The organism is Streptosporangium heterodermiicola (assembly GCF_051390675.1).
Lineage (GTDB): Bacteria > Actinomycetota > Actinomycetes > Streptosporangiales > Streptosporangiaceae > Streptosporangium.
On the sequence record NZ_JBPJSR010000015.1, the window covers coordinates 167,340 to 222,902 of the forward strand.

Genomic DNA, 55,563 nt, shown 5'->3' on the forward strand with positions numbered 1-55,563 from the left:
GAGCTGCTGTTCTGCGCCCACCACGGGCGGCAGCACGTGGCCGTGCTGAGAGACAAGGGCGCCAACATCCAGGACGAGTCCGCTCGTCTCAGCGACGCCCCGGCAACGGCAGGCAACGACGAACGATAACCAGACGAATGGAGCCATCATCGGACCCGATAGTGATATCGGCCCGCCACCGTGAAGCCCTGTCGCTCGTAGAGCGCCCTGGCCGCGGTGTTCGACTCCACTACGACTAAATATGCCCGCTGTGTGCCCTGCGCCCGCGCATGCGAGAGCAGGGCACGCAACACATCCCGTCCATGACCCCGGCGCCGCGCGTGCGGCAGCACGGCCATGGAGTAGACCCCGAACCACTCCCCCTGGACCACGCCCCGCCCCACGGCCTCCCCGCCGAGCGAGGCGTATACGGCGGGCACGCCGGTGAGGATTCGCGCGGCCGTCGCCAGACCGTCGCCACCGAACCTCCCGTCCACGCTCCACCAGGCGTCCAACCACGCCTGCGAGGGCGCCTCAGCGAGCTCGACCTTCTCTTCCGCTTCTCCAGGCCCTCCAGGCTCCCCGGACACGAGGCGTGCCGTCATGATCAGTGTGGGGTCCACCACCCGGTAGCCGCGTGCCTCCAGCGCCGCGTCCAGGCCGGGCGTGGCGCCGCCTCCCACCGAGAAGACACAGGGCAGGCCACGGTCGGCGTAGAACTTCTCGGCGCCCTCGATGCCCGCCAGAAGATCATCTGGCTCGCCCAGCGGCAGCACGGAGTTTGCCCGCTTGGTCACCCCGTCCGCGGCGCGCAGCGTCCAGCCCCCGGCGTCCACCCGCTGGAGCGCCGGCCAGGCCTGGTCGACCAGCCGGTCGAAGACCTCATCGATCATGCTGAAGGATCCTAACTCCCCGGTCGCCCCACTACGCTCGGCGACTGTGCTGATTCTGCTGCCTCCGTCCGAGGGGAAGGCCCCGCGGGGTGAGGGCCCGGCCGTCGACCTGCCCGGACTGAGTTTTCCCGCCCTCGGCCCGCCCAGGGAGATCGTCCTGGACGCGCTCACCGCGCTGTGCCGGAAACCCGCCGCGCGGGAGGTGCTCGGCCTGTCTCCGGGACAGGCCGGCGAGATCGGCGGGAACCTGCTCCTGCGGACCGCGCCGGCGCTGGCCGCGGCCGACCTGTACACCGGCGTGCTCTACGACAACCTCGGCCTGGCCACGCTCTCCCCCGAGGCCGCCGCGCGGGCCTCGGAGAGCCTGCTGATCTTCTCCGGCCTCTGGGGCCTGCTGCGGATCGGCGACCGCGTGCCACCGTACCGCCTGTCGATGGGGGTGCGGCTGCCGCCTCTCGGCGGCCTGGGCGCCTTCTGGCGCCGCTCGGTCACGCCGCTGCTCGACGCCGAGCCCGGCCTGGTCGTGGACCTGCGCTCCGGCACGTACGCGGCGGCGTGGCAGCCGGGCGGCCGGGCGGTGGCGGTACGGGTGTTCAGGGACGGGAAGGTGGTGAGCCACATGGCCAAGGCCACCCGCGGGGTGATCGCCCGCTCCCTGCTGGAGGGGGGCGTCGATCCGGGGAGTCCCGGGGAGCTCGCCAAGGTCCTGGATCATCTGGGCCACTCCGTCACACTCGGGGCGCCGCCCGCCGGAAACCGCCCGTGGACACTCGACGTCATGGTGTGATCTCCCGCGGGTCCCACAGGCCCCACAGGCCCCGCGGACGCGCCGGGGCCAGGGCGCGGCGCGCCGGAGGACCCCGGCCGGTTCACGCCGCGACGAGGTGGAGCCGCCCGCAGGCCCGCTGGAACTGCTGGGCGGGATCACCGAGATAGGACCACGGCAACCGGCTGACCCTGCCCCCGGTCCGCATCAGGTGCCCGCGGGCGGGCCGCCGCAGGTCGGCGAGGTAGAAGGCGGCCCCGAACAGGTTGTGCGCCTCGACCGAGCGGGGATGGGTGTCCCGGCCCAGCCAGCGGCCCGAGTGCGAGACGACCTCGCGCAGCGCCTCGTCGGAGAACCAGCCGCCGCGCGACATCGGCGACCGCTCGGCGGACACCCGCTCGAAGTGGGCCAGCGGTATCAGGGACGCCATCGGGTCCCCGTCCGGCGCCCGCGAGACGGCCTGCCTGGCGAACTCCAGCATCTCCTGGGCACTTCCACCCCAGCCGGGGGACAACGTCATGAGCCGGGCCACGTTGGCCGGGAACAGCGTCGGATAACGGCGAACGGCCTCGTACCAGACCGCGTCCTTCTCCTGGCGCGGCCGGTCGAGGCCGAGGTAGAGCCACATGATCGATTCCCAGGGCACCGGATCGGACGGCGCGAGCGACGCCGCGGTGAACAGCGGCGTCCTGGCGGACTCCATCGCCGCCTGGAACGCCTGCACACGCTGCGCCTGCACGGCCCGCGCCTTGACGTCCGGCTTGATCGTCCAGGCTTCCTCGATGCGGGTGCGCCCGAGCCAGAGCCAGACGTCGGGATTGGCCCGGTCGCGGGCCGCCAGCGCCTCTATGGCACGGCTGTGGCCGACGGCCGCCCTGGCCAGCGCCTCGATCCTGAGCGCGCGGCTCTCCGGATCGCCGCGGGCCGCGCCGATCGCGATCGGACCGGCCTCGAACACCTTTCGGCGTACCGCGGCGACCGCCTCGTCGAGCATCGCGTCCGCCCACGGACGATCGACGATCACTCGCAGCCCTCGGGCGCGAATCCTGTCAGCTTCGGCCACACCCATGAGGCGGCAGCCTAGAAGTCCGTTTCACTCCACGTGCTACCGACCTGTTACACCCGCGTTAATGACAAAGGGCCCACACCACATGGTGTGGGCCCTTTGTCATCAAGTCGTCAAGATCAAGCCTCAGTCGAGATAGTCGCGCAGCACCTGCGACCGGGACGGGTGGCGGAGCTTGGACATCGTCTTGGACTCGATCTGCCGGATGCGCTCGCGCGTCACCCCGTAGACCTTGCCGATCTCGTCCAGCGTCTTCGGCTGACCGTCGGTCAGGCCGAACCGCATCGAGACCACGCCCGCCTCGCGCTCGGACAGCGTGTCCAGAACGGAGTGGAGCTGCTCCTGCAGAAGCGTGAAACTCACCGCGTCCGCCGGAACGATGGCCTCGGAGTCCTCGATGAGGTCACCGAACTCGCTGTCGCCCTCCTCACCCAGCGGGGTGTGCAGGGAGATCGGCTCGCGACCGTACTTCTGGACCTCGACGACCTTCTCGGGGGTCATGTCGAGCTCGCGCGCCAGCTCCTCCGGGGTGGGCTCGCGGCCCAGGTCCTGGAGCATCTGCCGCTGGACGCGGGCCAGCTTGTTGATCACTTCGACCATGTGGACCGGGATGCGGATGGTCCGCGCCTGGTCGGCCATGGCGCGGGTGATCGCCTGCCGGATCCACCACGTGGCGTAGGTGGAGAACTTGTAGCCCTTGGTGTAGTCGAACTTCTCGACCGCGCGGATCAGGCCCAGGTTGCCCTCCTGGATCAGGTCCAGGAAGAGCATGCCTCGCCCGGTGTAGCGCTTGGCCAGCGAGACCACGAGGCGGAGGTTCGCCTCCAGCAGGTGGTTCTTGGCCCGGCGGCCGTCCTCGGCGATCCACTCCAGCTCGGCGCGGACGTCGACCGGGAGCTTCTCGCCGTCGGTGCCGAGCTGCTCCTCGGCGAACAGGCCGGCCTCGATGCGCTTGGCGAGCTCGACCTCCTGCTCCGCGTTGAGCAGGGGAACCTTGCCGATCTGCTTGAGGTAGTCCTTTACCGGGTCGGCGGTGGCGCCTGCGGCGGCGACCTGGGGAACCGGGGCGTCATCGTCGTCGTCGGTGAGGATGAGGACCTCGTCCTCGTTCACCTCGACGGCCTCGACCTTGGGCTCCTCCTCGGTCTCGGCCTCGGCCTCCACCTCGACCTCGGCTTCGACCTCCACCTCGACCTCGACCTCGGCCACAGCCTCCAGGTCGAAGTCCTCGATCTCGACGTCCTCAAGCTCGATGACCTCGTCGTCGTCACCGGTGACCGGCTTCGGCGCGGACGCGGGAGCCGGAACGGCGGCCCCGGCGGGACCGGCCTTCTTCGGCGGCGGGGCGGGAACCGGCTTCTTGGCCGCCGGGGCGACCTTCTTGGCCGGGGCCGCCTTGGCCGGAGCCACCGGCTTCTTGGCGGCGGTCGTGGCGGGCTCGGAGCCGCTGACGACCGCGGTGACGGTCTCCGGCTGCTCCTTGGCCGCGGCGGCGGTCTTGGTCTTCTTGACCGCGGCGGGCGCGGCCGGGGTAGTGCGGCGCTTGGCGGGAGTGCGGGGCTTCTTGGGAGCCGCGGAGTCCTCGGCGGTCAGTCGTACTGTGATGCCCTCTTTGCTGAGGCTTCGCAGGATTCCAGCGACCTGCGCCATCGGAATGTCCGCTTCCTCGACGGCCTTGCGGACATCCTCGGACTCGAGGAACCCCTGCGAGCGCCCCCGCTCCATCAGCTGCTGAATGACGGGCTCGTTCAGCTCGGATGGCTTCGAGCGAGTCGAACTTGCAGGCGACACGAACACCTCTCGAAGGAAAGCGTGACGAGAATGGACCCAGATGCCCAACTAGGGGCAGTTTTACCTCTAGTTGTGATTAGCGAGGCCGCGCGAACCGCGACGCACCTGTCCAGCATTGTGGCATGACACCGTGATCCATACGGCCGCCTCCTGGCGGTTGCCCTCCACCCTAGGCCGACCAAGAGAGTAGTGCGTACGGAAGCGAGGCACCGATACCCGAAAGCAACCGTTATGACTGTTTCATTCAGTCACTCTTCGTGGCGAGGGGCACGTGAATCGCGAGCACCGTGACGTCGTCGTCCTGCTCATATCCGGACAGCATGCGGTCGACAAGAAAATCTAGCAACATGTGGGGACTTCCCACCACCTCGGCCGGCGCTTCGGTCACAACCGAGCAAAGATCAGCAAGTCCGGCATCGAGGCCACGCTTCCGGTTCTCCACCAGACCATCCGAATACAGGACGGCGGTGTGGCCCGGCGGGACGCAGAACCTGAACTGCCGGCGACTCGTGGGCCAGCCCAGCGGGGTGCCCGGCTCGCCGTCGCACAGCAGCGGCACGCCCTGCGGGGAGACCAGCAGGGGCGGCGGGTGACCGGCGAGCGCCAGCGTGCCCTCTCCGGTGCCCGGCTCGACGACCATGTAGGCGAGGGTCGTGACCTGCTCCTCCTCCTCGGTGGCCTCGAAGACCCTGTCGAGGCCGGTGAGAACCGCCGCGGGCGGCGGGTTGGTCAGCGCCAGGGCCCGCATGGCGTTGCGGATGCGGCCCATCCCGGCGGCCGCCTTGACGCCCTTGCCCATGACGTCGCCGACCACCGCCGCGACCCGGCCGTCCTGGAGGACGAACGCGTCGTACCAGTCGCCGCCGACCTGCACGTGACGGCTTCCCGAGCGGAACCGCTGGGCGAGGACCAGGCCCCGGACCACCGGCAGGCGGTCGGGCAGCAGGCTGCGCTGGAGCGTCTCGGCCGTGCGGTGCTCGCGCTCGAACAGGGTGGCCCGCTCCACGGCGAGGGCGCACTGTCCCGCGAGGGCCTCCAGGAAGACCCCGTCCTCCTGGGAGATCTTCTGCGGGCGGGTGAAGGAGAACCTCAGCGCGCCGAGCGCGCGACCGGCGGCCAGCAGCGGCAGGCCCACCCAGGCCCGCTCGTCGCTGTGGGCGATGAACCCGGTGATGGCCTCGTTGTCGCCGCCCGCGTCGACCAGCTGGGACCGCAGGCTCTCCGGCGACTCGGCGAAGACCGGGCGCCGGCTGTTGACCGCCATGGTCATCACGCTGGAGTGCGAGAGCGGGATCTCCTCGCCGGGAGCCCCGGGAACGTCGGGGATGCCGCCGCTGTTGACCAGCTTCAGCGCGGCCCGGTCGACGTCGAGCAGCGCCACGGCCGAGCGGTCGGCCGCCAGCGCCGTACGGCCCACGTCGATGATGACCTGGACCACCTGCTCGACGGTGAGCGCCTCGGCGAGCATCGCCGTGGCGCCCTGCAGGCGCGCGGTCCGCAGGGCGGCGGCGCCGAGCTGGTCGGTCAGGCGGCCGCGCATCTCCTCGGCCTCGCGCTGCGGGGTGACGTCGGTGTTGGCGCCCACCCACTCGACGACCCGGTTGTGCCGGATGATCGGGACGGCGCGCACCTCGAAGTGCCGGTAGCCGCTGGCCCGGGTGCGGACCCGGTAGCTCCACTCGAACATGATCCGGCCGCGCAGCGCCTCGCGCCACGCCTCCTCGGTGTGCGGGCGGTCGTCGGGGTGGACGGCCTCCAGCCAGCCGTGGGTGAGGTATTCCTCAAGGCCCTGGCCGGTGATCGCACGCCACTGCGGCGCGTCCTCCTCCACGACGCCGTTGGGCGCGGTGATCCACACGAGCTGGGACTGGGCCTCGACCAGCGAGCGGTAGCGCTCCTCGCTGCGCCTGAGGTCCTCCTCGACCTGCCTGCTGTCGGTGATGTCGACGCCGACCAGGCAGATCGCGCGGAGCGCGCCCTTGTCGTCGTGGATCGGGGAGAAGGTCAGCGACCAGTGGTGGGTCTCGCCGTCGGCGGTGCGTACGCGGATCCGCTGGTCGCCCTCGACCTCGGCGCCCGCGACGATGCCGCGTACCGAACCCTCGATCAGGGCGGTCAGGTCGGCGGAGAGGAGCTCGCCGGGGGCGCGGCCGACCAGGCGCTCGGCGGGCAGGCCGACCACGTCGGCGAAGACCTCGTCGACGCGCTCGAAGCGGCCACCGGGGTCGAAGAACGCGAAGGCGAACGGCGACTGTGACAGCAGGCCCTGCAGCAGGCCGGAGTCTGAGATGTCCACACCCGACTCCCGGGGACGGGGCACGGAGGTTTCGGCGCTCATGGTCGGCACCTCCGTCGCGTGCCAGGGTCTCCCACGAGGCACATCTCCAAACTTGCGAATTGGCGTAGCGCGGCTCCGGGGGACCGGATCCTGGAGTACATCATCGGCGATGGGCAGGTGCGGACGGAAGCCCCGCCCAGGATGCGGTCCGCGCACCCCGGGAACCCTGGGAAAACCGCCGCTCCGATGACCGGGACCCTCGCACCGGCGCGAGGGGGCTCCCGCACGGGCGCCGACCGGCCGGCGTTGCGCCTCCGAACGTTTGCGGCCAGGACCATAGCAGGATCGGGCCGGACCGTCCCGGCAACTGCCCACCTCATCTCCGTCGGGCTTGCAGGCGAGATCAGGCTACTGACTCGCCGTCAATTCGGCTCCCTGTTCGGGGACACTCGCTTACTCCACTGTTGCAGGATTCAGTCAAGACACGGGGCCAGCTTTCCATATCACGGCGCCGAGGGTTGACACTCCCGAGATAAGTTGTGGAATGAAAACGCACGTCCTCGCCGACACATCCGGGGGATGCCCCCGGGAAACTCCGGAGGAATGCGACATCCATGCCCGTTCTGACTACCCGCTTCGCCGGGCCTTCCCCGATCTCCGCCGCGCCCTCGGCGTCTTCGGCGTCCCCGACGTCCCCAGCGCCCCCGACGGTCCTCCACGAGCCGGTGACGTCCCACCTGGCCGCCGAGTTCCTGACGGTTCCCGTCGACACCGTCGACAGATGCGTGGCCGATGTCTGCGCCTGTGCCGAGCATCTCGGCATCGAGGCGACGGCCGAGGTCGTCGAGCGCGTCGCCCGCGAGCATTTGCTCGCCCTTGTCAACTCCGCGCCGCCGCCCCGCGGTCCCCGGTAGCATCAGGGGCACCCGGCCGTCTTCTACGCACCGTTTGGACCGGGAATGCGAGAAGGTTGGGGCGTGAGCGAGGGAAGCGAGCGGGCCAATCGACACGGCGGCGGCGTCCGCGATGGGCTCGCGTGCCCGACGGGGGAGGCCGCTTGAGCCGGCGACATCGTCGAGACCCCAGGGAGAGCCAGTCCCCCGAGGCGGTCTTCTCCGAGATGTTGCTCGCCTCTCGCGAGCTGCTGGCCGTGCGCAGCCCGCTGGACGCCGAGCTCATGGTCTCCGACATGGTCGGGGCCTGGTGGGGGCGCCGGCTGCGCCGCGGGGACGCCGAGCAGGTCCTCGGCGAGGGCCTGGTCGACTACGCGGCCAAGGCGGGCTCGCCCGCCGCGCTCACCCTGCTGATCGCGCTCGCCTACCTCGGCACGGCCCGCCAGGCCGCCAAGGCGGAGGGCGCCGCGCTGGCGCTCATGGAGCGCGACGTGGCCAGGCCCCGCTGGGCCGACCGGCTGGGCGTGGTCAAGACGACCGGCTGCTTCGTCTCCCGCGACGCGTACGGCGACCAGGACACCGTGGTGTGCACCTTCGGCTACCGGGGCGCCGACAGCGTCGAGGACCGGCACGCGCTGGTGGTGATCGTCGACTACAACATGCGCGGCATCGCCCGCGACGCCTGGGTCTCCTCGCACGTCGACAAGCTGCTGGAGCAGGTCAGGGCCGAGGCCGAGGGCAACCCGATGCTCAGGTTCGGGGAGATCGAGCCGCAGCAGGCCAGGGCGCTGCTCGAATCGGCCATGAAGGCCACCGACGAGTACGGCCAGCGCAGGACGGCCGCGCCGGTCAGCGACAGCTACAGCGCCTACCACGCCTTCGCCAGGTCCCGGATCAAGGCGCTGCCGCCCGGCAGGAAGCGACCGGCCCCGCTGCACAGCGAGGCCCCCTACAGCCGCGACCGCCGGGCGATGCTGGCGGCCGAGTTCCTCTCCTCGGACGCGGCCGAGCACCTGTCCGACCCCTCGGCGGCCTCCCGGTGCGCCGACCACATCATCGACTACGGCTGCGACCAGGATTTCGGCCGCCCGCTCCGGGTGAGCCCGACCAAGTGCGAGACGTTCCTCCTCGACTGGCTGCCGCGCAAGGTGATGCTCAGCACCGCCGAGCAGGAGGCGGTGCCGCACGTGCTGGGCGCGTGGGCGCGCTTCGCCGCGGGCAGGACCGGGCTGCCCGACGAGGGGCTGCGGGCCACGCTCGACGCGGTCTGGGAGACGACGGGCAAGTTCGCGGAGTCCTACCGCGACCCGACGACCTTCGGGCTCGACCGCGACCTGCTCGACCGGCTGCTGCCGGACGGCGACCTGTCGGCGCTGGCCAGGCGGGTGTTCGCGTTCCCTTTCCTGCAGGGCACGCACGGCGAGATCAAGCTCAGCCTGCTCAACCCGGCCGACGACACCGACCGGCGGATCCTGCTGGGCATCGACCACGCCGGCGAGCTCGACCGGCGCGACTACGACGAGCACCTCGCCTGGCACGAGGAGATCGCCGCCCGGCTCTGGGAGGGCGACCCGCCGCAGCTCTGGGAGGCGGCGCAGCGGCTGCTGGACCTGGGCCACGACCGGCACGACGTGCTGCACGTGCTGATCGAGATCGCCGAGCGCATCGGGGACGACCCCGAGGAGCTGGCCATCGCCCTCGATGACATCGCGGACATTCCCGACGAACCCCCGGTGTAGGTGAGCCATGGTGATCGATCTCAACGCCGATCTGGGCGAGGGCTTCGGGATCTGGCGTCTGGGCGACGACGAGGCCCTGCTCGACGTCGTGACCAGCGCCAACGTCGCCTGCGGGTTCCACGCGGGCGACCCGCTGACCATCCGCCGCACGTGCGCGGCGGCGGTCGACCGGGGGGTGGCGATCGGCGCCCAGGTCTCCTACCGGGACCTGGCCGGGTTCGGCCGCCGGGAGATGGACGTCGACCCCGAGGAGCTCTGCGCCGAGGTCCTCTACCAGCTGGCGGCGGTGGACGGCATCGCCGGTGCGATGGGCGGCCGGGTCTCCTACGTCAAGCCGCACGGCGCCCTGTACAACCGGATCTGCCGCGACCCCGAGCAGGCCGGGGCCGTCGTGGCGGCGGTCGCCGACTACGACCGGAGCCTGCCGCTGCTCACCCTGCCCGGTTCGGTCGTCCACGAGATCGCCGCCGGGGAGGGGGTCGCCACCGTCGTCGAGGCCTTCGCCGACCGCGCGTACACCGGCGCGGGAACGCTGGTCTCCCGCCGCTCCCCCGGCGCGGTGCTGCACGACCCCGGCACGGTCGCGGACCGGGTCGTGCGGATGGCGACCGAACGGGTGGTCGAGGCGGTGGACGGCTCGTCGGTCCCCGTCGAGGCGCGCTCGGTCTGCGTGCACGGCGACACGCCCGGCGCCGTGCTGATGGCCCGCGCCGTCCGCGACGGCCTGGTGGACGCCGGGGTGACGCTGAGGTCCTTCACGTGAGGACCCGGGAGGTCCTTCACCCGAGAATCCGGGAGATCCTTCGCGTGAGGATGTCGAGGTCCCTCACGTGAGCATGGGGATCCGGCGGGCCGGGGAGCACGCGCTGCTGGTGGAGACCGGCTCGCTGGAGATCTCCCACCGGCTGGACGCCCTGCTGCGGGCCGACCGGCCCGCGGGGGTGGCCGAGATCGTGCCCGGCCCCGTCACGGTCCTCGTCACCGCGCCCGGAGCCGACCCCGCGCGGCTGCGGGACGAGCTCTCCCGCCTGCTGGACACGGCGTCCGCCGCGGACGCGACGGTGACCGCCGACGCGCCCGAGGTGGTCCTTCCCGTCGTGTACGACGGCGCCGACCTCGACGACGTCGCCGCGCTGAGCGGGCTCTCCCCCGGGGAGGTGGTCGAGCGGCACACCGGGCGGGAGCTGGTGGTGGGCTGGCTGGGCTTCGCCCCCGGGTTCGCCTACCTCACCGGGCTGGACCCGGCGCTGCACGTCCCCCGGCTGGACACCCCCCGGACCTCGGTGCCCGCCGGGGCGGTGGCGGTCGCCGGCCCCTACTCCGCGGTCTATCCCTCGGCCTCCCCCGGTGGCTGGCGGCTGCTCGGCCGCTCCGCGACGGCGGTGTGGGACGTGGCCGCCGAGCCGCCCGCCCTGCTCACCCCGGGGACGCGGGTGCGGTTCCGGGCGGTCGGCGCGCCATGATCGAGGTGATCGCGCCGGGGCCGTACGCCACCGTGCAGGATCTCGGCAGGCCGGGGTACGCCCATCTGGGGGTGCCCCGCTCGGGTGCCGCGGACGAGCCGAGCCTGCGGCTGGCCAACCGCCTGGTCGGCAACCCCGAGGGGGCCGCGGGGATCGAGCTGACCCTCGGTGGCGCCCGGCTGCGCTTCACCACCGGCGCCTGGGCCGCCGTCACCGGCGCCGCCTGCCCTCTGGACCTCGTACGACCGCACGCGGCGGTCCCGGGCGGGCCGGGCGGGACGTCCGGGGTGTCGGTGAGCCCGGTGAGCGGGGTGTCCTTGAGCTCCGTGGGCGAGACGTCCACAGGCGACGCCTCCCCGGACGGGACTTCTCCGGACGAGGCTTCTCCGGGCGGGGTTTCTTCTGGCGGCGCGATCCGGCGTGTGACGGTCTCGCAGGGGATGTGCGCGCCCTTCTGGGTCCCCGCGGGCGGCGAGCTGCGGCTGGGCCTGCCCGGGGCTGGCCTGCGCACCTACGTCGCCGTCCGGGGCGGTGTCGAGGCGCCCGTCACGATGGGCAGCCGCTCGACCGACTCGCTCTCCGGGCTCGGCCCCGCCCCGCTCGCCGCCGGGACGGTCCTGCCGGTGGGGCCGACCGGCGGCCTGCCGCCGATCACCGTGGACGTGGCTCCCCGGCCCGGGCCGGGGACGGGTGTCCTGCGGGTCCTGCCCGGCCCCAGGGACGACTGGTTCGTCCCCGGAGCCCTGGCCATCCTGTGCGCGGAGCCGTACGAGGTCAGCCAGGACAGCAACCGGGTGGGCGTGCGGGTGCGCGGCACCCGCCTGGAGCGTGCCCGGGAGGGGGAGCTGCCCAGCGAGGGCATGGTGGCCGGGGCCGTGCAGGTGCCGCCCAGCGGCCAGCCGATCGTGTTCCTCGCCGACCATCCGCCGACCGGCGGCTACCCGGTCATCGCAGTCCTGACCTCGGCGAGCCTCGCCGGGGCCGCCCAGCTCCGTCCCGGCGACCGGGTGCGGTTCCGCCTCGCCTGACCGCCCGGCGGCCGGAGCCCACGGGCACGCGGCGGTCCGGCGTACGGGACCGGGCCGTCCACCGCTCCCGGCGCGAGGACGGACGTCCGGCGCGTACGGGCGCCCCGCGCGTGACCGGACCGGAGGCGATGGACGGGCTCGTGCGAGCGCACCGCGCGTGGTCGGGGCGGAGGTGATCGGCGGGCCTCGTGCGAGCGCTCCGCGCGTGACCGGACCGGAAGCGATCGGCGGGCCTCGTGCGAGGCCCCGCGCGTGACCGGACCGGGGCGACCCATTATCGTCATCGCGACGATTGAGGAGATCGCATGTCGCTCGCCGAGATACTGGCCCCCCTCCTGCGGCCGGCGTTCACCCTCGCGGGGACCCCGACCAGCTGGGCGGAGCTCCTGGGCTTCGCCACCGGCGCCCTCACGGTCTGGCTGGTGGTCCGCGGGAACATCTGGAACTGGCCGATCGGGATCGCCAACGTGCTCCTGCTCGGAGCGGTCTTCCTGACCGCCGGGCTCTACGCGGACGCGGCGCTGCAGATCGTCTACGTCGTGCTGGGGCTGTACGGCTGGTGGCAGTGGCTGTACGGCGGGGCCGGCCGGACCCCGCTCGCGATCCGGCGCACCGGGCGCGCCGAGTGGGCGGCGCTGGCCGTTCTCGGGATCGCGGCCGCCGTCGGCCTCTCCTTCGCCCTCGCCACCTGGACCGACTCGACCGTACCGGTCTGGGACGCCCTCACCACCGCCCTGTCCCTGGCGGCGACCTACGGGCAGAGCCGGAAACTGGTCGAGTCATGGTGGCTGTGGATCGCGGCCGATGTGGTTTATATACCTCTATATGCCTACAAGGGGCTACACCTGACCGCCGTCCTGTACGTGGTCTTCCTGGCGCTGTGCGTCGCCGGCCTGCGAGCCTGGCGCGCGGAACTCGCGTCCCGTCCCGTCCCGGTCGCGGTGTGAGCGGGCACACCGGGCGGGAGGATGTGCCGGTGAGCGAGCGGGCCGACCCGGAGGGCGCGCCGGTGAGCGGGCGTGCCGGGCCGGAGGGTGCACAGCTGGGCGGTGGGGCCTTCGCCCACGGGCTGGTGATCGGCAAGTTCTATCCGCCGCACGCGGGACACCACCACCTGATCGACACCGCCGCCGCGCGGTGCGCCCGGGTGAGCGTCGTGGTCGCCGCGTCGACCGCGGAGAGCCTCCCGCTCGCGCTGCGCGCCGCCTGGCTGCGCGAGGCGCACCCGCAGGCCCACGTGACGATCGCCCCGGTGGTCGACGACGTCGAGATCGACTACGACGACCCGGAGATCTGGTCCGCGCACGTCGAGGTGTTCCGGTACGGCCTCGCCCAGGCGCACGGCCACGTGCCGGAGATCGACGCGGTGTTCTCCTCCGAGTCGTACGGGCCCGAGCTGGCCCGCCGGTTCGGTGCCGCCCATGTCGACGTCGACGCGGGCCGGGAGCGGTTCCCGGTCAGCGGGACGATGATCAGGAACGACCCCGTGTCGTGCTGGGACCGCCTCTCCCCGGCCGTACGCGGCCACCTGGCGCGGCGCGTGGTGGTCGTCGGCGCGGAGTCCAGCGGCACGACCACGCTGGCCAGGTCCCTGGCCGCCCACTACGCGGCTCGCGGCGGGCCGTGGGCGGCGACGCGCTGGGTGCCCGAGTACGGCAGGACGTACTGCGAGGAGAAGCTCGCCATGGCCCGCCGGCGCGCCAAGCTCGGCGGGCTGCCCGAGCCGTGGCTGGACGACCTGGGGTGGGAGCCGGCGGAGTTCGGGGTGATCGCCGAGCGCCAGCTCGCGTGGGAGGACGCCGCGGCCAGGACGGGGTCGCCGCTGCTGGTGTGCGACACCGACGCCTTCACCACCTCCCTGTGGCACGAGCGCTATCTCGGCGAGCTCTCCGAGGAGGTCACCGCAGTGCACCGCCGTGCCCGGCACGACCTGTGGATCCACACCTCGGTGGAGGGCGTGCCCTTCGAGCAGGACGGCTGGCGCGACGGCGAGGCGATCCGGTACCGGATGGACGCCCGCTTTCGCGAGGAGCTGGTCGCGGGCGGGCTGCCCCACCTGGTCGTCACCGGTCCGCCCGAGGTCCGGCTGTCGCTGGCCGTACGGGCGGTGGACACCCTGCTGGAACGGGGCTGGGAGTTCGCGGAACCGCTGTAGGGATCACCATCCCGAGCTTCCTCGCCGGGATGAGGGCCCGCGGTTCACCGGACCGCCCCGGAACTCTCCCGAGGCTCTCCCGGGCGAGCGGGCAACGTCCCGCCGAAACGGTCCCGGAGTTCGCGGAACCGCCGCGGAGCCTACCAGGGCGAGCAGGCGGCATCCTCTCCACGAACGGGGCCGAGACGCCGTGGAGGCCGCCCGGAGAGACCCTCGCCCGGTGACGCGGCGGCCGTGCGCTCGCCCGGCGGCCCGGGTCAGCGCAGGAGCGCGGAGACCCTTTCGACCTCGGCGGCGAGGGCGGTGGCGGGGACCTCCTCCAGGAGATCGGCCGTGATCTTCCCGTCCTTCGCCTCCCAGACCCCGGCCACCCGGCCCCGATGGATCACGACCGGGGAGATCCAGCCGGCGGCCCGGCTGACCTTCGCCCGCGCCTCGGCGGGCAGGAGGGGCTCCAGGTCGCGCGGGGCGGCCAGGATGTACTGGTCGAAGCCGGGCAGGAGGTGGACCCCGGTGGCGGGCCGGGTCGCGGCCAGGTCGTCGAGGTGCTCGGCGAGCACGACCATCGGCCGGCCGTCCACCTCGATCTCGGCCAGCTCGGGGGTGAGGTCGCGGAACCAGCCACGCAGCGTCGCCTTGCGGGTGGCCCCCCGATAGAGCCAGCCGTCGAACGTCTCGGGGGCGCCGGGGCCGTGGGCGCCGAGGAAGGAGCGGAGCAGGCGCACCCCGCCCTCCTCCGCCGAGGGAAGCTCGCCCGGCCAGCCGGGCACCTGGTCGCGAGGGGCGGCGAAGGTCACCCGGCCCTCGCGCGGCGGGCCGTGGCAGAGCTCGCCGAGGAAGCTCAGCGGCTTCAGCAGAGCGCCCCAGCCGGAGGTGAGCGCCTCCCGCAGGTGGTCGTCGCCGGTCACCTCGATCACGCCGTCGACCAGCTCCTCGCGGGTGAGGACACGGCCCGCGAGCGCCTTGGGCACGGCGTCGAGGATGGCGGCGACCTCGATGGCCGTGACGCCGTGGCCGCGCTGCCAGGACCCCCTGTCCCAGACGCGGAACGAGCCGAGGACGGCCGCGTAGCAGGCCAGCTCGTCGGCGGGGACGAGGTGCAGGGTGCCGCGCGCCGTCCACGTCTTGACCAGGCCGCGATCTCGCCACAGGGCCCGGTCGAGCTCGCCGGGATCCGGCCGCGCGCTCCGTACGGCCACCGCGAGGGCGGCGGAGGAGGCCACCTGCGCCTGCACCCCGGCGAGCCTGCGCACCACGGACACCGCGTCGGGCCCGTCGGCCGGGTCGACGAACTGCCGCCTCAGCCGCCAGGCGAGCACCTGGGGCCAGGTCACCGAGATAGCCATGACCGACTTTCTACACCGCGTCCCCGACAGAACGCGGCCCGCCCGGGGCTACCTGACGAAGCCGATGTCCTGGTAGCGCAGGTCGTAGAAGCCGCGGGCGCCGAAGTTGGCGAGGTCGCTCTTGACCGCGATGTTCTGCGGTCGCTGGTAGAGCGTCACCACGTTGACCGCCTGCCAGATGAGCTTGTCCGCCGCGTTGGTGTCGGCGATGGCCCTGGCGTCGTCGAGGTCGGCGGTCGCCTTCCTCATCGCGGCGTCGATCCGCGGGGAGCCGATGCGGCCGAGGTTGGCGTTCCACTGCCTGGCGCCGTCGGGACGCCTGACGGCGTCGGCGTACTGGCCGTAGGAGCTGGAGACGGGGAAGGGCGTGCCCACGTACGCGAACGCGGTGATGTCGTAGTTGCCGGGAATTATGTATTTGGTGAAGTAGTCGTCCCCGGGCACCGACTGCAGGGTGACCCCGACACCGATCCGGCCGAGCATGTCCTGGACGAGCTCGGCCTCGGACTTGGCGAGCTGCAGGCCGGACGGCAGGACGAAGCGCAGGTTCAGCTCCCTGCCGCCCTTCCTGCGGGTCTGCCCCTCCAGCTTCCAGCCCGCGGCGTCCAGCTCCCGCCCCGCCCTGCCGGGGTCGTAGGTCCCGATCTCACCGGCGTTGTCCTGGTAGCCCTCCTGGGTGTTCATGAAGAAGTGGTTGTTGAGCAGGACGATCGGCCAGTCGAGGCCCTGGAGGTCCGACTGCGCGATGGCCTGGCGGTTGATGCCCATCGCGACGGCCCTGCGGATCTTCGGGTCGGACAGGACGGCGCTCTCGCCGTTCATCGTGATGTGCCGGAAGTCGGGCCCGGCCGCCTGCCGCACGATCGCGTCCGGGGTGCTCCTGGCCCGCGCGTAGTCGGGCGCGGACGGGCCGACGTCGAAGGTGTCGAGCTCGCCGTTGCTGAAGGCGCCGACCAGCGCGTCGCTCTCCAGGGACCGGTAGATGATCCGGTCCAGCTTGGCCCGATCGCCCCACCAGCGGTCGTCCCTCGCGAGGGTGACGGTCTTGGCGGTCGGGTCGAACGCGACGAACGCGAACGGGCCCGCGGTGACCGGGACGCGGTTCAGCCAGGCGTTGTTGAACGCCTCCGGGGTGGCGTTCGTGCTCCGGGGGTACAGCGGCGCGAACAGCGACTGCCAGTCGCCGAAGGGCTTGGCGAAGGTCACCACGACCTGGTGGTCGTCCCTGCCCCTGGCGACCTTCTCGATGTCCTGGTAACCGGTGGTGCTCGCCACCCGGTATCCGGCGTCGCGGCCGTTCAGCGCCTGCCACTGGGCGCGGTAGTCCTCCCAGGTGATCGGGGTGCCGTCGGACCACTTGGCGCGCGGGTTGAGGGTGAGCGTGACGACCTGCGCGGGCTCGCGCGAGGTGACCCTGCCCTCGGTCAGGTAGTCGGTGTTGGGAGAGATCTTCCCCTTGGCGTCGGAACGGAAGGGGGAGGGCATCATGGCGTCCATGACCCGCTTGACCGTCGCCAGGTTGCCGTCGATGTGGTTGAGGTTCCAGTTGGCCGGATACTCGTTGATCCCCCAGCGGAGCACACCCCCGTCCGCGACCCGGTCACGGGCGACCGGGTTGATGTCGTAGGCCCGCACCACCGAGGCGGGCCCGCCCGGCGTCCCACCTCCCCCGCCTCCTCCCCTGCTCCCGCTTCCGCTCCCGCATCCGGCGAGACCCGGCGCGACGGCCAGGGCCACGGCCAGCGCGACGGCGAGCGCGCCCACGCGCCGGATTGGTATCACGGTGTTCCTCCCGGGGCATACGGACGGGCGTACGAGTGGGCGTGCGAACGGGCGTACGAGTGGGCGGACGGGCGCGTGTACGAGCGATGTGCGGCCGGTCCGGTCGCGGCGCGCGGCGGGGCGGGCGGGCGAGCAGGTGAACGAGCGGGTGAACGGGCGTGCGGCCGGGTCATACGGCGTCGATCCTCTCGGCGAAGTGGCAGGAGACGCCGTGGTCGTCCCCCAGCTGCCGCACCTGGGGCTCCTCGTCCACGCAGCGCAGCCTGACGGTCTCGTCGAGCGTCCTGAACAGGGGGCAGCGCGTACGGAAGCGGCACCCCGAGGGGGGGTCGGCCGGACTCGGCAGGTCCCCCTCCAGCAGGACGCGTCGTCTGGAGCGTTCCAGCACCGGGTCCGGCAGCGGGATCGCCGACAGCAGTGCCCGGGTGTAGGGGTGCATCGGGGTGTCGTAGACCCCGGCGGACCGGCCGATCTCGGCGATCCTCCCCAGATACATGACCGCGACCCGGTCGGCGATGTGCCGGACCACGGCCAGGTCGTGCGCCACGAACAGGTACGACAGGCCCAGGCGGTTCCTCAGCTCCTCCAGCAGGTTGAGCACCCCCGCCTGGATGGACACGTCGAGTGCCGAGACCGGCTCGTCCAGCACGACCAGCCGGGGCTCCAGCGCGAGGGCGCGCGCGATGCCGACGCGCTGGCGCTGGCCCCCGGAGAAGTCCTGCGGGTAGCGGGCGGCGTGGCCGGGCTCCAGCCCGACCAGGCCGAGCAACTCGGCGATCCTCGGCCCCGGGTCCCGGCGGCCGTGCGCGCGCAGCGGCTCGGCGAGGATGTCGTGGACGGTCATCCTCGGGTCGAGCGAGGCGAGCGGGTCCTGGAAGACGACCTGCATGTCGCGCCGCACGGACATCCGTTCGCGGGCTCCCATCCGCGAGGTGTCGCGGCCCAGCACCACGATCCTGCCGCTCTGCGGCGCGGCCAGCTCCAGGATCTCCATCAGGGTGGTCGTCTTGCCGCAGCCGGACTCGCCGACCAGGCCGAGCGTCTCACCCTCGCGTACGTCGAAGCCGACGCCGTCCACCGCGCGGACCGTGCCGACCCGCCGCCGCAGGAGCGTCCCCTTGACCAGGGGGTAGTGCTTGACCAGGTCCTCGACCGCGAGGACCACGTCACGCTCGTCGCGCGGGCGCGGCGGCTCCCCGGTGTCGCGAACGGCGGGAGCCGCGGGCGGGGCGAGCCCGGCGGAACCGGCCGGGTCGCCGAGACCGTCCGGCGCGACGGGACCGGCCGGGATGACACGGCCGGCCGAGGGGAGCGGGTCCGCGGGGCGCCGGGCGGGACCGGTCGCGGGGCCGCGTACGCCGTAGACCTGGGCGGGTGACCAGCCCGCCGCCTCGATCTCGCCGGAGCGTACGCACGCCGCCAGGTGGCCGGGTGAGCCCACCGGCTCCAGCTCGGGCTCGGCCTCGGCGCACTCCGGGACGGCGATCGGGCAGCGCGGCTCGAACGGGCAGCCCGGCGGCAGCGCCGCCGGTGACGGCGGGCTGCCCTCGATGGGCACCAGCGGCTGCTCCCGGCCGCGGTCGAGGCGCGGGATCGAGCCGAGCAGGCCCATGGTGTACGGCATGCGGCCGCGGTAGTAGACCTCGTCCACCGAGCCGACCTCGACGGGACGCCCGGCGTACATGACGAGGACCCGGTCGGCGAACCCGGCCACCACCCCCAGGTCGTGGGTGATGATGACGATCGCCGCGCCGGTCTCGCGCTGCGCCGTCTTCAGCACCTCCAGCACCTGCGCCTGGATGGTCACGTCGAGCGCGGTCGTCGGCTCGTCGCAGAGGATGACGTCGGGGTCGTTGGCGATCGCCATCGCGATCACCGCGCGCTGGCGCATGCCGCCGGAGAACTCGTGCGGGAACGCCCTGGCCCGCTGCGCGGCGTTGGGGATGCCGACCAGGTCGAGCAGCTCGACGGCGCGCCTGGCGGCCTGACCCGCGCTCACCCGCTGGTGGACGCGGATCGCCTCGGCGACCTGGTCGCCGACCCGGTAGACGGGGGTGAGCGCGGAGAGCGGGTCCTGGAAGACCATCGAGACGGTCTTGCCGCGGAACGCGGTGAGCGTCCTCTCCGGGGCGCCCAGGATCTCCTTCCCGAGCAGCCGCACCGAGCCGGTGACGCGGGCGTGCGCCGGGAGCAGGCCCATCACGGCCAGCGAGGTGACCGACTTGCCGGAACCCGACTCCCCGACGACACCGAGCACCTCGCCGGGACGGACCGCGTACCCCATCCCCCTGACCGCGCGGACCGCGCCGGGACCCGAGCCGAAGGTGACGTCGAGGTCGCGCACTTCGAGGACGGGCGCGGCCTCGCCGTCACCGGTCCCGCGGGTCCGGGACGTCGCGCCCGAGGGCCGCTCGCTCGTCACCGGTCACCGGCCCCGGCGGGACGTGGGGTCGAAGGCGTCGCGCAGCGAGTCGCCGACCAGGTTCACCGCGAGCACGGTGACGATCAGCAGGCCCGCGCAGAACCAGAACGTCCAGGGGGCGTAGAGGGCCGTCTGCGCGCCGTCGGCGATGAGGCTGCCCAGCGAGACGTCGGGCGGCTGGATGCCGAACCCGAAGTAGGACAGGGACGTCTCGGTGAGGATCGCGGCGCTGACGTTGAGGGTGGCGTCGACGACCAGCAGCGAGGACATGTTGGGGATCACGTGCCGGAAGACGATCCTCGTCGGGGGCACTCCCATGAACCTGGCCGCGTGGATGAACTCCCGCTCCCTGAGCGAGATGGTCATGCTCCGGACGATCTTCGAGGTGACCATCCAGAGGAAGAGCGCCAGCACCAGCACGAACACCGGCCACTGTTTCCCTGCGAAGAGCGGGGACATGACGGCCAGGATCAGGAAGGCCGGGAGCACCAGCAGCAGGTCGGTCAGCCAGGTCAGCGCGCGGTCGGTCCAGCCGCCGAAGTATCCCGCGAAGGCGCCCACCACGGCCGCGAGCGCGGTGCCGACCACCGCGGCGAGCAGGCCGACGACCAGTGACCGCTGCATGCCGCGCAGCGTGACCGCGTACACGTCGGCGCCGGTCTGCAGGGTCCCCCACCAGTGGTCGGGGGAGGGCGGCGCGAGGAAGGCCGTGTAGTCCTTTGAGGCGTACGTCCAGCGGGTGAGGTGGGGACCGGCGAAGGCGAGCAGGAAGATCAGCGCGAGCAGCGCGAAGCCGACCCTGCCCCGGCCCGAGCGGAGCAGGCGGCCCGCGACCACCCGCAGCCGCGAGGGCGCCTTGACGCTGTCGACGGACGCCCGCTGTTCGGCGAGCTCCTCGTCGGCGATGGTCATCCCCGGCTCACCCCACCCGGACGCGCGGGTCGAGGACGGCGTGCAGCACGTCGGAGGCGAGCGAGGCCAGCAGCACGGCCAGCGCGGCGAAGCAGCTGATCGCCGCGACGGTGTTGACGTCGTTGGTGGAGATCGAGTCGACCAGCTGCTCCCCCATGCCGTGCCAGCCGAAGATCTTCTCGGTGAAGGTGGTGCCGACCAGCAGCGACCCGAAGGTGAAGGCGAAGTAGGTGACCGCCGGGATCAGCGCGGTGCGCAGCGCGTGCCGGGTCAGCGCGGCTCTGCGGCTCAGCCCCTTGGCCATGGCCGTGCGGATGAAGTCGGCGCCGAGCACGTCGAGCATCATGTTGCGCTGGTAGCGGCTGTAGACGGCGACCAGTCCGAGCGACAGCGACAGCGTGGGCAGGACCAGGTGCCGGATCCGGTCGAGCGCGGCGGCGGCGAACCCTCCTTCGAGGCCGGGGGTCGCCTCGCCGCTGACGAGGAGGATCTGGGTTCCGGCCGCCTCGTTGAGCCGGATCGCGGCGATGATCAGGATGTTGGCCAGCACCACCGTGGGGACCGCGAGCACGACGAACGACAGGCCGGTCGACAGCCGGTCGAAGAGGCCGTACTGCCTGACGGCGGCGTAGGCGCCGATGAGCACGCCGGTGACGCTGCCGAGGACGAGCCCGATCGTGATCAGGCGCAGCGTGACGCCGATCCGGCGCCCGAGGTCGTCGCCGACCGAGCCTCCGGCCACCGTCTTGCCGAAGTCGCCGCGCGCGAGGTCGCCCGCCCAGGTCAGGTAGCGCTCGAACAGCGGGGTGCGGTCGTTCAGGTTGAGGTCGGACAGGCGCGCATCGACGACGGCCGGCGGGATCGGGGGGTTGCGGCCCTCGTAGTTGGAGCGCGGGTTGAGGGCGGAGGCGGCCAGCATGTAGGCCAGGCTGGTGGCCACGACGATCAGCACCAGATAGTTGAGCAGCCTGCGGGCAAGGAATCCCGCCATCTTTCCTCCTCCGGAGCCCCGCCGCTGTCGGTGACCATCTTGCTACACTCGGCGACCGGTGGGCTGCATAGCGTAGCGAATCGGAGGGATCTCGGTGAGAAATGGCATCGCCGGGCCCGCGAGTCAGCCGGCGGGGTCGGGGGGAGGGCCTGATCGGGCCCGGAGCACGGCCGGTCGGGTCCGGGACCGGTTCCCGGCGAGCCGGGGCCACCTCCCGGAGAGCCGGGTCACTTCCCGGCGAGCTCGTCCACGGCGGCGCGCAGGTCGGCGCTGGTGATGGTGGTCAGGTCGGCGGCGCTCGCGGTGCCGCCGCCGAGGGCGGCGAGGCGGACGTCCCTGCGCATCGCGGCGCGTTCGAAGAGCGAGCGCGCGAACCTGCCGTTGCCGAGGCCGTCGATCAGGCCCTCGTCGCAGACCCAGGTGAAGACCTCGGTGAGGTCGCGGCGGGCGGCGTCGTCGAACCGGTCGCCCGACGCGTCGGCGAGCAGCACCGCGATCTCGGTGAGCTCCTCCGGGGAGTACGAGGGAAACTGCACCCGCTGGTTGAACCTGCTGCCCAGGCCCGGGTTGGACGACAGGAAGGTGTTCATCTCCCGCTCGTATCCGGCCAGGATGACCACCAGCCGGTCGCGGTCGTCCTCGGCCCGCTTGAGCAGCGTCTGCACGGCCTCGGTGCCGAAGGCGTCGCCCCCGCTGTAGCCGGAGTTGACCAGGCCGTACGCCTCGTCGACGAACAGCACCCCGCCGAGGGCCCGGTCGACCAGCTCGTTCGTCTTGATCGCGGTGGCGCCCAGGTGCTGGCCGACCAGGTCGGCCCGCTGCGCCTCGACCACGTCGGGCTGGGTGAGCAGGCCCAGCGCGGCGAAGATGCGGCCCAGGATGCGGGCCACGGTGGTCTTGCCGGTGCCGGGCGGCCCGGCGAAGACGAAGTGCCGCATCTGCGGCGGGGTCGGCAGCCCTCGCTCCTGGCGCATCTTCGCGACCCTGAGCTGCGCGGCGATCGCGTGCACCTGCCGTTTGACGGGCTCAAGGCCCGCCATGCGGTCGAGGTCGGCCAGCGCCTCCTCAAGGGAGGGGGCGGCCTGGTAGCTCCGGTAACGGGTGGTGAGCTCGTCGAAGGCCTTGACGACGTCGCTCTCGACCGTGGTGACCAGGTCCTCGGTGGTGGGCGCGCCGCCGGCCCCCACCACGCGCACGTCCCTGGCCTGCGCGGCGGCCTCCACGAGGCTGCGGACGAACCGGGCGTTGCCCAGCTCGTCGACGATCGCGCGCCGGTGGATGTCCTCGAAGCGGGCGAGCAGGGCGGGCTCGGCCCCGGGCGCCATCCGGTCGCCCCTGCGCCGCTGCAGCAGCCCGGTGATCTGGAGCAGCTCGTCGGGGGCGTAGCTGGGGAAGCGGACCCTGCTGGAGAACCGGCTGGACAGGCCGGGGTTGGACGCCAGGAAGGTGGCCATCTCCTTCTCGTATCCGGCCAGGATGACGATCAGCCGGTCGCGGTCGTCCTCGGCCCGCTTGAGCAGCGTCTGCACGGCCTCCGAGCCGAACCTGTCGGGCTGGCCGTCACCGGAGTTGATCAGGCTGTACGCCTCGTCGACGAACAGCACCCCGCCGAGGGCCCGGTCGACCAGCTCGTTCGTCTTGATCGCGGTGGCCCCGAGGAACTCCCCCACCAGGTCGGCCCGCTGGGCCTCCACCACGTAGGGGGTCTCCAGCAGGCCGAAGGCGTAGAAGATCTTCGCGACGGTCCTGGCCACGCTGGTCTTGCCGGTGCCCGGCGGGCCGACGAACACGAAGTGCCGCATCGGCGGCTCGGTGGAGTATCCGGCCTCCTTGCGCAGCCTCGCCGCCTCGATCGAGGCGGCGATCGAACGGACCTGCTCCTTCACCGGGGCCAGGCCGATCATGGCGTCCAGCTCGCCGAGGGCCTCCTCCACCGAGATGGGCGGCGGCGCGTCCCGCTCCCCGCTCCCCTGGGCGGGGGGGAGGTGGCCGCCCTCGCGGACCCGCAGCCCGGCCTGCTGCCGCTCCCCCGTCTCCAGCGCGACCCGCACCCGGCGGGCCTGCAGGAACCGGTACACGAGCACCCCGGCCGCCACGGCGTACGCGGCCCAGATGGACGGGTAGGGACCGAACCCGGGGACGACCACGCCGAGCAGGACGGCCGTCAGCCCGGCGGGCAGCAGCGCCATGACCGTGGTCACCCACGGGGGGACCCAGCGGATGAGGTGGGCGGCTCCGGCGGCCAGGGGACCGAGGAGCATCAGCGCGGTCGGGATCGGCGAGTTCAGGCCGAACAGGACGGTCTGGAAGATCAGGTTTCCCGCCAGCCAGCCGAGCACCACGAGGAGGGTGGCGGCGGCGCGGGGGAAGCTCAGGGTCAGCGCCGCGAAGCCGAGCAGCGTCAGCGTGACGAAGATCGTGTTGAGGATCGGCCAGCCGAGTCCCAGCGCCAGCCCGACCGCTCCGGCCAGCACCGCGACGTAGATCAGCCTGCGCAGGGGCGGCGAGAGCCGGAAGTAGCCCAGCCGCACCTGCTCGAACAGATCCCGTGCCGCCGCGCGCCCCGCCGGACGGGCCCTGCTGGATTCCCGCATCACGCCTCCCCGGTTCGCCCCCGGTTATACCGCAACAGGAGGACGTTTGCGCGTGCCTGAGGGGCGCGCCACGCCGTCGTGCGGGCCCGATCAGATATGCGGATGAGAACGGATGAAACCAACGTTCGAGGCAGCAAGCCCGCCCCGTGCCGTCCCTCCGGTCCCACACTTCCCTGTGCCGCCGTCGCGCCCCGCGCGCGGCGGCCCGCGCCCGCGTTCCCGGCGGGTGGTACGACCTGGTCCCGGCCGCCGCTCTTCGCCTGTCCACGCGGGGACGCGCGAGAGGGCGCGGCGGTGGGCGGGCAGGGAAATGTCACCGCCCGGCAAGGCGGTCCACGGCCCGGTCACGGCGACCGTGCGGCCCTGAGGCCCGCGACCCCTGGTCCGCCTCAGCCGGCCCGGGGGGACACGTCCGCCCCTGGCCTCGGCCTCGGCCCCGGCCGCGACGGCCGGCGATCCGCGCTTCCGGCGACGCCGACACCGACACCGACACCGACACCGACACCGACACCGACACCGACACCGACACCGACGATGGTCGTTCGGCGCTTCGGGGAGGGCTGTTCAGCCGCGGTGGGCCCGGCCCTGGTGGCGGCCGGGGTACTCGCCGACCACGACCTCCTTGGGGGTGATCCTCAGCAGGTCGGCCTCGGTGTCGCCGATGGCGATGCCGCGTACCTCGGCCCAGAAACGGCGGTCGAGCGGATCGGCGACGAAGACCGCCACCCTGGGGTCGCGCTCGGCGGCCTCCCAGGCGTCGGAGGCGGCGATCAGGCGCAGCTCGCCGCTCGGGCCGACCGAGCTGACCGCGCCGACGGCGAGCGCGCGCGGGCCGCTGGGATCGGCGTACGCGAGCACCACCCCCCGCGCGTAGGTGAAGGCCGCGCGCACCTCCCGGCTGAGCCCCACCGGAGGGCCCGCGTCGCCGGGAAGGCGGCTCCCGCAGCCGTCGCACATGACCAGCGAGGCCCGCCACGGCCCCGGCGCGCCCCGCCACCACGCCCGTACCGACCTCGCGGCGAACACCGCCATCGGCACGGCCAGCAGCGCGACCCCGGCCCGCCAGGCCCACTCGCCCGCCGTGACGAGCCCGAGGGCCGGTGCCGCCCCGGCCACGCCGAGCAGGACCGACGCCGAGGCGGGCAGGGCCAGCGCCACCGCCAGCCCCCGGTCGGCGGCCAGCGCGCGGGTGAGACCGGCGGCCGGGCCGGCCCGGCCGCGGGCCCAGCCGAGCGCGAGCGGCACGACGAGCGCGACCGCCGCCCAGCCCCGCTCGTCCAGCACGACGACCGCCACCACGACCGCGACCGGTACCGACCAGACCCGGCCCGCCACCAGCCAGAGGGTCACGTTCACGTCGCGCCTGGCCGTGCGGTCGTCACCGGCGGCGGCGAACTCGGCCAGCGCCCTGACCGGCCGCCCGCGCCACGCCTCGACGAGCACCCGCAGGACGAGCAGCACGGTCCCGTTGAGGAGGACCAGCCCGGCGAGAACCGCCCAGACCACCCCCGGCGCGCCCGGCGGCGGGCCGGAGAGGACCGGCGGGGCCTCCGCGGGGAGGGTGGCCACGGCAGCGACGTACGCGGCCACGGCGACCAGGGTGACCGAGACCGACATGCCGAGCCAGGGATCGCGGGCGAGCATGCCGGGCACGTACGACCAGAGCCTGACCCGGTGCGCCTGCCCGAGGGTGATCGCCAGGACGGCGAGCGGCACCAGCCCGCCGCCGATCCTCGCCACGGAGGCCAGGCCGAATCCGAACTCCGCCACGCAGACCGCGACGAGGGCGACGGCGAGCAGGACCCGGGTCCGCCGCGACCACCTCTCCAGGGCGCGCCTGGCCCGGCCCGTCTCGCGCGGGTCGACCGGCCAGGCGGGGTCGTGGTGGGCGCGCGGCCGTTCCCAGCGCAACCGGGTCAGGCCGAGGTTGATCCTGGCGCCCGGGTGGTCCGGCAGGCGGCGCAGCGCCTCGCGGTAGGCGGCCTCCGCGAGGCCGTACTCGCCTCTCAGCAGCGCGAGGTCACCGGCGAGGACGTGCGGGTCCGGCTCCTCCGGCGCGTAACGGACGGCCCTGGCCGCCTGGGCCCGCGACTCGCGCCAGCGCCCCGGCACCCTGCGCAGCGCGGCTCCCAGGCGCATCCGCGCGGCCCAGGAGCCCGGTGCGAGGCGTACGGCCTCCTCGGCGGCCGCCACGGCCTCCGCGTCGCGGCCGAGCCGCTCGAAGGCGAGGCTGGCCAGGCGGTATCCCCAGTCTGCGCCGGACTCGGAGCGGGGGTCGAGGTCCAGTGCCCTGCGGGCCGCCTCCAGCGCGGCCTCGGGCCGGTCGCGGCCCAGCCACGCGGCGGCCACGGCGCACCACTGCCGGGGATCGGCGGGATCCCGAGGCGGCGGAACGGGGTCGCGCTCACGCTCGTACCGGGGATCGGCGGGGTCCCGCGGAGGCAGGGGGTCGCGCTCGTACCGGGAGTCGGCGAGGTCCCGCGACGGCACGGGGTCGTGCCCGCGCCCGAGGTCGGTGGGGGACACCGAGGGCACGTGGGCCTGGCCGGGGTCATGCGCGTACCGGGAGTCGGCGGGACCCCCCGTACGGCCGGGGTGGTGCTCGCGCCGGGAGTCGGCGGGGTCCCTCGGGGGCGGGGGGACCTGGCCGGAGCCTTTCCCGTGCCGGGGGTCGGCGGGGGTCCTCGGGGGCGCGGGGGCCTGTCCGGGGTCCTTCCCGTGCCGGGGGTCGGCGGGGTCACGCGGCGGCGGGACCTGGGCGGCGTCGTTTCCGCCGGGCCCGCTCACCACGGCGGCTCACGGGCCTCGCGCTGACTTTCCACGATCGCCATGGTCCGTGCGAGATCACCTTTTGCCTAGACGGCGGTATATGCCTGTATCTCTCTAGAGAGGTCGCCGACACCCGCCGGAAGGCCTCGAATATTGACCAATCGAGCGCCCAAAAGGGACATATCTACGTGAATTAATCACCCAATGCCGCCCCGGACACTGCCCGACTTCGCCTAAGCTGCGACGCATGTTCGTCCAGGCCGGCAGATCCTGAGCGGCTCATGACCACCGTCATGGCCAGGCGCGCGGACGGCGACCCGCGGGCGTCCGGGGCCGGCCGGTGGTCGGTCCTCGCCGTCCTCTGCTTCAGCCTGCTGCTGATCGCGGTGGACGCCACGGTGCTGCACATCGCGGTGCCGGCGCTGACGGCCGCCCTCGAACCGTCCTCCGTGGAGCTGCTGTGGATCATCGACGTCTACTCGCTGATGGTCGCGCCGCTGCTGCTGACCTTCGGCACCCTCGGTGACCGCTACGGGCGCAAGCGCCTGGTGCTGGCCGGGTATCTGGTCTTCGGCGTCGCCTCGGCCGCGGCGGCGTTCGCGCCGACCCCGCTCGCGCTGATCTCCGCACGCGCGCTGCTCGGCCTCGGCGGAGCGATGATCATGCCCGCCACGCTCTCCATCATCCGGCAGGTCTTCACCGACCGGCACGAGCGGGCGATCGCGCTGGGCGTGTGGAGCGCGGTGGCCGCGGCCGGGGCCGCCGTCGGCCCGCTCGTCGGAGGGGTGCTCGTCGAGCACTTCTGGTGGGGCGCCGTCTTCCTGATCAACGTCCCCATCCTGGTGGTCCTGCTGCCCGTCGCGGCCAGGCTCCTTCCCGAGTCCCGCAGGCGCTCCGGCCGGCCGTGGGACGCGCTCAGCGCGCTGCTGTCGGTGCTGGGCATCCTCGGGGTGGCCTTCGGCCTGAAGGAGGCCGGAGCGGGGCATCCGGGCGGCCTGGCGGCGTTCCTGGGCGGGGTCTGGCTGCTGGTCTGGTTCGTCCGCAGGCAGCGGCGGCTGGCCTTCCCGCTGCTGGACCTGAGCCTGTTCCGGCGGCGGGCGTTCTGCGCCGGGGTGGGCGCCGTGCTGCTGACGGTCTTCGCCCTGGTCGGGCTGGAGCTCATGCTCGCCCAGTATCTCCAGCTGGTCCTCGGCGACAGCCCGCTTGAGGCGGCCGTACGGATGCTCCCCCTCATGATCGCCTCGATCGCGGGCGGCCTGGCCGGGGCGCGGCTGCTGCGCTGGTTCGGGTTGCGCGCCACGATGGGCGGCGGCCTGGCGCTGACCGCCCTCTCCCTCTCCCCCACCCTGACCTGGCACACCGAGGGTCATCCGATGGCCCTGACGCTCTGCTTCGTCGGCATCGGCTTCGGCATCCAGGTCACCCTGCTGGCGGCCTCCGACACGATCATGTCCTCCACCCCGGAGTCCCACGCGGGCGGCGCCGCCGCCGTCGAGGAGACCGCCTACGAGCTGGGCGCCGGGCTCGGGGTCGCGGTGCTCGGCACGATCACCACGGTCGTGTACGCCCCCTCGCTGGCCTCCGTCCCCGGCGTCGCGCCCGCGATGATGGACCAGGCCCGCCAGTCGCTCGCCTCCGCCGCGCACATGGCTCGGGAGCTCGGCGGCGGCGTGGGGGACGCCCTGCTCGGCGCGGCCCGCGTCGCGTTCGTCTCCGGCCTGCACACGACGGTGGCGGTGAGCGTGTTCCTGCTCGGCGCGACCGCGCTGGCCGTGACGCTCCTGGTGCCCCGCCGCCCAGGCGGACAGGGGGAAGACCCCTCGTGACGGGTTTGGAAGGCCCCCGCTCGGTCATCTATCGGTCAAGCATGGGCAGGAACGGGGAATCTAACCAGAATGAGGAACCGTGCGACAAACCCTCCATGATCTTGCTTCCCTGGCCGCGAGGCTGGGCGTGGGCGGGATCTTCTTCGCCAACGGCTGGCACAAGCTCGAAGCGGGCCTGAACGCCACCGCCGAGCAGTTCACCAGCCTGGGTGCCTCCGGGCCCTACGTGTGGGCCGCCACCACCATGCTGACGGAGCTCATCGGCGGCGCGCTGCTGGTGGCCGGCCTCGCGGTGCCCGCGTGCGGGCTGCTGCTGTTCGCCGAGGCCCTCGCCGTGTTCGTCCTGGCCAGCGGCGAGACGGGCCTGCCGCTCACCGGCGGCGACGCCAAGCTGATCGTGGCCCTCGGGGCCGCCTCCATCCTGCTCGCGGTCGGCGGCGCGGGCCGCCTCTCGGTCGACCACATGGTGGTGATCAAGCGCCGCGAGGCCGAGGCCGCCGAGGACTTCGCCGCCGAGGCGGAGGCCGACGACGTCATCGCCGCGCTGCGCGAGCCGGAGGCGACCCCGGCACCCGCCCCCGTACGGCCCGGCGCGGGGAAGAGGCCCGGCGAGTCCGCTCCGCCCGCCTCGCAGCGGCCGGTGGAAGAACCCGCCTCGGGGGAACCCGCCTCGGAGGGCGCCACCGACACCGCGGAGTTCCCCGCCGCCACCCGTCCCCGTACGCGCACCCGCAAGCCCCCGTCCGGTGCCGCCACGTCCGTGCCGCCCGCGACACCCGCGACCACGCCCGCGCCGGTCGCGACGCCCGCGCCCGGCAAGGCGGGCGACACCCTCGTGGCCGGGAAGAAGGACAGGCCCTCCCCGGAGAGCTGACCGGCTAAAACGACATATTTCTCTTTTAGGACATAAGGCTTTCTTCTCCGTTTAATGAGATTCGCGGGGAGGTGCCGTACCCGCACAATGAGCGGATGCGCCTCCCCGGCTGGTTCGCGGAGCGGGTCGCCTTTAGTGCCCTTAAGCACCCAAAAAGCGAAATAAGATTATAAAATTTAATATGGAGGGACCGGTATCGTCGCGGATTCACCCTTTTCACGGAGAGTGCACGCGCGGCGTTCACATTAGGGCGATAAGCCGACCATTGTTGTGATCGCATAACAAAAACGGGCTATCGCGTCACACGTCAAATGTGCCGGGAAAAATGAAGGCCATGGCCGACTTCGGAGAACTCGACCGCCCCCGGAACCAGCCGATCGCCCCGCCGGGCTCGAACCTTCCCTCCCGAGGCCGGGAAGGCGGGAACGACCGGCCGCCGATATACCCGGCGGGCGAGGTCCCCACCGTCCCGGACATGGCCGGCAGGGAGCGCTCGTGGGAGATGCTCAATCCGGTCGTACGGCAGAAGATGGAGACGCGTGCCGGCGAGGTGCTGGAATGGTGGGCCCACCAGTGGAGCGCCGAGCAGATCTACGGGGTCGTCCTCGGCACCCACGCGCTCTGCGAGGCCACCCCGATCGTGTCGGCGGCCGGACGCCGCCAGCACGAGATCACCTACCTGCCTCTCGACCCCGCGTCCTTCCGCTTCGAGGAGATCCACGACCGTACCCTTCCCACCGGCGCGGGCGGGACGCGGGCGGAGGCGGGCGTGACGGCGACCGGCCAGGACAGTCGGTTCAGCCAGGGCTTCCGGGACTTCCTCGGCCACCTGCCGCACCGCGCCCAGGTCCTCCTCCAGGAGCCTTTCGGCGGCGGGGAGAAGCCGAGATCCTTCTGGTACTACGAGGATTCCGACAATCTCGTGGCCTCCGGATGGAGCGTCTGGTGTTACATCACCGACGGCCGCAGGGTGACGTTCGCGTCGGGAACGCGTTCGCGGCCGAGAGGCCGTGCGGGTAGCCCGTTCACGTGGCGTCTCATCTGCCGGATCGCCCACGTGGCCGGAAGGCACTGAGGAATGACGGACCGGAGGTTCGAGTGTCTGGACGCTCGTAACGCTTACGAAGTCCTCAACCTCCCGCACGACGCGGACGCCCAAGAGATCAAAACGTCATACCGGCGCCTGGCTCAAACCACCCACCCCGACAAGACGGGGATAAACAACAGCCGGGCGTTCAATCTGGCGCGCTGCGCCTACGAGATCCTGTCGGACGCCGGCACCAGAGCCGCCTACGACGCGTTTCTGACGGAGCGCCTCACCCGACCGCCAGAAACGGCTACGGAACACCACCCCCACACCTCTGACGCCTATCCCGACTCCCCCAGCTCCCCCGACGAAGACACCGCCTCGGACGGCGAGTGGACCCGGACCCGGTCCGGCTTCGGTCCGTCCAGGGATCGCACCGGATCCGGCCGGGGTCAGGGGTACGACGAACCCTCCCAGGAGGCACCGTGGTGGGAGAGCCCGCCAGAGTCCGGGCAGCCTGATCAGCACCAGCAACGCGACCGGTATCAGCAGCCCGGCCAGTACTGGGAGCCCGGTCAGTACTGGAAGCCCGAACACCCACAGACCGGCCATTACCACCAACCCGGCTACGACCAACCTGGTTACGGCCAACCCGGATACGGCCAACCCAACTACGGACAGCCTGACTACAGCCAACCCGGTTACGGCCAGCCTGACTACGGCCGACCTGCATACGGCCAGCCTGGTCACGGGCGGCCCGACTACGGCCGTCAACCATGGGCCGACCGCCCCGGCCCGTGGTCGGCGCCCCGACCCCGGTTCCCGAACTGGGAGTCCTGCCTTTCGTGCTCGGCGCCATCAGCATGCTCGGCTGCTCTCTGCTCGGGATGACGGCGATCGTCTTCGGGGTCCTGGCCCACGTCGAGAAGAGCAAGGGCGACTACCGCCAGGCGGAGGTGATGCAGCACCGCGGGTCTGTGTGCGGGTGGTGGGGCCTCGCGCTGACCGTGATCATCATGATCGTCGTGCTCGTCTCGCTCGCCACCGACTCCTCCCCATAGGCAAGCCAACTCATGGGCAAGCTGAGTCATGGACGGGCCGACTCATGGACAGGCTCGCTCACGACGGGCCGACTCGTAGGCGGGCTGACGAGAACCGCTCCCGCGAGAACGGGAACAAAAACACCCGAACGCCCGAAAAGCGGCACCGGCGGTCACAAGGCGGGCACCTCGGTGTCCCGCGCCCGTTCCCCCAGGCCGCGACGCACCCAGGACCGCCCTCGGCCGACCCGTACGACGTCACCCGGTGACACCCTCGGCGCGGTCCTGGGCGTCGAGGACCTCGTCGCCGTGCTCGAAGGCCCACTCCCCGAAGGCCCCGATCAGCGGCACCAGCGTCTGCCCCAGGTCGGTGAGCCCGTACTCGACCCGGGGCGGCGCCTCGGCGTAGGCCCGCCGGGAGACGATGCCGTTGTACTCCAGCCTGCGCAGGGTCTCGGTGAGCACCTTCGCGCTGATCCCGCCGATCTCCTCGCGTAGCTCGCCGGGACGCCGGGGACCGGCGCGCAGGGCCCAGACGACGACGGCGTTCCAGGTGTTGCCGACCAGGTCGAAGGCGAGCCTGGCGCGGCAGTCGGCGAGGAACACGCGGGGGTCCTCCAGTCTCTCCGAGGCGTCACGCACCGAACGGTGCCTGACGAACTTTCTACCTTCGTCCTACACCAGCAGTCGAGCAGGGGAGGACGGATGCGCATCGGCATCCTCGGAGCGGGCCGCATGGCGGACGCGCTCGGAACGCACTGGGCCCGCGCGGGCCACGAACTGACGGTGAGCGGCCGGGACCCGGCCAAAGCCGCCGCCCTGGCGGACAGGCTCGGACCCGCCGCGCGGGCGGGCACCTGGGAGGAGGCGGCGGTCTTCGGCGAGGTGACGCTGCTCGCCGTACGCGACTATGCCGTGACCGAGGTCCTGGAGGCCGCCGGAGCCTCCCGGGGGACGCTGGACGGGCGGGTGGTCGCCGACTGCGTCAACCCGGTCGTGCAGGGACGGTTCACCCTGGCCACCGAGGGCGGCCCCTCGATGGCACGACGCGTCGCGGAGACGACCGGGGCCCACGTCGTCAAGGCGTTCAACCTGTGCCACGAGGACGTCTGGCGGATGACGCCGCCCGCCTTCGACGGCGTCCCGCTGGCGGTGCCCCTCTGCGGCGACGACCCCGCCGCGCTGGCCGCCGTACGCTCCCTCGTCACCGATCTCGGATGCGTGCCGGTCGACGGCGGCGGCCTGGAACGCGCGGGCCTGCTGGAGGCGACCGCGGCGTTCGTGATCGGCCTCTGGGTCGGCGGCGCGGACGCCCGCGCGGTACTGCCCCCCTTGGAGTACGCCTTCGGCGCCCCCGGCTGACCACGTGCCGGTGGGCTCCTCCCGGCGCACGGGGCACAGGTCGTACGTTCGCGCGCCCTGCCGAGTTCGGAGGCGGACGGCTCTGGACCCCACCGGCTCACGCCTCACAGGTCGTACGTCCGGGTGACCGCGACGAGGTCGCCGTCCTCGCGGGTCGAGGCCACCAGGCCCGGTGGCCTCGGCAGGTAGCCGGGCACCGTGGAGAGCCCGTACGTCTCGGCGATCGCGGTGACCCGCAGCCGGTCCGCGCGCGGGACGCGCAGGGTGATCTCGGCTCCCTCGCGCGGCAGGTCGCGGAACCGGACCTCGCCGGGCCAGGTGCCGGTGCGGACACCGACGACGGCGACGGTCACCGGCCTGTTCCCCGCGACGGCCGCCGTCGCCCCGGTGATCGGGTGATCCACCCGCAGTGTCACCCCGCGCACGGCGCGTCCGGCGGTCACCCGCAGCGTGACGGTGTCCCCGCTCCGTGAGAGCACCGTCACCCGTGGCCCTCCGGCCCTGATCGCCGGGGCGGGGCCGGTCCACAGCTCGCCGCGCGCGTAGCCCGGGGGCAGCTCCCCCACGTCGCGGCCGGACACGTACCCCCGGGTCCATCCGGCCGGATCGGCGTCGGCGCTGACCCAGCGGGCCACCAGGGTGTCGGCGTTCAGCACGTACGCCAGATGCGCGCGCCGGGGATGCCCCTCGTCGAACCTGTCCACCGCGAGCCCGAGGCCGACCAGCGACACCGTGAGCGCGACCGCGATCGAGGGCGCCGCGACGGCCGTGAGGCGGCTCAGGCCCCGGTGGGGGGTGGGGAGCGGGAGTTCCGCGAGCGGCAGCAGCGTGAGACCGAAGACGGCGAACACCAGGGCTCCCGCGCCGCCGAGCGCGAGCCCCATCCCGTCCAGCGCGTTCCCGGCCAGAGCCGGGAGCAGCAGCGCGGACGCGACCGCCCCGAAGGTCACCGCGACGACCCGCCACACCGGGAATCGCGGGAGCAGCAGCGCGACGATCCCGCCGAGCGCGCAGCACAGCGCCGGGAGGGTGAGGACGAAGGACGCCCCCGGCGCGGCCCACGCGCAGAGCGCGCCCAGCGCGGCCGGCCACGCCAGCGCCCCGACCGCGAGCGCCGCGGGCCCGATCCGGCGGCGCAGGGGGAGGTACCAGCTCAGCAGGGCCAGTCCCGCCATGGCGGCGACGGCGGCCTGGTACGCCAGTGGCCGGTGCAGCAGTCCGCCCATCGTGTCGTAGGCGGGCCGCCAGGCCACCAGCAGCCCCCACGTCCCCTGCGCGAGGACCACCGACAGGCCCAGCGGGAGCAGCGCGGACGCCGCACCGGCGAGCACCCGCGGAACGGAGACCAGCCCCCGCCGCCGCGCGAGGAGGGTCAGTCCCGCCAGGGACAGCACGGCGAGCACCGCCAGGGGCGGGACCAGCCGGCCGGGGTACGTGACCATGGTTCCCAGGACCCGGAAGTAGGTGACGTCGCCGTCGGAGACCAGGGTGGGCAGGGCGGCGTCGCCCAGGGCGCGGGTGAGCGCCAGCATGTTCGAGCCGTGGTGCTGCAGGCTGCCGCGATCGAGGTTGGCGATCGAGTCGTCGGCGGTGTGGTAGCGCGAGGAGCGCTCGATGTAGGCGAAGTTCATGCCGGTGAAGCCCGCTCCGACCAGCGGGGTGAAGTCGGTGTTGTTGGGGAGCATCCGGTACAGCTCGACCATCGAGGAGTCGCCGCGCGGACGCGGGACGGCCTCGGCGAACGTCTCGACCAGCCGCGCGTTGTTCCTGGAGGTCTCGAACATCAGGGACGGCCCACCGACACCGCGCGCCTCCCAGTTGAGCAGCACCCCGCCCCCTCGGGCCAGCGGGTGTTCCCTGACGAAGGCCTCGGCCCCCAGGACCCCGTCCTCCTCGCCGTCGGTCATCAGGAACACCAGGTCATTACGGATGTTCCACCGGCCTTGCTGATCTCCCCGGGCTCCCCGGCCTTCCTGATCTCCCTGGGCGCGCAGCGCGCGCACGGTCTCCAGCATCGCGGCCACGGCCGCGCCGTCGTCCGACGCGCCGGGTCCCATGGCAGCGGAGTCGTAGTGGGCGGCGACCATGACCGTGCCCGTCGGATCCCTGCCGGGCAGGGTCGCCACGATGTTGTCCACCCGCCCGAACGTCGCGAGCCCCGAGGCCGAGCGGGCCCCGACCGCCCGGTGCACCTCGACCCTCATCCCCTCCGCGCGCAACCGCCCGACCAGGTAGTCCCCGGCCCTGTCCGACGCCGGGCTGCCGAGCGGACGCGGCTCGGCGGCGAATCGCCCGAGGTGTTCCAGCGCCCGCCCGGCACTGAACTCCCCGGCCGGGGCCGACGCCGGAAGGGGCCGCATGGTGCTCTCCCCCATCGCGGTCAGCACGACCATTCCCGCCAGCACCAGCAGGCCCGCGATCCCCGCGACGACCCGGCGGGGGACGTCGATCAACTTTTCCGTCATGGCGGGAAACGCTAGGTTTCCCTGTCTGCCCGCCGGAATGATGCGCGTACCCTTGTCCAGCTGCGGTTTTCCACACGCCGACCATCAGGGCCCGGTGACACGGTCCCTTCGAGACCCTTCAAGACCTTTCAAAGACCCTTCAAGGCACGGTGACGCGGGTCCCTCCAGATCCCGCGCCACCGCACCCGTCCCTACCGGGCCCTGCCGGACAGCAGCGCCGTCCAGATCGCCCGAGCCTCGCCGACCGGCCACGTGGAGGTCTCGTGCACCTCGTCGCCCCCGCCGTCGAGCTGGACGGACCGCCGCAGGAACGCCCGTCCAGCGCCCTCGCACAACTCGTAGACCGTGGCCCGGCAGAAACAGGTCCAGGCCACCGAACGCACCCGTCCCAGCACCGGGTACGGCCTCCGCCACTCCAGCCGCGCATGATCACGCTGAGCCATCACCACATGCGGGCTCAGGCACGCGTCCAGAACGGTCACGACATGCTCTCGGCGATCAGTTCCGACAGCGGATGCGTCTCCCTCAGCTCCCGGTAGCGAAACGTGACGCGCCGGGCGGCGCGGTCAGGCTCGGTCACCGGATGCGAGGCATGGACGAACCGCCCGCGCCGGGCGTCCCACCCGGTACGCCACCAGAACCGCGCCCCGTCACACCACACCACCAACCCCACCCAGACCGACACCAGCGCCAGCCCGTAACCGTCGTGAACGTCGGAGGTGACGCCGTGCGTCTCCAGAGCCGTTCGCAGGCTTTCCGCCGCGTGACAGGGATCGACCGTAATCAGAGCCGGGACGGTCTCCCGAGTGTGCCGCCGGAGATCGGCGCCCGTTTCGAAGCTGTTCACAGTGCCGCCCTCAACCGTAGTCATTGACCGCGTCCCCGCACCGGAGCCACCATGGACTGCGCCGTATTCACGTGACGGCGGTTGTCTCCGATGATTACCGAGCAGGGAAACCACCTTTCGCGACAAGGGAGACAATTGATGTCCGCTGGTTCCTTGCCTGTGTAAAGCATCAGGGGTGACAACCGGCAATTCATCGTTGCGCCGGTGCCGCAATGATCGTTGCCGCACCGGCCGGAGGAGGCGTTCAACGTGGTCAGTGGCCCGGACCTGCGAGCGGCGCGGCTTGGAGCGAAGGTCAGTCTCGATGCGCTCTCCACGCGAATCGGCATGTCAAAAGGACACCTCAGCCGGGTGGAGCGCGGACAACGCGAGGCCACTCCCGCCTTACTGCGCGGCTACCAATAGGCACGGCGCATCACCGTCTCCCCCGGACACCACGACAGCGCCCTGGGCCTGGCCCTGTTCGCCCTGGACGAGGACACCCGGGCGCGCGAACGCCTGTCCTCGGCCCTGAACCGGCTGGATTCCGGCCGTACCCGGACCGGGCTGCGCTGCCGCACCCGGCTGGCCGTCCTGCACATGCGCGCCGGAGATCGCGAAGCCGGTGAACGCGAAGCGCGCCAAGCCGTACGGGACGCCACCGGTGTCCGATCCCGGCGCGTGGCGAGCGACCTGCGCATGATGCTCACCGACGCCCGCGCCCACCACATGAACGTGCTCGCCGACGAGCTGACGCACGCGATCACGGAGCAGACGGCGACGTCGGCGGACAGGATATGAGAGGGCACTTCCATCGCGAGGAAGCCGCCGAAGCCACCGTCAACCCTGTGAGCTCGGCAGACCCGCCTACCCGGACGCTACGCCCCTGTTGACCACCTCGGATTCCGGGGGTTCGTCTCCAAGCACCGGCACGGGCGGCCGCTGCGCCCGCTCCACGATCACGACTGGGATGTCTCTGCTGGTCTGCCGCTGGTAGTCCGCGTAGGAAGGCATGATCGAGACCATCAGCAGCCAGAGCGGCGGCTTCTCCTCCGCCGTGGCGGTACGGGCCCGCGCGGCGAAGCTCTCCGTGCCGACCTGCACCGTGACCTCGGGGTCCTCCAGCAGATTGAGGTACCAGGCCGGGTGGTTCGACGCACCGCCGTTAGACGCGGCCAGCACGAGGCGATCACCGTCCCGCCCGTAGACGAGTGCCGTACGGCGCAACTTGCCCGACTTCCGGCCGCGGGTCGTCAGCAGCAGGTCGTTCATGCCCGGACGCGCCTGGCCGCCGGTTTCGAGGAAACCGCGGATGTGCCGGGCGACCCAGGCATTCGGACTGTCGTGAACCTCTTCGCCGGCTCGACTGTCCATCACCCCTCCTCGACGCCGAGATGCGTGCGGTGGTGCCCTGGGGCGTCGATCTCGTCGAACGGCGCGATCGCGAGGTCGGCGTCGGCGTCGGCGTCGGTGTAGGAGGCGCGGCCGGCCGCGTCCGCGTGGGCCGTCCGGTACCGGACGTCGCGCGGACCGCCGTGGTCGAGGTCGCCGTACCTGGCCGGATCACGGACGACGGCGGTGACGTGGTGGCCACGCCCGCGCGCCCCGGCCACGGACGCGCGCCCGGCCCGGCCACCGGCCCCGAAGACCACGATCCCGCTCATCGGATCACCTCTCTCACCAGGGCCGGGCTTGAGCTCCAGCCGATGGCCCGGACACTATCCGGGGCAGTGGTTACCGAGGGGATACCGGATATCGTGGCGTCGTGAACGAACCGCTGGCCCCCGACATGTTCGACGAGCTCTGCCCGTCCGCGCTCTCACCGATCCGGTTCGGCGACAAGTGGGCCGGGATGATCATCCGCTGTCTTGAGCACGGTCCGCGGCGGTTCTCCGAACTGCGGATCCCCCTGCGCGGCATCACCGCGAAGGTGCTCACACAGTCGCTCCGGGGGCTCGAACGGGACGGCCTCGTCTCGCGTACCGCCTACGACGAGGCCGTGCGGCGGGTCGAGTACGAGCTGACCCCGCTCGGCCGCAGCCTGCTGGGACCGATGGCGGTCGCGTGCGCCTGGGCGGAGAGGCACTGGGACGAGTTGCTCGACGCCCGCGAAGCCTACGAAACCCCCGTCTCCGGGGTCGGCCGCGCCTGCTGAGCCCCATGTCCATGACTTCGCCGCGTGGCCTCCACCCGCTCCGGACGGCCCCTTAGAGAAAGAAGATCATCAGAACGGTGAGGCCGAAGCCCAGTGCCACGAACCGTGGTGTCCTGGGGTGCCGGGCGGCCTCCCGGCGCGAGGAGACCACCAGTACGGCGCCCAGGCCCAGCAGCGCGAACACGTACCGGAACCCGCCGAGCAGGGTCCAGACGACGGCTCCCAGGACGAGCAGGACCGAGGAGGAGTGGTGCGCCTGCCGTACGAGCAGGCCGCCGCGCACTTCGTGGCTGATCTCGAACGCCGACCTGTAGGCGGCGCTCATGGGAACGCCGTGCAGCGGCGTGTAGCTGCCGTCGTAGTACACGATCTCGTTACCGGGCGTGTGGAAGAACGCCAGGAAACCGCCGGTGAGCAGGACGATCACGAAGCAGTAGATCAGCATCTCGCCCGCCAGCTGCCTTGCTCTCTCCATTCGGCGTATTCCACTACAAAGATCAGCTCAGGTCCGCCGCGCGTGAATATCGTCCCGGCCACTCGCCCCGTGCTCAGCGAATCGGCCAGATCGTGAACCGCCCGGAACGGCGCCCCTGCAAGCCGCGCGATCCGGTGGAGGGACGAGTGCTACGCCGACCGGGGAGAGGGTTCCCGCCCTGCCGGCCGGGTGACGGGCAGGTCCTCCCTCCGCGCCGCCAGGACGATGAGCGCCCCGGCGACGGTCCCGGCGAAGAACGGGGACGGTACGAGGAGGACGCCGCCCAGCGCGCACCACGCCGCGAGGCCCCAGCCGATCCCGGCCGGCACGGCCACCCCGCGTCCGGCGAGGTGCCAGGTCAGGCACCCCAGGAGGATCAGCGGCACCGAGAAGCTTCCCGGACCGGCCCAGAAGGCGAGGTCGTTCCTGAGTGACTCCACCGTCTTGCCGGCGCCCCCGCCCGTGAACACGAGCGGGACGGCCGCCCACATCCCCCGGTCCACCCATCCGGCGACGCCCTCCCCGGCGATGAGCACCGCCAGGGACAGGTGCCCCGCCCCCAGTACGAGCATGATCCCGCTCGCCCAGCGGAGCAGTCGCCTCCCGGACCTCATCGTGACCGTCCTTCCTCGTGCCCCGCCCCCGCGGAGGCACGATCGCGGTCGCGCCAGGCCTGTTCCCATTGCCGGGTCATGGCCGGATAGACGATGAGATGTCGGAAAGGCGCGATGGCGGCCATGTAGAGCCGCCCGAACCATCCGTTGGGCTTGACGAGGACGGCCATCCGCAGCTCGTGGTCGCCGTTCGCCCCCTGGACCCAGCCGAGGTGCATCACGGCGTGCACGGTCCCGTTCGCCAGCTCGCGCGCGGCCTCCGTGCCGAGCTCGTACACGGCCTTCAGGGGCATCCTCCTGTCGTCCAGGCCGCGGGGAGCGTCGCGGAGGTCGCCCGGCAGGCGGTCGCGGAGCGAGCCGACCCGCTCGCCGACGCCCGCCGACGCCCTGTCCCAGCCGAGGAGCGCGCCGAGTTTCCACCGGACGGCGAACAGGAACCTCGCCGGCCAGGGCAGCCTCACCGATCCGACCGCGGCTCGCAGTGCCGCGAGCATCACCGGGAAGTCGTCGGGCCCGGCTCCGGGGGTGCGGAACGACCACACGTCCTCGACCGAGAAGTCACTCGTGAGTTCGTGGACGCGCCATGGCCGCTCTGTGTGGGTGTTCTCCGCGAGTCTCGGCACGGTTCGGCCCTTCGTTTATACGGTGCCGTATATTTCGTTTGTACGGTACCGTACAACTCCGACGCGATCAATGGACGGAGCCGGATTCCCGCCGTGGCACGCACACCGCGAACCCGCTGGATCGAGGCGGGCCTCGAAGCCCTCGCCCAGGGAGGGCCAGACGCGGTCCGCGTCGAGACGCTCGCCGCCGCGCTCGGCGTGACGAAGGGCGGGTTCTACGGATACTTCGACGGCCGTCCCGCGCTGCTCGCGGAGATGCTCGACGAGTGGGAGCGCCGCTGCACCAAGGAGGTCCTCGCCCAGGTCGACGCCGCCGGCGGAGACGCCTCCGAGAAGATCCGGCGCGCCGGTCATCTGACCTTCTCCGAGGACTTCCACCGGATCGACCTCGCGGTCCGGGCCTGGGCCCGCCACGACCAGGCCGTCGCGGCGCGCCTGCGGCACGTCGACAACGAGCGCATGGAGTTCCTGCGGAGGATGTTCGGCACGTTCGTCACCGACCCCGACGAGATCGAGGCACGCAGCATCCTGGCGTTCGCGCTCGCGATCGGCCGCCACTTCATCGTCGTGGACCACCCCGGGCACACCAAACACGAGGCGATCAAGCTCGCCGGGGATCACCTCCTGCGCCCGTGACCGCGAGCACCCCGGTCCGGGCGGGGATCAGAGCTCTCAGAGCCCTCAGAGCTCGAAGCGGGCCACCCGGCGGAGCTTGTTCGTGGCGTCCAGGGCGGCGACCTTGTAGGACTCGGCCAGGGTGGGGTAGTTGAAGACGGCGTCGACCAGATAGTCGACGGTGCCGCCGCAGCCCATGACGGCCTGGCCGATGTGCAGGAGCTCGGTGGCGCCGGTGCCGAAGACGTGCACGCCGAGCAGGGCGCGGGTCTCCGGGGAGACCAGGAGCTTCAGCATGCCGTAGGTGTCGCCGATGATCTGGCCCCTGGCCAGCTCGCGATAGCGGGAGATGCCGACCTCGAAGGGGACGTGGGAGGCGGTCAGCTCGTCCTCGGTAGGACCGATGAAGCTGATCTCGGGGATGGTGTAGATGCCGATCGGCTGCAGGTGGTGGATGCCGCGCAGCGGTTCGCCGCAGGCGTGGTGGGCGGCGATGCGGCCCTGCTCCATGGAGGTGGCGGCGAGGGAGGGGAAGCCGATGACGTCGCCGACGGCGTAGATGTGCGGCACGGTGGTGCGGTAGTGCTCGTCGACCTGGATGCGGCCCCGGGCGTCGGCGGCCAGCTCCGCGGCCTCCAGGGCGAGCTCGTCGGTCATGCCGTGGCGTCCGGCCGAGTACATCACCGTCTCGGCGGGGATCCGCTTGCCGCTCTCCAGCACGGTCAGCGCGCCCCGGGGGCGGCGCTCCACGGCGGCGACGGTCTCGCCGAAGCGGAAGGTCACGGCCAGGTCGCGCAGGTGGTACTTGAGCGCCTCGACGATCTCCAGGTCACAGAAGTCGAGCATCCGGTCGCGGCGCTCGACCACGGTCACCTTGGTCCCCAGCGCGGCGAACATGGAGGCGTACTCGATGCCGATCACCCCGGCCCCCACGACCACCATCGAGTCGGGAATGTCCTGCAATTTCAGGATTCCGTCAGAGTCGATGATCGCGTGGTCGTCGAACTCCACGGTGTCGGGGCGGGCCGGCCGGGTACCGGTGGCGATGACGATCTTGTCGGCGGTGACCTTGGTCTCGTGGCCGTGCTCGTCGACGACACCGATCGTGTGCGGGTCCACGAAGTGGCCGTGCCCGTTGAGCGTCGTCACGTGGTTGCGCGACAGCTGGCTGCGGATGACGTCGATCTCCCGGCCGATCACGTGCTGGGTGCGGATCCCCAGGTCCGCCGCGGTGATCTCGTCCTTCACCCGGTAGCTCTGGCCGTACATGCCGCGCTGGTTGAGGCCCGTCAGGTGCAGGACGGCCTCGCGCAGCGTCTTGGAGGGGATGGTGCCGGTGTTGATGCACACCCCGCCGAGCATGTTGCGCCGCTCGACGAGCGCGACACGCCGTTCGAGTTTCGCCGCGGCGATCGCGGCCTTCTGCCCGCCCGGCCCGGATCCAAGAACAAGGACATCAAAATCCCACATAGGCCCCAGTGTGAGGGCAGGAGGCGGTCTCAGCCAGACTCACGGAATACCAGATCGTGTCAGTCTCGTTAATACCGCCTCACGCCGTCATGGGAATGCGATGTAACCCGGTGTCCGGACGGCGCCACGCACCGGCGCGGGCCCTGCGCGAGCGCAGAGCGGGCCCTGTGCGGGCACAGCGCGAACCCGCGTGGGCCTGCGCAGGCGCAGAGCGGGCCTGCGCGGGCACGGCCCGGGACCTCACACCCGCGCGCCGACCCGGTCCACGATCGCGGTCGCCCCCTCCTTCCTCGCGCAGTGGGCGCAGCAGAACCAGCGCTGCCCGGCCTCGACGCCGTGCCCGACGATCCGGACCCCGCAGTGCTCGCAGATGGGCGCCATCCGCTGGATCGCGCACTCGAAGCTGTCGAAGACGTGCACCTCGCCCTGGGCGTGCACCTCGAAGCTCATGTCGTAGTCGTTACCGCACGTTTCACAGCTCGCCATGTTTCCCCCCGAAAACTCACGGCATTCCGGTGAAAGTCGTACCCAGGTATCCGCAGGTCAGACAATCCAGCCCACTACGATCATCCCGGCGGCCAGCATCACCAGCATCACGAGCATCACGAGCGCGGCCGTCAGCAGGGGACGCAGCCGGGCGAGCCTCTCGCGCGCCACGAGGCGGGCGCGACCGGCCTCGATCCACTCCCCCAGACGCGGCCAGGCGTACGGAAGCGCCTGGTGGACCAGGCGCGCCTCGTTCCCCCGGTGCGCGACCAGCCCCTCGAAGCCGCGCAGGACGCGCTCGGACCCGGCGGGCACCCTGGCCTCGCGGGCGACCGGCTGCCCGTCGGGGGCGATGGCGACGAGTCTCAGGAACACCCCGGGCGCGCGCTCCCGGTCCGCCGGGCCGAGCGCGGCGTACGCGGACTCCGCCAGCGCTCCCAGCCCGGGGTCGTCGCAGGCCGTACGGACCCTGGCCGCCACCTCGGCCCCCGCCCGCAACAGCGCGGCCGTACCGGGATCTGCCCCCGCCCGCGGTGCGGCCGGTCCGGAATCGGTCCCCGTCCAGGGCGGCGCGGCCGTCCCGGGGTCCGGGGCGCGCCCGGGGAGCAGGGCGATCAGCAGGTCGCGGGCGGCCGGCCTGGCGCGGGGGTCCTTGGCGAGCGCGGCGGCGGCCGACGACCGCAGGAGCGGGGGCAGCGAGCCCAGGTCGGGGTCGAGGGAGAGGATCCGGTGCATCACCGCGCCCAGGCTGCCCGCCGCGAACGGGTCCTCGCGGGTCGCGGCGTACAGCACGATCCCGCCCCAGGCGAACACGTCGGCGGCCGGGCCCGCCGCGCCGCCGGTGAACACCTCGGGCGCCGTGTACGACGGCACGCGAGCCCTGAGCCCGGTGGCGGTCAGCGACGTCACCCGCCCTGGGGCCATCCCGAACCCGGTACCCTGGGACCGTCCTCCCCGAGGATCACGTTGTCGGGCGTGAGGTCGCGGTGGACCACCCCGGCGTCGTGCAGGGCGGTCAGCGCGGTGGCGAGCGCGACCGCGAGGCCGTGCAGGTCGTCGCCGCCGAAGATCCGCCCGGCCCGGCGCAGGCTGGGGCCCTCCACGTACCGGCTGACGATGTACGGCCGGGGCCCGTCGAGGTCGGCGTCCAGCACGTTCGCCGTGCAGGGGGAGGCGACGCGGCGGGCGGCGGCGGCCTCGTCGGGCGCGCCGGCTCCCGGGCGGCCGTGCAGAACCGTCACCGCGACCCGCCCCCCGCCCTGGTCGTACCCCTCGTAGACCACGCCCGGGGCGCCCGCGCCCAGCCGCCCGGCGAGACGGTAGCCACCCAGCCGCCACGGGTCGCCCACGATCAATTCCCGCGCCACTCTCATGCGGTGTTTGATGCGGCCCGCGGAAGGAATGTTTCCCCTGACGGGGACGAACGTCGGATCGTCCCGGGCTTCGAGGAGACCTCGGCGTTCCCGGTTCCGTACCGGACGCGGAAAACGCGCTACCTCCCCCCGGCGGTCCGGCCCGGCCAGTGCCCGCGACGGGCTGGAAGAACACCGGTGCCGCCCGGACCGTGCCGCCCTCGGTCGCCGCGTCGGCGATGCTCCTGGTGAACTCGAAGAACTGGGTGGCGCGCACGACGGAGTACGGGATCGACGAGTTCTCGATCAGCTTCTCCTGGGCGATCTTCGCCTAGAAGTAGCCGCTCCCGGCCAGCCGCCCGGTCCCCACCACCGAGAGCGCGACGTGGTGGCCGACGCCCGCCGCCGCCTCCGTGGCGAGCAGGTTGCGGGTGGAGGTCTCGAAGAACTCCAGGACCGCCGCGTCCTCGAAGGACGGGGAGTTCGACACGTCGATCACCACGTCCGCACCGGCCAGGACGTCGGCGAGCCCCTCGCCGGTGAGAGTGTCGACGCCGGTGTTCGGCGACGCCGCCACCGCCCGGTGGCCCTGCTCGCCGAGCCTCGCCACGAGCTTCGACCCGATCAGGCCGGTACCACCGATTACCACGATCTTCATGACAAACCTTCCTGTCCCCGAGGGTGTCCCTCGCCATCCGGTCACCAGCTAGGACAGGACAGCCCCGCGGCCTGTGACGGCTCCGGCGAGAATCCTTCCGGTCGCGGATTCCCGGCGCCGGGGCGTCACGGGGCTGGGCCTCCCCCGAGCGAGTCCAGAACCCGCACGCGCCGGGAGAGTCGTTCAGGCGGGGCAGACGTCGCGATAGGGCAGGTCCCCCAGGTAGGCGCGCCACTCCCCGCGCGACAGGGTGCGGCCCGCGCGCTCGCAGACCGCCCGCGCCACCGCCTCCGGCTCGACCGGGAACTCGCTCAGGGTGCCCGCCCCGTCCACGGCGATGAGCCGGGCACCGTCGGGGCTGAACGTCAGTGCCCGGAGGTCCCCGGGCTGGGCGACGATCGGCTGGCCGAGGCGGCGCCCGGTCTCGACGTCCCAGATCCCCACCGACCGCTCGGTCACCGCCGCGGCGATGACGTCGCCGCGGGGCGAGTACGTCAGGCGGGTCCCCGCTCCCGCCTCGCCCCGGATCATGGCGCCCACCCGCTTCCTGCCCCGGGTCTCGAACACCGAGATCCGCCCTTCCTGATCGGCGACGGCGAAGCGGCCACCGTCCGCGCCGAAGGCGAGCGCGATCGCCGGGATGCTGACGCTGGACGAGCCGTAGGTCTCGCCGAACGGCTCGCCGGTGCCCGCGTCCAGCAGCCGATGCTCACCGCCCGCGACCGCGAGCGTCCCGCCGTCCGGCGTGAACACCAGCTTCTCGACCATCTCCTGTGGGCGCGACCAGCGGAGCCGTCCACTGGGCACGTCCCAGACGTGGATCTCTCCCTCGGGCTTCACCGCGGCGTCGTAGTAGCGGGTGTACGAGGCCACGGCGGTGCCGTCCGCGCTGATCGCCACGGCCACCTCGCCGTCGCGGGCGGGGGTGACGGTGGTGATCCGCTTGAAGGTGGAGGTGTCCCAGACGGTCACCCGGGAACTGTCCATGCCCCCGTTGACCACCAGCCGCCCTCCGTCGGCGCTGAAGGCCATCTCGAAGTAGCCGTCGGCGCCCCCGGGCCCGATCTCCAGCGAGCCCACGCGCTCACGCCGCCGGACGTCGCGGATCACGATCTCGCTCGCCCCGTCCGCTCTGGAGGCGAGGAGCCGCCCGCCGGGGCTGAGGGCCGCCCAATGGGTCCCCGGACCCTTCAGCGTGACGGGCCTGGTCAGCGCGGAGACGTCGAGGCTCGTCACCGAGTCCTCCGTGAGGTAGCGCAGGGTGCGCCCGTCCGGGTCGAAGGCCACGACGGGTTTGTACGCGTCGATCCGCTGGGTGAGCAGTAGCCTGCCGTCCTGGACCCGCCAGAGCCGCAGGGCCGTGTTCGTCGCCGTGGCCAGGAAGCGCCCGTCGGGGCTGAAGACGAGTTCCTCGGTCGCGCCCTCCTCGAAGCGGACGTCCAGCCTCACCCCGGTGGACGCCTCGCGCAGCTCGATGTCCCTGCCCCTGCCGATGGCGATGGTCGCGCCGTCGGGGCTGTAGACCGTCCTCGGCGCGCAGGTGGCGCAGCGGATCCCCAGCGGGATCCTGCGCAGGCCGTCCAGGGTGAAGGCCATCACCTCGCCGTTGATGTCCCCGGTCGCGAGCCCGCGCCCGTCCGCCGAGACGTCGGCGCTGATGACTCCCCCGACCGGGGAGCGCCTCTGACCGGTCACGATGTTCCAGGCGGTGAACCCCTCCCCTTGCCTGACCAGCAGCCAGTCCTCCGACCGCCCGAAGAACGCGATGGTGTCGCCGCCCGCGTTCCGGTCCTGGACCTTCATGACGGCGCCGGCCGGCCTGCCGGTCCGCATGTCCCAGATCTTCAGCGTCTGGCCGCTGATCACGGCGAGCCGGCCGCCTCGCGGGCTCAGCGCGATCCCGCGCAGCTCGTCGCCGATCCCGGTGAAGCCGTCGGCGCGCCCGCCGGTCCGCACGTCCCAGACGCGCACCTCGCCGTCACTCACGCTGACGAGGGTGCGCCCGTCGGCGCTCAGCGCCCTGAGGGTCTGTATCCCGGCGGCCGGGTCGTGGAAGGTCGCCGTCTCCCGCTGGGCGAGCGAACCGGTGAGGCTCGCCCTCGCCTCGGTCACCGGCGCCAGCCGCCAGGCGGCCACGCTGAGCAGCATCGCCCTCACCGGCTCGGCGATCCGCAACGCGTCGGCCGTCGCGGCGAGCCTGGCGGCCGTCGCCTGGTCGCGCTGGGAGGCGATGACGGCGCTGCGCGCGTCGGCCACCCTGCTCTGCTGCACGGCGAACGCCCCGGCGGCCAGCGCGGCGACCAGCAGCACGGCCAGCGTGCCGGAGAGCGCCCTGCCCCTGCGGGCGCGGCGCCGGGTGAGGGCGGCGCCCGCCTCCAGGAAGTCGCGCTCGACCGGGCTGAGCGTGATGTTGCGGCGTCCGGTGGCCGCCCAGCGCATCGCGTTCTCCAGGCTGCCGCCCTGGAACAGGTCCCCGTCCCTGCGCCCCTGGAGCTGCCAGCGCCGCGCGGCGGTGAGGATGCCCCGGTGCACGGCCAGGCCGTCCCGGTTGGCCTGGACCCACGCGCGCAGCCTGGGCCAGGCCTGCGGCAGCGCGGGCCGCGACAGCCAGACCTCCCGGTCGTCGTGGGTGAGCAGGTACGCGAAGACCTCCACCAGGCGCCGTACCGCCGCGGCCTCGCCCTCCCCGCGCCCGTCGAGGAGCTCGGCCCACTGCGCCTGGCGTACGATCAGCTGGCCGTCGTCGGTCACGGTGACCAGCCGCAGGAAGATCTCGGGGGCCAGCTCCCGCTCGGCGGGGCCGAGCGCGACGTAGGCGTCCTCGGCGAGGGTGCCGAGCGCGGGGTCGGCCGAGGTGGCGCGGACCTGGGCCCCGGCGTCGCTGCCCGCCGCGAGCAGCCTCGGGGTGTCGACGCTCCCGTCACCGCTGACCAGGGCGAGCAGCAGGTCCCTCGCGGCAGGCCTGGACGCGGGGTCCTTGGCGAGCGAGGCGGCGACGAACGGCCGCAGGTGCTCGGGGAGCATGTCCAGCTGGGGTTGCACCGACAGCACCCGGTGCATGATCCCGCCCAGGCTCTCGGCGCGGAACGGGTCGGCGCCCGTCGCGGCGAAGACCATGATCCCGCCCCAGGCGAAGACGTCGACGGCCGTGGTCGCGCGCTGGCCCATGAAGATCTCGGGGGCCATGTAGGTCGGGGTGCCGGCGACCATGCCGGTCGCGGTCAGCGACATGTCCTCCGTGCGGGCGACCCCGAAGTCGATCACCCGTGGGCCGTCCGGGCCCAGCAGGACGTTGTCGGGCTTGAGGTCGCGGTGGATCACCCCGGCCTCGTGGACGGCGGTCAGCGCGGTGGCGACCGCGGTCGCGAGGCGGTGCAGGTCGCCCCCGGTGAAGCGGCGCCCCTCCGCGACGGCCCGGCGCAGGCTGGGGCCCTCCACGTACTCGCTGACGATGTACGGCCTGGGCCCGTCGAGATCGGCGTCCAGCACTCCCGCCGTGCAGAACGAGGCCACCCGGCGGGCGGCGGCGGCCTCGCGGCCGAACCGGTCGCGCAGCTCGGGGTCGGTCCCGGCGTCGCCGTGCAGGACCTTCACCGCGACGCGGGTGCCCTCGGCGTCGTACGCCTCGTAGACCACGCCCTGGCCGCCCGCGCCCAGCCGCCCGGACAGCCAGTAGCCGCCCAGCCTCTGCGGATCACCGTCGATAAGTGTCGTGCTCAACTCACACTCCGTTCACCGGTGGATTAGATGCCCCGGAGGACGGTGGGGTTCGGGCGATGTCACAGACTTGGGACATGTCTCGTCCTCCTTACGTGAACGGTGACGAAGCTCTCGCGGCGGAGTTCGGGGCCATCCGGCCGCGCCTGGTCGGCGTGGCCTACGGCCTGCTCGGCAGCGTCGACGAGGCCGAGGACGTCGTCCAGGACGCCTGGTTCAGGCTGGGCGGGGCGGAACGCTCGGAGATCGGGGACGTCACGGGCTGGCTGGTGGTCACAGTATCGAGACTCGCGCTGGACGTACTGCGTTCGGCGCGCGTACGGCGCGAGGAATACGTCGGGCCGTGGCTGCCGGAGCCGGTGGTCGGCGAGGGCGACCCCGCCGACAGGGTGACCCTGGACGAGTCGATGAGCCTGGCGATGCTGGTGGTGCTGGAGTCGCTCAGCCCCGCCGAGCGCACCTCCTTCGTCCTGCACGACGTGTTCGGGCTGCCTTTCGGGGAGGTGGCGCGCGCGGTCGGGCGCTCCGCCGCCGCGTGCCGGCAGCTCGCGGCCCGCGCCCGCGGGCACGTCGCGGCGCGGGCGCCCCGCTTCGAGGTCGACGAGTCCGAGCACCGCAGGGTGGTCGAGGCCTTCGCGCGGATCGTCCGGGGCGGGGACGGCGACGGCGGTGACGGCGGCGATGACGGCGATGACGGTGACAGCGGCATCGGCGCGCTGGTGGCGCTGCTCGATCCGGACGTGGTGCTGCGCAGCGACGGCGGCGGAGTGGTCGGCGCGGCCCGCAGGCCGGTCCGCGGCTCCGACCGGGTGGGCCGCTTCGTGTTCGGGGTCGTCAGGAAGTCCGGCGGCACCGGGGGGCTCACGGTGACCACGGTCAACGGCCGGGCCGGGCTGCTGTGGGCGTGGAACGGCGGGCTCGCCGTCTACGGGCTGACCGTCTCCGAGGGCCGGATCACCGAGATCGACATCGTGATGAACCCGGAGAAACTGAGGAGTGTTCGATGAAAGAGCGGATGAACATCGGCGAGCTCGCCCCGGAGGCCTACCGGGCCATGCTGGGGCTGGAGAGGTACCTGGCGGAGAGCGGGCTGCCACCCGCCACGAAGGAGCTGGTCAAGCTGCGGGTCAGCCAGATCAACGGCTGCGGCTTCTGCGTCGACATGCACGCCCACGACGCGAAGGCGGCCGGGGAGAGCGACGAGCGGCTGTTCGCGGTGGCGGCCTGGCGGGAGACGCCCTTCTTCGGCGACGCCGAGCGGGCGGCCCTCGCCCTGGCCGAGGAGGCCACCCGGCTCGGTGACCGCGGCGAGACGGTGCCGGACGCGGTGTGGGACGAGGCCGCCAGGCACTACGAGCCGGAGGTGCTGGCCGCGCTGGTCGTGACAATCTCGACGATCAACGCGTGGAACCGGATCGCCGTCACCACCCGCATGGTTCCGGGAACCCTGCGTAGCCAAAACGGTTGATCGAGAGGGGGCGGGCGGACTAGGTTTGGCTCGCACGGGCAACCGTGCGAGCCGGGCGCGCGAGCGTCCGGCGACCGGCGTCATCAGGACGCGGAGCACGGCGAGCCCGGAAAAGAGGAAGATCATGCGGCGACGCACCCAGATCATCCGGCGGCGGAGGCCGCGCCGTCCCGGCCACGCCCCGGGCCTGGACCTGCGCTCCCCCTCGGGGCGCCCGCTCCCCTACTGACCGGTCCCCAGCTGACCTGGCCTTTACGACAGTCTTATGCGGCGATCTGTAGATACTTCTTATAACGGAACCATCACGCCGGGGGGCTCAATGAAGAGACTTGTGGTCGTGCCACCATATGTCGCACGGCTCAAGATCAGGGACATTCGTTCCGCGACACGCCGTGGGGTGACCGGTGACGCCAAGGTCGTCGATCTCAGCGCCTACACGGGCCGCAACGTCCTCCGCTTTCCACGGACGAGCGGTCCCACCTCCGCGGCCTGATCCCCCCTCCGGCCTCCACGCGAAAGACCCGCCACGGCGGGTCTTTCTCCGTTCGGGCCGCCGTTTCCGCTACTGGTCTTTCTTCCAGCGGTCCGCGTCAAGGGACGAACAAGCCCACGAGCGTACAAACCACGGGACCCCCGGAGCGTGGCATCTCGAAGCATGAGACCCCCGGCCCATGGGACACGCGAACCCCGAGGTCACCTGATTGAATATCGCCCCATGAGCGAATTGTCCGCGACCGAGCGCACCCGGCACCGGCGCCTGCGAGAGAAGGGCCGCACCGACCGCGCCGCCCTGTACGAGGTGCTGGGCGCCGGATTCGTCTGCCACCTGGGAGTGATCTCGGACGGCGTGCCCATGGTGGTCCCCACGGTCTACGGCTTCGACACCGAACACCTCTACGTGCACGGCTCGGTGGCCAGCAGGAGCCTGACCGGCCGGGGGCCCGCGCGGCGATCCGCCGAAACCGAGACCGGATCCGAAGGCGCCGACGCGGACGCGGACGGATCAGGGGCCGTGGCGGGCACGGGCCTGGGAACGGTCTGCGTGACGGTCACCCACGTGGACGGCCTCATCCTGGCCAGGTCGGTGTTCGAGCACGGCGTCAACTACCGCTCCGCCATGGTCTACGGCGTCCCGAGGGCCCTGGAGGGCGAGGAGAAGCTGGCCGCGCTGCGGATCCTCACCGAGCGGGCCGCCCCCGGCCAGTGGGAGTACGCCAGGCAGCCCAGCCGCAAGGAGCTCGCCGCGACGACGATCCTCGCGATCTCCCTGGCCGAGGCGTCGGTCAAGGTGAGCGACGGACCGCCCGACGACGGCGAAGGGCCCGACGCGGAGCTGGGGATCTGGGCGGGCCGGCTGCCCCTGGCCACCACCTGGCTCGACCCGGTCCCCGACCCCCTGCTTCCGGCCGGGATCGCCCCTCCCGCCCACATCGCCACCCGGACGGGCACCCGGGCCACCTGACCTCCGGGTGAGCGGAGCGGCCCGGGGTCGTTCGCCCAGGAGATCTCCCCGGGTCGTTCGCCCGGGAGATCCTCCGCGTGGGTGCCCTCGATGTCCGCCGAGGGGTCGCGCGGGTCGGTGGCGAGGTGGACGACCGTGCCGACCCGTCGAGGGCGGGGCCGAGCCCGGCTCCCGTCCTCAGGTCCCCGATGTGCGGTCCGCGCGTGCGGCTCAGCACGCGGACGGGGTGACCGGCCGCGGCGAGGCCGAGCGCGCCGGTCGGCGCGGGCTCGGGGAGCCGGAAGGGCGCGAACAGGCCGCACGCCCACCACGGGGAGGGCGGTGCGCCCGCGACGATCGTTCGTGAGGGAAGGGCCGGTCGCGAGAGGGCCGGCCCTTCCGGCAGGATCGGATCATGACGATCGAGACGAACGACGGTCGCGGCCGGGGATCGCTGGCCGGGCGCGTCGCGGTGGTGACCGGGGTGAGCAGGCGGGCCGGGATCGGTTTCGCGATCGCCCGCGAGCTGCTCGCCGAGGGGGCGAGCGTGCTGGCGCATTCGTGGACGCCGCACGACGCCGATCAGCCGTGGGGCGCCGACCCCGCCGGGACGAAGGGGGTCCTGGAGGAGCTCGGCGGCGAGGGCGAGCGCCTGCGGCACGTGGAGGCCGACTTCGCCGACCCGGGGACGCCCGCGTCGGTGGTCGAGCTGGCGGCGCGGTCCTTCGGCCACGTCGACGTGGTGGTCGCCAACCACGCCCGCAGCGCGCTGGGCACGCTCGAAGAGGTGACCGCGGCCGAACTCGACCTCTCCTGGGCGGTGAACGCCCGCGGGAGCGTGCTGCTGGCGCAGGCCTTCGCCGCCCGGCACGACGACCGGCGGCCCGGCGGGCGGGTGATCCTGTTCACCTCGGGACAGCATCTCGCCCCGATGAGCCAGGAGCTGCCGTACGCCGTCAGCAAGGGCGCGATCCACCAGATGACGCTCAGCCTCGCCGACGCCCTCGCAGACCGGGGCATCACCGTGAACGCGGTCAACCCCGGACCGGTCGACACCGGCTGGGCCGATCCCGACATCACCCGCGAGGTGGGCCGCGCGCTGCCCGCGGGACGGTGGGGGAGGCCGGAGGACGTCGCCCGGCTGGTCCGCTGGCTCGCCTCCGACGACGGCGCCTGGATCACCGGCCAGGTCATCAACTCCGAGGGCGGCTTCCGGCGCTGGGCGATATGACCTCCGGAGTGACCCCCGGACGCCGGGCCGTACGACGGGCCGCCCATGGACGACCTCATGACGGCTCCCGTCACGGCCTCGCGACGGCCTCGCGACGGCCTCGCGACGGCCTCGCGACGGCCTGGACGGCGAACCGCCCGGAGGCGCGGCCTCCGGGCGGTTCCGATCGTCACTTCTCGTCGTCGTTGTCCGGTGTCTGCGACAGCGCGCTGGCCGCGGCGGACTTCTCCGTGTCACCCTGGTCCGGGTCCGACAGCGTCCTGGACGAGGCCGACGCCGCCTCCGCACCGGTCTCACCGTGGCTCTCCGGGGCCTGCGACAGCGCGCTGGCGGCGGCGGACTTCTCCTCCTCGGTGGCGTTCGGGTCGGCCAGCGTCTTGGCCGCGGCCGTCGCCGCCTCGGAACCGGTCTGTCCGGAGTTGCTCGTCACGATCTCACCTTTCCTCGAACCGTATCCGCGTCCCTCGTCTCCCGAGCCGGGCGGCGGGGTCATGCGTACGACCTCGCCGTCCGTCCGCGGCGGGCGCCGGCCCCTCACAAGGATCGGGCACCCGCCGTTCCGGCCGGTGATGACGACAGCCCGGTCCGGCTACCCCGGTCTCCGGGTTCCAAGCACGAATCCCCCGATATGCGGTAATTCAGCCGGCAGCGGTGTCGCGGATCCTGCCGTGGGCGTCGTGCGGCAGGTCGGCGTAGTGCCACTGGTGGTCGCGGGCGTGCTTGCAGGCCGTCTCCAGGTCGCCGCGCTCGATCACCGCCAGCAGGTCGGCGTGGTCGCGGGCGATGTCGTGGAGGTCCACGCCGGTCGCGAGCATCGTGACCGACGTGCGCGCCTCGATCTGCAGCCCCTCCCAGGAGAGCCTGAGCAGCTCGTTCCGAGCGGCCTCGACGACGCGCCGGTGGAAGGACACGCTCGCCCGCACGGACGCCTCGACGTCGCCCTCGTCGGCGGCGGCCCGCATCGCCGCCACGTCCGAGCCGAGCGCCTCCAGCGGGACGGTCCCGGCGAGGATGGCCAGCCGGATGGCCGTCTCCTCCAGCGCGGCCCGCACGACGTAGCTCTCCCTGAGCGTCTCGTGGACGAAGGGGCGCACGAAGGTGCCCCTGCGCGGCTGGGTCTCCACCAGCCGCATGACCTCCAGCTCGCGCAGGGCCTCGCGGACGGGGGCCTGGCTCGTGCCGTACGTCGCCGCGAGACGCGTCTCCACCAGTCGCTCACCGGGCCCGAACTGGCCGGAGACGATCCGGCTGACCAGCGAGTCGCGGATCTGCCGCGACAGCGTCAGCCTCGGCAGCATGGAGGGCTCCCCGGTCGTCTCCTCGGTCATGGAGCGCATCCTATCGAGTGTCGATTCTCGTTCATCGATCTCCTCTTGACCTCCCCTTGACTCCAGAACTGATCCCAGCCTACGGTTCCGATAATCAATTATCGATAGTTAACCCACTTGTAACGCAGGGGGTCCGGACATGATGATCCAGGCGGTCCACGTGCCGGAGTCCGCCGAGGCCGTGGCGGTCCACTCGGCGAGGGGCGGCCAGATCATGGGCGGCGGCACCGTCGTGATGCCGCTGGTCAGCGGCGGGGCCGCGACCGGGAGCGAGCTGATCAGCCTGCGAAGGGCCGGGCTGGCCGGGATCGAGGTCCGCGACGGCGTCGCCAGGATCGGCGCGGCGGCCCCGCTCTCCTCCGTCGAGGAGCACCCCGGACTCGGCTTCCTGCGCCCGGCGATACGCACCATCGCCTCCCCCACGATCCGCAACCTGGCGACCGTGGGCGGCAACCTGTTCGTCGCGCAGCCGTACGGCGATCTGGCGGTCTGCCTGCTCGCCCTCGACGCGGTGTGCGAGATCGCCGGGCCCGGCGGGCGGCGCGAGGCCCCGGTGGCCGACGTGCTCGCCTCGGGGGTCGCGGCGGGCGAGTTCGTCACGGCGGTGACGGCGGCCGTGCCGGAACCGGGGACCTGGTACTACCACAAGGCCATGCGCCGCAGGCTCAACTCGGCGTCCATCGTGACCGTCGCCTCCGTGACACGCACCGAGGACGGCGTGGTGAGCGCGACCAGGATCGCCCTCGGCGGCGTCGCCCCGCGCCCGGTGCGCGCGGTGTCGGCCGAGCGGCTGCTGGCGGGCCGCCCGCTGAGCCCCGAGGTCCTGACCGAGGCCGGGGAGGCCGCCCGCTCCGACGCGGCGCCCTTCGACGACGCCTACGCCAGCGCGTGGTACCGGGCGCGCGTCCTGCCCGTGCACCTGCGCCGGGCCTTCACCGGCTAGCACTCACCTCTCAGAAAGGGCCGGACAATGTCGTCACAGATCGTCTCGCTCGTCGTCAACGGCGAACCCCGGGAGTTCATCGCCAGACCGGGGACCACTCTCCTGGCGACCCTGCGCGACGCGCTGGGGCTCACGGCCGCCAAGCGCGGCTGCGCGCAGGGCGGCTGCGGCACCTGCACCGTGCTGGTCGACGACCTGCCCGTGACGGCGTGCCTGGTCTCCGTGGAAACGGTCTCGGGCTGCTCGGTCCGCACCCTTGAGGGGGTCGCCGCCGGCGGGGACCTCGACGAGGTGCAGAGCGCCTTCGTCGACAACTTCGCCACCCAGTGCGGGTTCTGCACGGCGGGCATGATCATGGTCGCCGAGGCCCTGCTGGACCGCAACCCCGACCCGACCAAGGAGGACGTGGCCGAGGCGATCTCGGGCAACGTCTGCCGGTGCACCGGCTACCAGCCCATCATGATCGCCATCCTGGACGCGGCCCGGCGCAGGCGCGGGGAGAGCGCGGGAAGCGCGGAGACGGCGGTGTCGCGATGACCTACCGGCTCGCCCCCATCGACAAGGGCTCCTTCGCCGCCGAGCGCGAGGACGACTTCACCGTCATCGGCTCGGTCGTCCAGCGCTCCGACGCGCGGGGACACGTCACCGGCAGGACCGAGTTCTTCGAGGACGTCGCCCCCCGGGGGATGCTGCACCTGAA

At 72.5% G+C, this 55,563-nt stretch carries 54 protein-coding genes (2 of these 54 running past the window's edge); 26 read left to right on the forward strand and 28 right to left on the reverse strand.

The genetic code is table 11. From position 1 onward, the window contains the following. Positions 1-129 carry the 3' portion of a DUF7455 domain-containing protein gene (locus tag ACSC1Q_RS29460; RefSeq protein ID WP_030920243.1) on the forward strand. Its footprint begins 102 nt before the window's first position, so the window shows 129 of its 231 coding nt (coding positions 103-231); its start codon lies beyond the left edge, outside the window; its stop codon occupies positions 127-129. Positions 130-146: 17 nt separating this feature from the next. On the opposite strand, the gene ACSC1Q_RS29465 is transcribed toward ACSC1Q_RS29460, so the two are convergent. Then, positions 147-872, reverse strand: coding sequence for a GNAT family N-acetyltransferase (locus ACSC1Q_RS29465; protein WP_436761941.1), 726 nt, complete (start codon positions 870-872; stop codon positions 147-149). A 46-nt stretch (positions 873-918) separates the two neighbouring features. Between ACSC1Q_RS29465 and ACSC1Q_RS29470 the strand changes: the two genes are divergently transcribed. Then, entirely contained in the window at positions 919-1,659 is a 741-nt protein-coding gene (locus tag ACSC1Q_RS29470) for a YaaA family protein (RefSeq protein ID WP_436761942.1), read from the forward strand. Between the two features lie 82 nt (positions 1,660-1,741). Here ACSC1Q_RS29470 and ACSC1Q_RS29475 read toward each other — a convergent pair whose 3' ends face one another. The 3 genes from ACSC1Q_RS29475 to ACSC1Q_RS29485 form a co-directional block, all read right to left on the reverse strand. Beyond that, positions 1,742-2,662, reverse strand: coding sequence for a hypothetical protein (locus ACSC1Q_RS29475; RefSeq protein ID WP_436761943.1), 921 nt, complete (start codon positions 2,660-2,662; stop codon positions 1,742-1,744). A gap of 168 nt (positions 2,663-2,830) precedes the next feature. After that, positions 2,831-4,495 (reverse strand): RNA polymerase sigma factor, encoded by a 1,665-nt coding sequence (locus ACSC1Q_RS29480; RefSeq protein ID WP_436761944.1) that lies wholly within the window; start codon positions 4,493-4,495, stop codon positions 2,831-2,833. A 244-nt stretch (positions 4,496-4,739) separates the two neighbouring features. Beyond that, the gene (locus tag ACSC1Q_RS29485; RefSeq protein WP_362682007.1) at positions 4,740-6,833 is read right to left on the reverse strand and encodes a SpoIIE family protein phosphatase; all 2,094 of its coding nucleotides are present in this window, start codon (positions 6,831-6,833) and stop codon (positions 4,740-4,742) included. A gap of 554 nt (positions 6,834-7,387) precedes the next feature. Between ACSC1Q_RS29485 and ACSC1Q_RS29490 the strand changes: the two genes are divergently transcribed. The 7 genes from ACSC1Q_RS29490 to ACSC1Q_RS29520 all read left to right on the forward strand — a co-directional run bounded on the left by ACSC1Q_RS29490 (position 7,388) and on the right by ACSC1Q_RS29520 (position 14,051). Continuing rightward, a complete protein-coding gene (locus tag ACSC1Q_RS29490; RefSeq protein ID WP_436761945.1) occupies positions 7,388-7,687 on the forward strand; it encodes a hypothetical protein in 300 nt (99 codons plus the stop codon). A gap of 206 nt (positions 7,688-7,893) precedes the next feature. Further along, entirely contained in the window at positions 7,894-9,405 is a 1,512-nt protein-coding gene (locus tag ACSC1Q_RS29495; protein WP_436762004.1) for a hypothetical protein, read from the forward strand. 7 nt (positions 9,406-9,412) lie between these two features. Continuing rightward, positions 9,413-10,168: a LamB/YcsF family protein gene (locus ACSC1Q_RS29500; protein WP_436761946.1), complete on the forward strand. Its 756-nt coding sequence runs from the start codon at positions 9,413-9,415 to the stop codon at positions 10,166-10,168. Between the two features lie 73 nt (positions 10,169-10,241). After that, on the forward strand, positions 10,242-10,868 hold the full coding sequence (locus tag ACSC1Q_RS29505) for a 5-oxoprolinase subunit B family protein (RefSeq protein WP_436762005.1): 627 nt from the start codon (positions 10,242-10,244) through the stop codon (positions 10,866-10,868). Next, positions 10,865-11,896: a 5-oxoprolinase subunit C family protein gene (locus ACSC1Q_RS29510; RefSeq protein WP_436761947.1), complete on the forward strand. Its 1,032-nt coding sequence runs from the start codon at positions 10,865-10,867 to the stop codon at positions 11,894-11,896. Before ACSC1Q_RS29505 ends, ACSC1Q_RS29510 begins: the two co-directional genes overlap by 4 nt. 305 nt (positions 11,897-12,201) lie before the next feature. Then, entirely contained in the window at positions 12,202-12,843 is a 642-nt protein-coding gene (gene pnuC / locus ACSC1Q_RS29515) for a nicotinamide riboside transporter PnuC (RefSeq protein ID WP_436761948.1), read from the forward strand. Between the two features lie 29 nt (positions 12,844-12,872). Then, positions 12,873-14,051, forward strand: a complete 1,179-nt coding sequence (locus ACSC1Q_RS29520) for an AAA family ATPase (RefSeq protein WP_436761949.1) — start codon at positions 12,873-12,875, stop codon at positions 14,049-14,051. Positions 14,052-14,308: 257 nt separating this feature from the next. Here ACSC1Q_RS29520 and ACSC1Q_RS29525 read toward each other — a convergent pair whose 3' ends face one another. The 7 genes from ACSC1Q_RS29525 to ACSC1Q_RS29555 all read right to left on the reverse strand — a co-directional run bounded on the left by ACSC1Q_RS29525 (position 14,309) and on the right by ACSC1Q_RS29555 (position 26,885). Further along, positions 14,309-15,397, reverse strand: coding sequence for a winged helix DNA-binding domain-containing protein (locus tag ACSC1Q_RS29525; protein ID WP_436761950.1), 1,089 nt, complete (start codon positions 15,395-15,397; stop codon positions 14,309-14,311). Between the two features lie 48 nt (positions 15,398-15,445). Beyond that, a complete protein-coding gene (locus tag ACSC1Q_RS29530; RefSeq protein WP_436761951.1) occupies positions 15,446-17,179 on the reverse strand; it encodes an ABC transporter family substrate-binding protein in 1,734 nt (577 codons plus the stop codon). A 169-nt stretch (positions 17,180-17,348) separates the two neighbouring features. Next, positions 17,349-19,601: a dipeptide ABC transporter ATP-binding protein gene (locus tag ACSC1Q_RS29535; protein WP_436761952.1), complete on the reverse strand. Its 2,253-nt coding sequence runs from the start codon at positions 19,599-19,601 to the stop codon at positions 17,349-17,351. Positions 19,602-19,604: 3 nt separating this feature from the next. After that, positions 19,605-20,513 carry an ABC transporter permease gene (locus tag ACSC1Q_RS29540; RefSeq protein WP_436761953.1) on the reverse strand — a complete coding sequence of 303 codons (909 nt, stop codon included), beginning with the start codon at positions 20,511-20,513 and terminating at the stop codon, positions 19,605-19,607. Between the two features lie 7 nt (positions 20,514-20,520). Continuing rightward, entirely contained in the window at positions 20,521-21,504 is a 984-nt protein-coding gene (locus ACSC1Q_RS29545; RefSeq protein ID WP_436761954.1) for an ABC transporter permease, read from the reverse strand. A 227-nt stretch (positions 21,505-21,731) separates the two neighbouring features. After that, the gene (locus ACSC1Q_RS29550; protein WP_436761955.1) at positions 21,732-24,098 is read right to left on the reverse strand and encodes an AAA family ATPase; all 2,367 of its coding nucleotides are present in this window, start codon (positions 24,096-24,098) and stop codon (positions 21,732-21,734) included. Positions 24,099-24,662: 564 nt separating this feature from the next. Then, the gene (locus tag ACSC1Q_RS29555) at positions 24,663-26,885 is read right to left on the reverse strand and encodes a hypothetical protein (protein ID WP_436761956.1); all 2,223 of its coding nucleotides are present in this window, start codon (positions 26,883-26,885) and stop codon (positions 24,663-24,665) included. A 263-nt stretch (positions 26,886-27,148) separates the two neighbouring features. On the opposite strand from ACSC1Q_RS29555, the gene ACSC1Q_RS29560 reads away from it, so the two are divergent. From ACSC1Q_RS29560 to ACSC1Q_RS29580, 5 genes are all read left to right on the forward strand, one after another. Continuing rightward, complete coding sequence (locus ACSC1Q_RS29560) at positions 27,149-28,693, forward strand: MFS transporter (RefSeq protein ID WP_436761957.1); 1,545 nt, start codon at positions 27,149-27,151, stop codon at positions 28,691-28,693. Positions 28,694-28,772: 79 nt separating this feature from the next. Further along, positions 28,773-29,567 carry a DoxX family protein gene (locus ACSC1Q_RS29565; protein ID WP_436761958.1) on the forward strand — a complete coding sequence of 265 codons (795 nt, stop codon included), beginning with the start codon at positions 28,773-28,775 and terminating at the stop codon, positions 29,565-29,567. 334 nt (positions 29,568-29,901) lie between these two features. Continuing rightward, positions 29,902-30,642 carry a hypothetical protein gene (locus ACSC1Q_RS29570; RefSeq protein ID WP_436761959.1) on the forward strand — a complete coding sequence of 247 codons (741 nt, stop codon included), beginning with the start codon at positions 29,902-29,904 and terminating at the stop codon, positions 30,640-30,642. 3 nt (positions 30,643-30,645) lie between these two features. Further along, complete coding sequence (locus ACSC1Q_RS29575) at positions 30,646-31,485, forward strand: J domain-containing protein (protein ID WP_436761960.1); 840 nt, start codon at positions 30,646-30,648, stop codon at positions 31,483-31,485. Next, positions 31,371-31,655 (forward strand): hypothetical protein, encoded by a 285-nt coding sequence (locus ACSC1Q_RS29580; RefSeq protein ID WP_436762007.1) that lies wholly within the window; start codon positions 31,371-31,373, stop codon positions 31,653-31,655. Before ACSC1Q_RS29575 ends, ACSC1Q_RS29580 begins: the two co-directional genes overlap by 115 nt. 237 nt (positions 31,656-31,892) lie before the next feature. On the opposite strand, the gene ACSC1Q_RS29585 is transcribed toward ACSC1Q_RS29580, so the two are convergent. Beyond that, positions 31,893-32,276: a winged helix-turn-helix transcriptional regulator gene (locus ACSC1Q_RS29585; RefSeq protein ID WP_436761961.1), complete on the reverse strand. Its 384-nt coding sequence runs from the start codon at positions 32,274-32,276 to the stop codon at positions 31,893-31,895. Positions 32,277-32,339: 63 nt separating this feature from the next. On the opposite strand from ACSC1Q_RS29585, the gene ACSC1Q_RS29590 reads away from it, so the two are divergent. Then, positions 32,340-32,996, forward strand: coding sequence for an NADPH-dependent F420 reductase (locus tag ACSC1Q_RS29590; RefSeq protein WP_436761962.1), 657 nt, complete (start codon positions 32,340-32,342; stop codon positions 32,994-32,996). Between the two features lie 104 nt (positions 32,997-33,100). Here the strand turns inward: ACSC1Q_RS29590 and ACSC1Q_RS29595 are convergent, their stop codons facing one another. From ACSC1Q_RS29595 to ACSC1Q_RS29605, 3 genes are all read right to left on the reverse strand, one after another. After that, positions 33,101-35,461, reverse strand: coding sequence for a M28 family peptidase (locus ACSC1Q_RS29595; RefSeq protein ID WP_436761963.1), 2,361 nt, complete (start codon positions 35,459-35,461; stop codon positions 33,101-33,103). A gap of 191 nt (positions 35,462-35,652) precedes the next feature. Then, a complete protein-coding gene (locus tag ACSC1Q_RS29600) occupies positions 35,653-35,943 on the reverse strand; it encodes a hypothetical protein (protein ID WP_436761964.1) in 291 nt (96 codons plus the stop codon). Continuing rightward, positions 35,940-36,308: a hypothetical protein gene (locus ACSC1Q_RS29605; protein WP_436761965.1), complete on the reverse strand. Its 369-nt coding sequence runs from the start codon at positions 36,306-36,308 to the stop codon at positions 35,940-35,942. Before ACSC1Q_RS29605 ends, ACSC1Q_RS29600 begins: the two co-directional genes overlap by 4 nt. A gap of 249 nt (positions 36,309-36,557) precedes the next feature. Between ACSC1Q_RS29605 and ACSC1Q_RS29610 the strand changes: the two genes are divergently transcribed. Next, positions 36,558-36,713 (forward strand): helix-turn-helix domain-containing protein, encoded by a 156-nt coding sequence (locus tag ACSC1Q_RS29610; protein ID WP_436761966.1) that lies wholly within the window; start codon positions 36,558-36,560, stop codon positions 36,711-36,713. A gap of 441 nt (positions 36,714-37,154) precedes the next feature. On the opposite strand, the gene ACSC1Q_RS29615 is transcribed toward ACSC1Q_RS29610, so the two are convergent. Continuing rightward, positions 37,155-37,661: a nitroreductase family deazaflavin-dependent oxidoreductase gene (locus ACSC1Q_RS29615; RefSeq protein ID WP_436761967.1), complete on the reverse strand. Its 507-nt coding sequence runs from the start codon at positions 37,659-37,661 to the stop codon at positions 37,155-37,157. Then, positions 37,661-37,951: a hypothetical protein gene (locus ACSC1Q_RS29620; protein WP_436761968.1), complete on the reverse strand. Its 291-nt coding sequence runs from the start codon at positions 37,949-37,951 to the stop codon at positions 37,661-37,663. Before ACSC1Q_RS29620 ends, ACSC1Q_RS29615 begins: the two co-directional genes overlap by 1 nt. Before the next feature lie 101 nt (positions 37,952-38,052). Between ACSC1Q_RS29620 and ACSC1Q_RS29625 the strand changes: the two genes are divergently transcribed. After that, complete coding sequence (locus ACSC1Q_RS29625; RefSeq protein WP_436761969.1) at positions 38,053-38,442, forward strand: winged helix-turn-helix transcriptional regulator; 390 nt, start codon at positions 38,053-38,055, stop codon at positions 38,440-38,442. 52 nt (positions 38,443-38,494) lie between these two features. Here the strand turns inward: ACSC1Q_RS29625 and ACSC1Q_RS29630 are convergent, their stop codons facing one another. The 3 genes from ACSC1Q_RS29630 to ACSC1Q_RS29640 form a co-directional block, all read right to left on the reverse strand. Then, positions 38,495-38,917 carry a hypothetical protein gene (locus tag ACSC1Q_RS29630; RefSeq protein ID WP_436761970.1) on the reverse strand — a complete coding sequence of 141 codons (423 nt, stop codon included), beginning with the start codon at positions 38,915-38,917 and terminating at the stop codon, positions 38,495-38,497. A gap of 149 nt (positions 38,918-39,066) precedes the next feature. Continuing rightward, a complete protein-coding gene (locus ACSC1Q_RS29635; protein ID WP_436761971.1) occupies positions 39,067-39,531 on the reverse strand; it encodes a DUF6463 family protein in 465 nt (154 codons plus the stop codon). Next, positions 39,528-40,154 (reverse strand): DUF2867 domain-containing protein, encoded by a 627-nt coding sequence (locus ACSC1Q_RS29640; protein ID WP_436761972.1) that lies wholly within the window; start codon positions 40,152-40,154, stop codon positions 39,528-39,530. Before ACSC1Q_RS29640 ends, ACSC1Q_RS29635 begins: the two co-directional genes overlap by 4 nt. 93 nt (positions 40,155-40,247) lie before the next feature. Between ACSC1Q_RS29640 and ACSC1Q_RS29645 the strand changes: the two genes are divergently transcribed. Continuing rightward, positions 40,248-40,790: a TetR/AcrR family transcriptional regulator gene (locus ACSC1Q_RS29645; protein WP_436761973.1), complete on the forward strand. Its 543-nt coding sequence runs from the start codon at positions 40,248-40,250 to the stop codon at positions 40,788-40,790. 45 nt (positions 40,791-40,835) lie between these two features. On the opposite strand, the gene sthA is transcribed toward ACSC1Q_RS29645, so the two are convergent. The 4 genes from sthA to ACSC1Q_RS29665 form a co-directional block, all read right to left on the reverse strand. Further along, positions 40,836-42,239, reverse strand: coding sequence for a Si-specific NAD(P)(+) transhydrogenase (gene sthA, locus ACSC1Q_RS29650; RefSeq protein WP_436761974.1), 1,404 nt, complete (start codon positions 42,237-42,239; stop codon positions 40,836-40,838). A 240-nt stretch (positions 42,240-42,479) separates the two neighbouring features. Then, positions 42,480-42,725, reverse strand: coding sequence for a metallothionein (locus tag ACSC1Q_RS29655; RefSeq protein ID WP_436761975.1), 246 nt, complete (start codon positions 42,723-42,725; stop codon positions 42,480-42,482). 57 nt (positions 42,726-42,782) lie between these two features. Continuing rightward, complete coding sequence (locus ACSC1Q_RS29660; protein ID WP_436761976.1) at positions 42,783-43,649, reverse strand: nSTAND1 domain-containing NTPase; 867 nt, start codon at positions 43,647-43,649, stop codon at positions 42,783-42,785. Further along, positions 43,631-44,098, reverse strand: coding sequence for a protein kinase domain-containing protein (locus tag ACSC1Q_RS29665; RefSeq protein ID WP_436761977.1), 468 nt, complete (start codon positions 44,096-44,098; stop codon positions 43,631-43,633). The genes ACSC1Q_RS29660 and ACSC1Q_RS29665 overlap by 19 nt, the downstream gene beginning before the upstream one ends. 149 nt (positions 44,099-44,247) lie before the next feature. On the opposite strand from ACSC1Q_RS29665, the gene ACSC1Q_RS29670 reads away from it, so the two are divergent. Beyond that, positions 44,248-44,412 carry a hypothetical protein gene (locus ACSC1Q_RS29670; RefSeq protein WP_436761978.1) on the forward strand — a complete coding sequence of 55 codons (165 nt, stop codon included), beginning with the start codon at positions 44,248-44,250 and terminating at the stop codon, positions 44,410-44,412. Here ACSC1Q_RS29670 and ACSC1Q_RS29675 read toward each other — a convergent pair. Both ACSC1Q_RS29675 and ACSC1Q_RS29680 read right to left on the reverse strand, forming a co-directional pair. Continuing rightward, positions 44,409-44,735, reverse strand: a complete 327-nt coding sequence (locus ACSC1Q_RS29675) for an SDR family oxidoreductase (RefSeq protein ID WP_436761979.1) — start codon at positions 44,733-44,735, stop codon at positions 44,409-44,411. The genes ACSC1Q_RS29670 and ACSC1Q_RS29675 overlap by 4 nt on opposite strands. Before the next feature lie 183 nt (positions 44,736-44,918). Continuing rightward, positions 44,919-48,455 carry a protein kinase domain-containing protein gene (locus ACSC1Q_RS29680; RefSeq protein WP_436761980.1) on the reverse strand — a complete coding sequence of 1,179 codons (3,537 nt, stop codon included), beginning with the start codon at positions 48,453-48,455 and terminating at the stop codon, positions 44,919-44,921. 74 nt (positions 48,456-48,529) lie between these two features. Here ACSC1Q_RS29680 and sigJ point away from each other — a divergent pair, with 74 nt between their 5' ends. The 4 genes from sigJ (at position 48,530) to ACSC1Q_RS29700 (ending at position 52,592) form a co-directional block, all read left to right on the forward strand. Next, positions 48,530-49,459 (forward strand): RNA polymerase sigma factor SigJ, encoded by a 930-nt coding sequence (gene sigJ / locus ACSC1Q_RS29685; protein WP_436761981.1) that lies wholly within the window; start codon positions 48,530-48,532, stop codon positions 49,457-49,459. Next, entirely contained in the window at positions 49,456-49,920 is a 465-nt protein-coding gene (locus ACSC1Q_RS29690) for a carboxymuconolactone decarboxylase family protein (protein ID WP_436761982.1), read from the forward strand. Before sigJ ends, ACSC1Q_RS29690 begins: the two co-directional genes overlap by 4 nt. A 715-nt stretch (positions 49,921-50,635) precedes the next feature. After that, entirely contained in the window at positions 50,636-51,382 is a 747-nt protein-coding gene (locus ACSC1Q_RS29695) for a pyridoxamine 5'-phosphate oxidase family protein (RefSeq protein WP_436761983.1), read from the forward strand. A gap of 394 nt (positions 51,383-51,776) precedes the next feature. Next, positions 51,777-52,592 (forward strand): SDR family oxidoreductase, encoded by an 816-nt coding sequence (locus ACSC1Q_RS29700; RefSeq protein WP_436761984.1) that lies wholly within the window; start codon positions 51,777-51,779, stop codon positions 52,590-52,592. A gap of 169 nt (positions 52,593-52,761) precedes the next feature. Here ACSC1Q_RS29700 and ACSC1Q_RS29705 read toward each other — a convergent pair whose 3' ends face one another. Together ACSC1Q_RS29705 and ACSC1Q_RS29710 are read right to left on the reverse strand one after the other, a co-directional pair. Beyond that, positions 52,762-53,022 carry a hypothetical protein gene (locus tag ACSC1Q_RS29705; RefSeq protein WP_436761985.1) on the reverse strand — a complete coding sequence of 87 codons (261 nt, stop codon included), beginning with the start codon at positions 53,020-53,022 and terminating at the stop codon, positions 52,762-52,764. A 208-nt stretch (positions 53,023-53,230) separates the two neighbouring features. Further along, complete coding sequence (locus ACSC1Q_RS29710; protein ID WP_436761986.1) at positions 53,231-53,920, reverse strand: GntR family transcriptional regulator; 690 nt, start codon at positions 53,918-53,920, stop codon at positions 53,231-53,233. 139 nt (positions 53,921-54,059) lie between these two features. Between ACSC1Q_RS29710 and ACSC1Q_RS29715 the strand changes: the two genes are divergently transcribed. The 3 genes in view from ACSC1Q_RS29715 to ACSC1Q_RS29725 are tightly spaced (at most 27 nt apart) and all read left to right on the forward strand, a layout consistent with a single transcriptional unit that may run on beyond the window. Continuing rightward, positions 54,060-54,863 carry an FAD binding domain-containing protein gene (locus ACSC1Q_RS29715; RefSeq protein WP_436761987.1) on the forward strand — a complete coding sequence of 268 codons (804 nt, stop codon included), beginning with the start codon at positions 54,060-54,062 and terminating at the stop codon, positions 54,861-54,863. A 27-nt stretch (positions 54,864-54,890) separates the two neighbouring features. Beyond that, positions 54,891-55,400 carry a (2Fe-2S)-binding protein gene (locus ACSC1Q_RS29720; RefSeq protein WP_436761988.1) on the forward strand — a complete coding sequence of 170 codons (510 nt, stop codon included), beginning with the start codon at positions 54,891-54,893 and terminating at the stop codon, positions 55,398-55,400. Continuing rightward, positions 55,397-55,563 carry the 5' end (the start) of a xanthine dehydrogenase family protein molybdopterin-binding subunit gene (locus tag ACSC1Q_RS29725; RefSeq protein ID WP_436761989.1) on the forward strand. 1,219 nt of this gene lie beyond the right edge of the window, so the window shows 167 of its 1,386 coding nt (coding positions 1-167); the start codon lies at positions 55,397-55,399; its stop codon lies beyond the right edge, outside the window. The genes ACSC1Q_RS29720 and ACSC1Q_RS29725 overlap by 4 nt, the downstream gene beginning before the upstream one ends.

What these genes read in the sequence shown, in the direction of transcription:
- ACSC1Q_RS29465 (WP_436761941.1), bottom strand. Translation starts at nt 872, where the DNA reads ATGATCGATGAGGTCTTCGACCGGCTGGTCGACCAGGCCTGGCCGGCG.
- ACSC1Q_RS29485 (WP_362682007.1), bottom strand. Translation starts at nt 6,833, where the DNA reads ATGAGCGCCGAAACCTCCGTGCCCCGTCCCCGGGAGTCGGGTGTGGAC.
- ACSC1Q_RS29490 (WP_436761945.1), top strand. Translation starts at nt 7,388, where the DNA reads ATGCCCGTTCTGACTACCCGCTTCGCCGGGCCTTCCCCGATCTCCGCC.
- ACSC1Q_RS29495 (WP_436762004.1), top strand. Translation starts at nt 7,894, where the DNA reads ATGTTGCTCGCCTCTCGCGAGCTGCTGGCCGTGCGCAGCCCGCTGGAC.
- ACSC1Q_RS29500 (WP_436761946.1), top strand. Translation starts at nt 9,413, where the DNA reads ATGGTGATCGATCTCAACGCCGATCTGGGCGAGGGCTTCGGGATCTGG.
- ACSC1Q_RS29505 (WP_436762005.1), top strand. Translation starts at nt 10,242, where the DNA reads ATGGGGATCCGGCGGGCCGGGGAGCACGCGCTGCTGGTGGAGACCGGC.
- ACSC1Q_RS29510 (WP_436761947.1), top strand. Translation starts at nt 10,865, where the DNA reads ATGATCGAGGTGATCGCGCCGGGGCCGTACGCCACCGTGCAGGATCTC.
- pnuC (WP_436761948.1), top strand. Translation starts at nt 12,202, where the DNA reads ATGTCGCTCGCCGAGATACTGGCCCCCCTCCTGCGGCCGGCGTTCACC.
- ACSC1Q_RS29525 (WP_436761950.1), bottom strand. Translation starts at nt 15,397, where the DNA reads ATGGCTATCTCGGTGACCTGGCCCCAGGTGCTCGCCTGGCGGCTGAGG.
- ACSC1Q_RS29540 (WP_436761953.1), bottom strand. Translation starts at nt 20,513, where the DNA reads ATGACCATCGCCGACGAGGAGCTCGCCGAACAGCGGGCGTCCGTCGAC.
- ACSC1Q_RS29545 (WP_436761954.1), bottom strand. Translation starts at nt 21,504, where the DNA reads ATGGCGGGATTCCTTGCCCGCAGGCTGCTCAACTATCTGGTGCTGATC.
- ACSC1Q_RS29550 (WP_436761955.1), bottom strand. Translation starts at nt 24,098, where the DNA reads ATGCGGGAATCCAGCAGGGCCCGTCCGGCGGGGCGCGCGGCGGCACGG.
- ACSC1Q_RS29560 (WP_436761957.1), top strand. Translation starts at nt 27,149, where the DNA reads ATGACCACCGTCATGGCCAGGCGCGCGGACGGCGACCCGCGGGCGTCC.
- ACSC1Q_RS29570 (WP_436761959.1), top strand. Translation starts at nt 29,902, where the DNA reads ATGGCCGACTTCGGAGAACTCGACCGCCCCCGGAACCAGCCGATCGCC.
- ACSC1Q_RS29575 (WP_436761960.1), top strand. Translation starts at nt 30,646, where the DNA reads ATGACGGACCGGAGGTTCGAGTGTCTGGACGCTCGTAACGCTTACGAA.
- ACSC1Q_RS29580 (WP_436762007.1), top strand. Translation starts at nt 31,371, where the DNA reads ATGGGCCGACCGCCCCGGCCCGTGGTCGGCGCCCCGACCCCGGTTCCC.
- ACSC1Q_RS29590 (WP_436761962.1), top strand. Translation starts at nt 32,340, where the DNA reads ATGCGCATCGGCATCCTCGGAGCGGGCCGCATGGCGGACGCGCTCGGA.
- ACSC1Q_RS29595 (WP_436761963.1), bottom strand. Translation starts at nt 35,461, where the DNA reads ATGACGGAAAAGTTGATCGACGTCCCCCGCCGGGTCGTCGCGGGGATC.
- ACSC1Q_RS29615 (WP_436761967.1), bottom strand. Translation starts at nt 37,661, where the DNA reads ATGGACAGTCGAGCCGGCGAAGAGGTTCACGACAGTCCGAATGCCTGG.
- ACSC1Q_RS29620 (WP_436761968.1), bottom strand. Translation starts at nt 37,951, where the DNA reads ATGAGCGGGATCGTGGTCTTCGGGGCCGGTGGCCGGGCCGGGCGCGCG.
- ACSC1Q_RS29630 (WP_436761970.1), bottom strand. Translation starts at nt 38,917, where the DNA reads ATGGAGAGAGCAAGGCAGCTGGCGGGCGAGATGCTGATCTACTGCTTC.
- ACSC1Q_RS29635 (WP_436761971.1), bottom strand. Translation starts at nt 39,531, where the DNA reads ATGAGGTCCGGGAGGCGACTGCTCCGCTGGGCGAGCGGGATCATGCTC.
- sthA (WP_436761974.1), bottom strand. Translation starts at nt 42,239, where the DNA reads ATGTGGGATTTTGATGTCCTTGTTCTTGGATCCGGGCCGGGCGGGCAG.
- ACSC1Q_RS29655 (WP_436761975.1), bottom strand. Translation starts at nt 42,725, where the DNA reads ATGGCGAGCTGTGAAACGTGCGGTAACGACTACGACATGAGCTTCGAG.
- ACSC1Q_RS29660 (WP_436761976.1), bottom strand. Translation starts at nt 43,649, where the DNA reads ATGGCCCCAGGGCGGGTGACGTCGCTGACCGCCACCGGGCTCAGGGCT.
- ACSC1Q_RS29665 (WP_436761977.1), bottom strand. Translation starts at nt 44,098, where the DNA reads ATGAGAGTGGCGCGGGAATTGATCGTGGGCGACCCGTGGCGGCTGGGT.
- ACSC1Q_RS29675 (WP_436761979.1), bottom strand. Translation starts at nt 44,735, where the DNA reads ATGAAGATCGTGGTAATCGGTGGTACCGGCCTGATCGGGTCGAAGCTC.
- sigJ (WP_436761981.1), top strand. Translation starts at nt 48,530, where the DNA reads ATGTCTCGTCCTCCTTACGTGAACGGTGACGAAGCTCTCGCGGCGGAG.
- ACSC1Q_RS29690 (WP_436761982.1), top strand. Translation starts at nt 49,456, where the DNA reads ATGAAAGAGCGGATGAACATCGGCGAGCTCGCCCCGGAGGCCTACCGG.
- ACSC1Q_RS29695 (WP_436761983.1), top strand. Translation starts at nt 50,636, where the DNA reads ATGAGCGAATTGTCCGCGACCGAGCGCACCCGGCACCGGCGCCTGCGA.
- ACSC1Q_RS29700 (WP_436761984.1), top strand. Translation starts at nt 51,777, where the DNA reads ATGACGATCGAGACGAACGACGGTCGCGGCCGGGGATCGCTGGCCGGG.
- ACSC1Q_RS29710 (WP_436761986.1), bottom strand. Translation starts at nt 53,920, where the DNA reads ATGACCGAGGAGACGACCGGGGAGCCCTCCATGCTGCCGAGGCTGACG.
- ACSC1Q_RS29715 (WP_436761987.1), top strand. Translation starts at nt 54,060, where the DNA reads ATGATGATCCAGGCGGTCCACGTGCCGGAGTCCGCCGAGGCCGTGGCG.
- ACSC1Q_RS29720 (WP_436761988.1), top strand. Translation starts at nt 54,891, where the DNA reads ATGTCGTCACAGATCGTCTCGCTCGTCGTCAACGGCGAACCCCGGGAG.